55 protein-coding genes and 1 pseudogene (2 of these 56 only partly in view) are annotated in these 56600 nt (G+C 70.3%); 31 read left to right on the top strand and 25 right to left on the bottom strand.

Features of this window, described 5'->3' with window-relative positions; genetic code table 11:
* Positions 1-65, top strand: partial view of a hypothetical protein gene (locus ALI22I_RS51470; protein WP_179118472.1) — the 3' portion only. Its footprint begins 160 nt before the window's first position; the window shows 65 of its 225 coding nt (coding positions 161-225); its start codon lies off the left edge, out of view; it ends in the stop codon at positions 63-65.
* Between the two features lie 378 nt (positions 66-443).
* Here ALI22I_RS51470 and ALI22I_RS35915 read toward each other — a convergent pair whose 3' ends face one another.
* Together ALI22I_RS35915 and ALI22I_RS35910 are read right to left on the bottom strand one after the other, a co-directional pair.
* A complete protein-coding gene (locus tag ALI22I_RS35915; RefSeq protein ID WP_077009968.1) occupies positions 444-2114 on the bottom strand; it encodes a hypothetical protein in 1671 nt (556 codons plus the stop codon).
* Positions 2115-2131: 17 nt separating this feature from the next.
* Positions 2132-2653 carry a YbaB/EbfC family nucleoid-associated protein gene (locus ALI22I_RS35910; protein ID WP_083752242.1) on the bottom strand — a complete coding sequence of 174 codons (522 nt, stop codon included), beginning with the start codon at positions 2651-2653 and terminating at the stop codon, positions 2132-2134.
* A gap of 371 nt (positions 2654-3024) precedes the next feature.
* Between ALI22I_RS35910 and ALI22I_RS35905 the strand changes: the two genes are divergently transcribed.
* The 6 genes from ALI22I_RS35905 to ALI22I_RS35880 all read left to right on the top strand — a co-directional run bounded on the left by ALI22I_RS35905 (position 3025) and on the right by ALI22I_RS35880 (position 9830).
* Positions 3025-4155: a BMP family lipoprotein gene (locus ALI22I_RS35905; protein ID WP_077009967.1), complete on the top strand. Its 1131-nt coding sequence runs from the start codon at positions 3025-3027 to the stop codon at positions 4153-4155.
* A 97-nt stretch (positions 4156-4252) separates the two neighbouring features.
* Positions 4253-5839 (top strand): ABC transporter ATP-binding protein, encoded by a 1587-nt coding sequence (locus tag ALI22I_RS35900; protein WP_077009966.1) that lies wholly within the window; start codon positions 4253-4255, stop codon positions 5837-5839.
* Positions 5839-6909 carry an ABC transporter permease gene (locus ALI22I_RS35895; RefSeq protein ID WP_077009965.1) on the top strand — a complete coding sequence of 357 codons (1071 nt, stop codon included), beginning with the start codon at positions 5839-5841 and terminating at the stop codon, positions 6907-6909. Before ALI22I_RS35900 ends, ALI22I_RS35895 begins: the two co-directional genes overlap by 1 nt.
* Positions 6906-8171, top strand: coding sequence for an ABC transporter permease (locus tag ALI22I_RS35890; protein WP_077009964.1), 1266 nt, complete (start codon positions 6906-6908; stop codon positions 8169-8171). The genes ALI22I_RS35895 and ALI22I_RS35890 overlap by 4 nt, the downstream gene beginning before the upstream one ends.
* The gene (locus ALI22I_RS35885; protein ID WP_077009963.1) at positions 8164-8559 is read left to right on the top strand and encodes a cytidine deaminase; all 396 of its coding nucleotides are present in this window, start codon (positions 8164-8166) and stop codon (positions 8557-8559) included. Before ALI22I_RS35890 ends, ALI22I_RS35885 begins: the two co-directional genes overlap by 8 nt.
* Complete coding sequence (locus ALI22I_RS35880; protein WP_077009962.1) at positions 8556-9830, top strand: thymidine phosphorylase; 1275 nt, start codon at positions 8556-8558, stop codon at positions 9828-9830. Before ALI22I_RS35885 ends, ALI22I_RS35880 begins: the two co-directional genes overlap by 4 nt.
* Before the next feature lie 273 nt (positions 9831-10103).
* Here ALI22I_RS35880 and ALI22I_RS35875 read toward each other — a convergent pair whose 3' ends face one another.
* Positions 10104-11297 carry a hypothetical protein gene (locus ALI22I_RS35875; protein WP_077010178.1) on the bottom strand — a complete coding sequence of 398 codons (1194 nt, stop codon included), beginning with the start codon at positions 11295-11297 and terminating at the stop codon, positions 10104-10106.
* A gap of 412 nt (positions 11298-11709) precedes the next feature.
* On the opposite strand from ALI22I_RS35875, the gene ALI22I_RS35870 reads away from it, so the two are divergent.
* On the top strand, positions 11710-12774 hold the full coding sequence (locus ALI22I_RS35870) for an adenosine deaminase (protein ID WP_077009961.1): 1065 nt from the start codon (positions 11710-11712) through the stop codon (positions 12772-12774).
* 79 nt (positions 12775-12853) lie between these two features.
* Here ALI22I_RS35870 and ALI22I_RS35865 read toward each other — a convergent pair whose 3' ends face one another.
* The 5 genes from ALI22I_RS35865 to ALI22I_RS51465 all read right to left on the bottom strand — a co-directional run bounded on the left by ALI22I_RS35865 (position 12854) and on the right by ALI22I_RS51465 (position 16561).
* On the bottom strand, positions 12854-14065 hold the full coding sequence (locus ALI22I_RS35865) for a primosomal protein (RefSeq protein WP_077009960.1): 1212 nt from the start codon (positions 14063-14065) through the stop codon (positions 12854-12856).
* A 65-nt stretch (positions 14066-14130) separates the two neighbouring features.
* Entirely contained in the window at positions 14131-14697 is a 567-nt protein-coding gene (locus ALI22I_RS35860) for a YbaB/EbfC family nucleoid-associated protein (protein ID WP_077009959.1), read from the bottom strand.
* Positions 14694-15068, bottom strand: a complete 375-nt coding sequence (locus ALI22I_RS35855; RefSeq protein WP_077009958.1) for a YbaB/EbfC family nucleoid-associated protein — start codon at positions 15066-15068, stop codon at positions 14694-14696. The genes ALI22I_RS35860 and ALI22I_RS35855 overlap by 4 nt, the downstream gene beginning before the upstream one ends.
* Positions 15069-15072: 4 nt before the next feature.
* A complete protein-coding gene (locus ALI22I_RS35850) occupies positions 15073-16236 on the bottom strand; it encodes a C40 family peptidase (RefSeq protein ID WP_077009957.1) in 1164 nt (387 codons plus the stop codon).
* Position 16237: 1 nt separating this feature from the next.
* Positions 16238-16561, bottom strand: a complete 324-nt coding sequence (locus ALI22I_RS51465; protein WP_238598735.1) for a hypothetical protein — start codon at positions 16559-16561, stop codon at positions 16238-16240.
* 201 nt (positions 16562-16762) lie between these two features.
* On the opposite strand from ALI22I_RS51465, the gene ALI22I_RS51460 reads away from it, so the two are divergent.
* The 8 genes from ALI22I_RS51460 to ALI22I_RS35805 all read left to right on the top strand — a co-directional run bounded on the left by ALI22I_RS51460 (position 16763) and on the right by ALI22I_RS35805 (position 22733).
* Positions 16763-17272, top strand: coding sequence for an SMI1/KNR4 family protein (locus ALI22I_RS51460; protein ID WP_179118470.1), 510 nt, complete (start codon positions 16763-16765; stop codon positions 17270-17272).
* 78 nt (positions 17273-17350) lie between these two features.
* Complete coding sequence (locus ALI22I_RS35835; protein WP_077009954.1) at positions 17351-17941, top strand: type II toxin-antitoxin system antitoxin SocA domain-containing protein; 591 nt, start codon at positions 17351-17353, stop codon at positions 17939-17941.
* A complete protein-coding gene (locus ALI22I_RS35830; RefSeq protein WP_077009953.1) occupies positions 17938-18516 on the top strand; it encodes a Fic/DOC family protein in 579 nt (192 codons plus the stop codon). Before ALI22I_RS35835 ends, ALI22I_RS35830 begins: the two co-directional genes overlap by 4 nt.
* Positions 18517-18569: 53 nt before the next feature.
* Positions 18570-19100, top strand: coding sequence for an RNA polymerase sigma factor (locus tag ALI22I_RS35825; RefSeq protein ID WP_077009952.1), 531 nt, complete (start codon positions 18570-18572; stop codon positions 19098-19100).
* Positions 19097-19867: a zf-HC2 domain-containing protein gene (locus ALI22I_RS35820; RefSeq protein WP_077009951.1), complete on the top strand. Its 771-nt coding sequence runs from the start codon at positions 19097-19099 to the stop codon at positions 19865-19867. Before ALI22I_RS35825 ends, ALI22I_RS35820 begins: the two co-directional genes overlap by 4 nt.
* 46 nt (positions 19868-19913) lie before the next feature.
* Positions 19914-20702, top strand: coding sequence for an ABC transporter ATP-binding protein (locus tag ALI22I_RS35815; protein ID WP_077010177.1), 789 nt, complete (start codon positions 19914-19916; stop codon positions 20700-20702).
* Complete coding sequence (locus ALI22I_RS35810) at positions 20699-22042, top strand: ABC transporter permease (RefSeq protein ID WP_143532611.1); 1344 nt, start codon at positions 20699-20701, stop codon at positions 22040-22042. Before ALI22I_RS35815 ends, ALI22I_RS35810 begins: the two co-directional genes overlap by 4 nt.
* Positions 22043-22163: 121 nt before the next feature.
* The gene (locus tag ALI22I_RS35805; RefSeq protein ID WP_077009949.1) at positions 22164-22733 is read left to right on the top strand and encodes a hypothetical protein; all 570 of its coding nucleotides are present in this window, start codon (positions 22164-22166) and stop codon (positions 22731-22733) included.
* Here the strand turns inward: ALI22I_RS35805 and ALI22I_RS35800 are convergent.
* From ALI22I_RS35800 to ALI22I_RS35780, 5 genes are all read right to left on the bottom strand, one after another.
* A complete protein-coding gene (locus ALI22I_RS35800) occupies positions 22730-23593 on the bottom strand; it encodes an aldehyde dehydrogenase family protein (RefSeq protein WP_077009948.1) in 864 nt (287 codons plus the stop codon). The genes ALI22I_RS35805 and ALI22I_RS35800 overlap by 4 nt on opposite strands.
* Positions 23586-25013 carry an aldehyde dehydrogenase family protein gene (locus ALI22I_RS35795; protein WP_077009947.1) on the bottom strand — a complete coding sequence of 476 codons (1428 nt, stop codon included), beginning with the start codon at positions 25011-25013 and terminating at the stop codon, positions 23586-23588. The genes ALI22I_RS35800 and ALI22I_RS35795 overlap by 8 nt, the downstream gene beginning before the upstream one ends.
* A gap of 1 nt (position 25014) precedes the next feature.
* Positions 25015-25980: a deoxyribose-phosphate aldolase gene (gene deoC, locus ALI22I_RS35790; protein WP_077009946.1), complete on the bottom strand. Its 966-nt coding sequence runs from the start codon at positions 25978-25980 to the stop codon at positions 25015-25017.
* A gap of 306 nt (positions 25981-26286) precedes the next feature.
* Positions 26287-28479, bottom strand: coding sequence for a bifunctional polysaccharide deacetylase/glycosyltransferase family 2 protein (locus ALI22I_RS35785; RefSeq protein ID WP_077009945.1), 2193 nt, complete (start codon positions 28477-28479; stop codon positions 26287-26289).
* A complete protein-coding gene (locus tag ALI22I_RS35780) occupies positions 28479-28865 on the bottom strand; it encodes a hypothetical protein (protein ID WP_143532610.1) in 387 nt (128 codons plus the stop codon). Before ALI22I_RS35780 ends, ALI22I_RS35785 begins: the two co-directional genes overlap by 1 nt.
* Positions 28866-29149: 284 nt before the next feature.
* Between ALI22I_RS35780 and ALI22I_RS35775 the strand changes: the two are divergent.
* Positions 29150-29392, top strand: a pseudogene (locus ALI22I_RS35775) (helix-turn-helix domain-containing protein); the annotation flags it as partial.
* Positions 29393-29497: 105 nt separating this feature from the next.
* Here ALI22I_RS35775 and ALI22I_RS35770 read toward each other — a convergent pair.
* From ALI22I_RS35770 to ALI22I_RS35755, 5 genes are all read right to left on the bottom strand, one after another.
* Positions 29498-30145, bottom strand: a complete 648-nt coding sequence (locus ALI22I_RS35770) for a DUF1707 SHOCT-like domain-containing protein (RefSeq protein WP_077009943.1) — start codon at positions 30143-30145, stop codon at positions 29498-29500.
* Positions 30146-30286: 141 nt separating this feature from the next.
* Complete coding sequence (locus tag ALI22I_RS54880) at positions 30287-31267, bottom strand: Gfo/Idh/MocA family protein (protein WP_077009942.1); 981 nt, start codon at positions 31265-31267, stop codon at positions 30287-30289.
* 2 nt (positions 31268-31269) lie between these two features.
* Positions 31270-31560 (bottom strand): WD40 repeat domain-containing protein, encoded by a 291-nt coding sequence (locus ALI22I_RS49875; protein ID WP_443216994.1) that lies wholly within the window; start codon positions 31558-31560, stop codon positions 31270-31272.
* A complete protein-coding gene (locus ALI22I_RS35760; protein WP_077009941.1) occupies positions 31464-32810 on the bottom strand; it encodes a WD40 repeat domain-containing protein in 1347 nt (448 codons plus the stop codon). Before ALI22I_RS35760 ends, ALI22I_RS49875 begins: the two co-directional genes overlap by 97 nt.
* Positions 32747-33703, bottom strand: a complete 957-nt coding sequence (locus tag ALI22I_RS35755; protein ID WP_077009940.1) for a trypsin-like peptidase domain-containing protein — start codon at positions 33701-33703, stop codon at positions 32747-32749. Before ALI22I_RS35755 ends, ALI22I_RS35760 begins: the two co-directional genes overlap by 64 nt.
* 29 nt (positions 33704-33732) lie before the next feature.
* Between ALI22I_RS35755 and upp the strand changes: the two genes are divergently transcribed.
* Positions 33733-34359 (top strand): uracil phosphoribosyltransferase, encoded by a 627-nt coding sequence (gene upp / locus ALI22I_RS35750; RefSeq protein WP_077009939.1) that lies wholly within the window; start codon positions 33733-33735, stop codon positions 34357-34359.
* Between the two features lie 269 nt (positions 34360-34628).
* Here upp and ALI22I_RS35745 read toward each other — a convergent pair whose 3' ends face one another.
* Positions 34629-35468 carry an SDR family oxidoreductase gene (locus tag ALI22I_RS35745; protein ID WP_077009938.1) on the bottom strand — a complete coding sequence of 280 codons (840 nt, stop codon included), beginning with the start codon at positions 35466-35468 and terminating at the stop codon, positions 34629-34631.
* A gap of 209 nt (positions 35469-35677) precedes the next feature.
* Here ALI22I_RS35745 and ALI22I_RS35740 point away from each other — a divergent pair, with 209 nt between their 5' ends.
* Positions 35678-36952, top strand: coding sequence for a glycoside hydrolase family 18 protein (locus tag ALI22I_RS35740; RefSeq protein ID WP_077009937.1), 1275 nt, complete (start codon positions 35678-35680; stop codon positions 36950-36952).
* Between the two features lie 66 nt (positions 36953-37018).
* Here the strand turns inward: ALI22I_RS35740 and ALI22I_RS35735 are convergent, their stop codons facing one another.
* Positions 37019-37612 carry a TetR/AcrR family transcriptional regulator gene (locus ALI22I_RS35735; RefSeq protein WP_077009936.1) on the bottom strand — a complete coding sequence of 198 codons (594 nt, stop codon included), beginning with the start codon at positions 37610-37612 and terminating at the stop codon, positions 37019-37021.
* Positions 37613-37687: 75 nt separating this feature from the next.
* Here ALI22I_RS35735 and ALI22I_RS35730 point away from each other — a divergent pair, with 75 nt between their 5' ends.
* From ALI22I_RS35730 to ALI22I_RS35710, 5 genes are all read left to right on the top strand, one after another.
* Complete coding sequence (locus tag ALI22I_RS35730) at positions 37688-37894, top strand: type II toxin-antitoxin system VapB family antitoxin (RefSeq protein WP_077009935.1); 207 nt, start codon at positions 37688-37690, stop codon at positions 37892-37894.
* A 389-nt stretch (positions 37895-38283) separates the two neighbouring features.
* Positions 38284-38667 carry a type II toxin-antitoxin system death-on-curing family toxin gene (locus ALI22I_RS35725; RefSeq protein WP_077009934.1) on the top strand — a complete coding sequence of 128 codons (384 nt, stop codon included), beginning with the start codon at positions 38284-38286 and terminating at the stop codon, positions 38665-38667.
* A gap of 105 nt (positions 38668-38772) precedes the next feature.
* A complete protein-coding gene (locus ALI22I_RS35720; RefSeq protein ID WP_077009933.1) occupies positions 38773-39156 on the top strand; it encodes a MerR family transcriptional regulator in 384 nt (127 codons plus the stop codon).
* Between the two features lie 44 nt (positions 39157-39200).
* Positions 39201-40109: an aldo/keto reductase gene (locus ALI22I_RS35715; RefSeq protein WP_083752283.1), complete on the top strand. Its 909-nt coding sequence runs from the start codon at positions 39201-39203 to the stop codon at positions 40107-40109.
* Positions 40110-40129: 20 nt separating this feature from the next.
* Positions 40130-41119, top strand: a complete 990-nt coding sequence (locus ALI22I_RS35710) for an aldo/keto reductase (RefSeq protein WP_443216998.1) — start codon at positions 40130-40132, stop codon at positions 41117-41119.
* 23 nt (positions 41120-41142) lie between these two features.
* On the opposite strand, the gene ALI22I_RS35705 is transcribed toward ALI22I_RS35710, so the two are convergent.
* The gene (locus ALI22I_RS35705) at positions 41143-41592 is read right to left on the bottom strand and encodes a flavodoxin family protein (protein WP_143532608.1); all 450 of its coding nucleotides are present in this window, start codon (positions 41590-41592) and stop codon (positions 41143-41145) included.
* Positions 41593-41794: 202 nt separating this feature from the next.
* Between ALI22I_RS35705 and ALI22I_RS35700 the strand changes: the two genes are divergently transcribed.
* The gene (locus ALI22I_RS35700) at positions 41795-42127 is read left to right on the top strand and encodes a hypothetical protein (protein WP_077009930.1); all 333 of its coding nucleotides are present in this window, start codon (positions 41795-41797) and stop codon (positions 42125-42127) included.
* Here ALI22I_RS35700 and ALI22I_RS35695 read toward each other — a convergent pair.
* From ALI22I_RS35695 to ALI22I_RS35685, 3 genes are all read right to left on the bottom strand, one after another.
* Positions 42114-43739: a phospho-sugar mutase gene (locus tag ALI22I_RS35695; RefSeq protein WP_077009929.1), complete on the bottom strand. Its 1626-nt coding sequence runs from the start codon at positions 43737-43739 to the stop codon at positions 42114-42116. The genes ALI22I_RS35700 and ALI22I_RS35695 overlap by 14 nt on opposite strands.
* Before the next feature lie 36 nt (positions 43740-43775).
* Positions 43776-44588 (bottom strand): purine-nucleoside phosphorylase, encoded by an 813-nt coding sequence (locus ALI22I_RS35690; RefSeq protein WP_083752241.1) that lies wholly within the window; start codon positions 44586-44588, stop codon positions 43776-43778.
* 107 nt (positions 44589-44695) lie between these two features.
* Positions 44696-46393 carry a serine/threonine-protein kinase gene (locus tag ALI22I_RS35685; RefSeq protein ID WP_238598734.1) on the bottom strand — a complete coding sequence of 566 codons (1698 nt, stop codon included), beginning with the start codon at positions 46391-46393 and terminating at the stop codon, positions 44696-44698.
* A 101-nt stretch (positions 46394-46494) separates the two neighbouring features.
* Between ALI22I_RS35685 and ALI22I_RS35680 the strand changes: the two genes are divergently transcribed.
* The 6 genes from ALI22I_RS35680 to ALI22I_RS35655 all read left to right on the top strand — a co-directional run bounded on the left by ALI22I_RS35680 (position 46495) and on the right by ALI22I_RS35655 (position 54623).
* Positions 46495-48408: a methylmalonyl-CoA mutase family protein gene (locus tag ALI22I_RS35680; RefSeq protein ID WP_083752240.1), complete on the top strand. Its 1914-nt coding sequence runs from the start codon at positions 46495-46497 to the stop codon at positions 48406-48408.
* The gene (gene scpA, locus ALI22I_RS35675; protein WP_077009926.1) at positions 48405-50609 is read left to right on the top strand and encodes a methylmalonyl-CoA mutase; all 2205 of its coding nucleotides are present in this window, start codon (positions 48405-48407) and stop codon (positions 50607-50609) included. The genes ALI22I_RS35680 and scpA overlap by 4 nt, the downstream gene beginning before the upstream one ends.
* Positions 50602-51618, top strand: a complete 1017-nt coding sequence (meaB, locus tag ALI22I_RS35670; RefSeq protein WP_077009925.1) for a methylmalonyl Co-A mutase-associated GTPase MeaB — start codon at positions 50602-50604, stop codon at positions 51616-51618. The genes scpA and meaB overlap by 8 nt, the downstream gene beginning before the upstream one ends.
* Before the next feature lie 94 nt (positions 51619-51712).
* Entirely contained in the window at positions 51713-52021 is a 309-nt protein-coding gene (locus ALI22I_RS35665; RefSeq protein WP_143532607.1) for a hypothetical protein, read from the top strand.
* Between the two features lie 176 nt (positions 52022-52197).
* Positions 52198-53364, top strand: a complete 1167-nt coding sequence (locus ALI22I_RS35660) for a M20 family metallopeptidase (RefSeq protein WP_077009923.1) — start codon at positions 52198-52200, stop codon at positions 53362-53364.
* Positions 53361-54623: an amidohydrolase gene (locus tag ALI22I_RS35655; RefSeq protein ID WP_077009922.1), complete on the top strand. Its 1263-nt coding sequence runs from the start codon at positions 53361-53363 to the stop codon at positions 54621-54623. Before ALI22I_RS35660 ends, ALI22I_RS35655 begins: the two co-directional genes overlap by 4 nt.
* A 296-nt stretch (positions 54624-54919) precedes the next feature.
* Here the strand turns inward: ALI22I_RS35655 and ALI22I_RS35650 are convergent, their stop codons facing one another.
* Positions 54920-56600 carry the 3' portion of a glycerol-3-phosphate dehydrogenase/oxidase gene (locus ALI22I_RS35650; protein ID WP_077009921.1) on the bottom strand. 47 nt of this gene lie beyond the right edge of the window, so only the last 1681 of its 1728 coding nucleotides appear in the window; its start codon lies beyond the right edge, outside the window; it ends in the stop codon at positions 54920-54922.

Raw genomic sequence — 56600 nt, 5'->3', positions numbered from 1 at the left:
TGGAGTTCGGGTCGATCTTCTGGAACTGGTCACGGCTGAACTGGTCGTTCTGCACGTGCGTCTGAACCGTGGCCTTCAGCCCCGACTGCACGTTGCCCATCGCGGTGGAGGCGTTGTTCGCCTGTTTCACGGACTCGTCGTTGGAGTTGTTCAACGCCGGCACGGCGGCGATCCCGATGGGACCCAACGCGTTGGGCGCCAGCTTCAACCCCTGCAGCCCGGACGAGATCGCCGCCAGCCGGGACTGGAAGTCGCCCGCCTTGCTCTGCAACCCCTGCATGGACGACTCGTTCATGCCGAACCCGGAGTTGCCCGTCGGCCCACCCGGTGACGGTGGCGGCGGCGACGCGGAGGGCGGTGGTGGTGAAGACGGGTTGCCTGTGGGAGTCGGGTTTGCGTCTGAGCCACCACCGCGTGCCATGTCTGGTTTCTCCGGACCTCTACTAGACCTGGACGGAGCTGTTGGAGCTGCCGGACTGCGTGTTCGACGAGCTCTCCTTCGAGTACTGCGACTGGAACGAGTCGTAGCTCGACTTCGCCGCCTCACCCGCCGACTTCGCGTCGTCCGCCGCCTTCTCGACGGTCGAACCGGCCTGCTCCGCCTTGCGCGAAGCCTCCTCGGCCGCCTTGATGTCGGCATCGCTGCCGGACGCGAACGCCTTGGCGTTGGCCTCGGCCGCCGCCGCGTTGGCCGCCGTGAAGTCAACGTTCGCCTGCTCGTACTGGGCGTTCGCCTGCTTGGCCGCGTCGTTCTTCGACGACATGTCGTTCTCGGCGGAGGTGCGCGCCGGGTCGTCCGTGCCCGGGTTGTTGCGCTTGTACTCGTCGTACGCGGCCTTCGAGGCCTCGTCGGACGGCTTCGTCGCGTTCAACGCGTCGTTGCTGGACTTCGCCGCGTCGGCGACGTCCCGGCTCTCGTCGGCAACCTTCTCGGCCGCGCGCGCCGCCTCGGCACGCGCCGCGTCCGCGTCCACCTTGGCCGCCTCGAACTTGGCGTTCGCGGCGTCGAACCCGGCCTGGTCGCCACGCGCGGCGGCGGCTTCGGCCTCCTTGGCGAACGCGCTGGCCCGGTCGTTGGCGTCGCTCGCCTTCTGGGAGGCCGCGTTCAGCCCCTCGTTGGCCTTGGCGGCTTCCTCGGAGGCCTTGGTCTCGGCCTCCTTGGCCTGGGTGTACTTCTCGTTGGCTTCCTTGGCCTTGCTGTTGGCGTCGGTGACCTTGTCGTTCTGCGCGTCGGTGGCCAGCGCCTCGTCGATCTTGCGGTCGACGCCCTTCTGCGCCTTCCACGACTCGTAGCCGACCTCGGCCACGTCGGCGACGTTCTCGAACCGGTTCCAGCCTTTGCCGACCTTCTCGGTGATCTCGTCCAGGTTCTTGATCCGGCCCATCTGCCGGGCCAGGGCGGCGGTCAGCCGGGCGATCCGGGACGAGATGTTCACGCCCAGCGCCACGGCCTTGCCGGTCGCGAAGCCGATGTACGCCACGACCGAGGCGCCGAAGGTGATGAACGCACTCGCGGCGGCGATCAGGGCGCCCGCCAGCAGGGAGCCGAGCAGCTGGGCGATCAGGTCGCGCACGATGTCGCGCAGCACCGACACCAGCACACCGCAGATGGCGACGATCTTGGCCTTCTGCTCGACCGCGTTGGCCAGCGAGTCCAGCTCCTGGCCCAGCGAGTCCATGTTGACCTTGAACGCCTCGGACGACGCGCCGCTCCACCCGTCGAACGTGACCAGGCCACGCCGGTGGTCCTCGGCCAGCACCCGCAGCTCGGCGGCCTGCGCCTTGGTCGCCTCGACGTTGGCTTCGATCTCGTCCGGGTCGCCCATCAGCTGGTCGAGCGGTTCCTTGAGGAACGACACGTGCTCGATGAGCCAGCCGATGCCCGCGCCGAGGATCGTGCCGAACGGGTCGACCGCGAGCATCGCCATGGACGACGCCGTGCCGATGGCGGCGAACGTGATGTCCAGCGCCTTCTCGGTCTCGGTCTCCGCGTCCTTGCCGATCGTGGTGATCATCTCGTCCCAGGCCGAGATGAACATGGAGCCCTTGAACTTGTTCTTCTCGGTGATCTCCATGCCCGGAGGCGAGGAGATCGGGGTATCGGGGGCGGTCATCGCTCAGGCTCTCCTCGTCACCAGGGCTGGTTTTCGTCGTCCTCGTCGTCGCCCGGACGCTTACCGCGCACCGGCCGCGACGGCATCTGCATCTGCGTGCTCGGCTGCGGCACGGCGGGGCGGACGGGTTCCGGCACGGGTTCGGTGTAGTACTCCGCGTAGGCGCGGCCGCCGTCGTCGGGCTGCTCGTCGTCGGACTGCTCGTCGTCCGGGATGGCGTCGCTGACCATCCGCATGGCGTCGGTGCCCTCACCGAGCGGCTCGAACGCGGCCATCACCTTCTGCGCGGCCTGCTTCTGCGCGACCTTGGCCGTCTGCATGATCAGGGCGGTGAGGCGGGCGGAGCCGAGTTCGGTGGCGCGGTGGCCGAGCTGGATGTTCAGCAGTCCGCCGTTGGGGCCGACCGTGATGGTCACCGCTCCGTCCGGGCTGGATGCCGTGGCCTGGGAGTTCTCGAAGTTCTCCTGGAGGTCGGCCGACTTCTTCTGGAGATCGGCCAGCTTGGCCTCGAAGTTGTCGAGCCACTGCTGGGGGTCCAAAGGTCTCAACCTCCTGGGATGGATACCGGTGCAGGCTGGAGTGCAACGGACGCCGCCAACGCCGGCCCAACGCCTCACCAACGGGTAGAGCCTGCGGGCATCCGAATCCTTTGATGTCGCATTCCCGAAACGGCCACGTCACCCGGTTCACGTATTGACGGCGGGTAACCGACTACGACAGCGCGAGATCAGTGGATCACTACGAGTGGCGGAGTCGCCCGATGGCACCAACGATTAGGTCACGGCGGACCGGTACGTGCGCGGGTGTCATTACTACGGGGTACGGTTCGCCACTCGGAAGCCCTGACGCCTGTCGTCGGGATTTGTCTGCTCCTAGATGAGCAGGAGGGAGACGAGCCGTGCGTCGTCGAATGCGTGGCCTCGCGGTAGGCGCGATCGCGCTGACCAGCGTTCTGTCGATGGCCGCCTGTGCCAAGGACACCGGGCCCACCAGCCCCGGATCGACCAACACCGCCGGGGGCTGCAAGCTGGCTGACAAGCCGGCGGCCGCCGCCGCGACCTCCAGCACCACCGCGTCGGACGAGAAGGTCGACGGCAGTGCCCTCAAGGTCGGCCTGGCCTACGACATCGGCGGTCGTGGCGACGCGTCGTTCAACGACTCCGCCGCGGCGGGCCTCGACAAGGCCAAGAGCGACCTGGGCATCAAGCCGGAGAACCTGAAGGAGCTGACCGCCGCCCCGAACGAGCCGGAGGACGCGAAGCTCACCCGGCTGCGCCAGCTCGCGGGCGAGGGCTTCAACCCGATCATCGGTGTCGGCTTCGCCTACGCCGAGTCGCTGGCGGTCGTCGCGCCCGAGTTCCCGAACGTCAAGTTCGCCATCGTCGACGGTGCGGTCGAGGGCGCGGCGAACGTGACGCCGCTGGTCTTCGCCGAGGAGCAGGGCTCCTTCCTGGCCGGCGTCATCGCCGCCTACCAGTCCAAGGCCTGCCACGTCGGCTTCGTCGGCGGCGTGGAGATCCCGCTGATCCAGAAGTTCGACGCGGGCTTCGCCCAGGGCGCCAAGACGGCCGCCCCGGACATCAAGATCGAGAAGAAGTACCTGACCCCGGCGGGCGACTTCACCGGTTTCCAGGACCCGACCAAGGGCCAGGAGGCCGCGACCGGCCAGATCGAGTCCGGCGCGGACGTGCTCTACCACGCCGCGGGCGCCTCGGGTAAGGGCGTGTTCTCCGCCGCGAAGACGGCCGGCGTGAAGGCCATCGGCGTCGACTCCGACCAGTACCTGCAGAAGACGGTCGAGGAGTCGAAGGACGTCATCGTCTCGTCCATGCTCAAGCGCGTGGACGTGGCGGTGTACGACTTCGTGAAGGCCGTCGCCAAGAACGACCTGGCCAGCCTGCCGAAGGTGTTCGACCTGTCCGTGGACGGTGTCGGCTACGCCACCTCGGGCGGCAAGATCGACGACAGCCTGAAGAGCGTCCTCGAGGGCTACAAGGCCCAGATCATCGAGGGCAAGATCAAGGTCACCGACAAGCCGTAGTCCTATCCGGCCTCCGGCGCACTGGGCCCTGCGAGCACCCTCGCGGGGCCCAGTGCGTGGTTAGCCCCGGCGCAGCCGGAGATCAGACGGAGCTTCCATGAGCACTACCACCCCTGCCGTCGTCCTGTCGGGCATCACCAAGCGCTTCCCGGGTGTCGTCGCCAACAGCGACGTGCACCTCAGCGTCCAGGTCGGCGAAGTGCACGCGCTGTGCGGTGAGAACGGCGCGGGCAAGTCCACCCTGATGAAGATCCTGTACGGGATGCAGCAGCCCGACGAGGGCACCATCGAGGTGGCGGGCAAGCAGGTCCGGTTCCGCACCCCGGCCGACGCGATCAAGGCCGGCATCGGCATGGTGCACCAGCACTTCATGCTCGCCGACAACCTGACCGTGCAGGAGAACGTCGTGCTCGGCGCGGAGTCGCTGCACGGCATCGGCGGCAAGGCGCGCAAGCGCATCCTGGAGCTGGCGCAGGCCACCGGCCTGACCGTCGACCCCGGTGTGCTGGTCGAACGCCTCGGCGTGGCCGACCGGCAGCGCGTCGAGATCCTCAAGGTCCTCTACCGCGGCGCCAAGGTGATCATCCTGGACGAGCCGACCGCGGTGCTCGTGCCCCAAGAGGTGGACGAGCTGTTCACCACCCTGCGCGGGATGCAGGAGCAGGGCTTCACCTTCCTGTTCATCTCGCACAAGCTCGACGAGGTGCGCGCGATCGCGGACGCCGTCACGATCATCCGCCGCGGCACCACGGTCGGCACCGCGGACCCCAAGGCGGTCAGCTCGCGCCAGTTGGCCGAGATGATGGTCGGCAGCGAGCTGCCCAGCCCGGAGACCCGCGAGTCCACCGTCACCGACCGCGTGGTGCTGAAGGTGGAGAACCTGGGCCTGGTCGCGGCCGAAGGCACCCGACCGGTGCTCGACGACATCGACCTGGTGGTGCGGGCGGGCGAGATCGTCGGCATCGCGGGCGTCGAGGGCAACGGCCAGACCGAGCTGGTCGAGGCCATCATGGGCATCCGCAAGGCGCACCACGGTCGCGTGCTGCTCGCCGACCGGGACCTCACCAAGCTGGGCACGTTGGCGCGGCGCGAGGCGGGCATCGGCTACATCCCCGAGGACCGGCACCGCCAGGGCCTGCTGCTCGAACAGCCGCTGTGGGCCAACCGCATCCTCGGCTACCAGACCCGCCGCCCGGTGTCGAAGGGCCAGTGGCTGGACCTCGCGGGCGCGAAGAAGGACACGACGCGCATCGTCGAGGAGTTCGACGTGCGCACGCCGGGCATCGACGTGGCCGCCGTCGCGCTGTCCGGCGGCAACCAGCAGAAACTCGTGGTGGGCCGGGAGCTGTCCGGTGACCCGGTGCTGCTCATCGCGTCGCACCCGACCCGCGGCGTGGACGTCGGCGCGCAGGCGTTGATCTGGGACGAGATCAAGAACGCCCGCGCCCGCGGCCTGGCCGTGCTGCTGATCTCGGCGGACCTGGACGAGCTGATCGGCCTGTCCGACACCATCCGGGTGATGCTGCGCGGTCGGCTGGTCGCGGACGCCGACCCGGCCACGGTCACCCCGGAAGACCTCGGCAGTGCCATGACCGGCGCGGGCGCCACGAGCGCCGCCGTCGCCGAGCACGCCCCGGGCGCCTCGAAGGCCTCGGACCAGGCGTCGGAATCGGAAGGCGAGTAATGGGAATCTTGCGCGGCAAACTGCTGCCGCCCGTGCTGGCGATCCTGTTCTCCGCCCTGCTGTGCGGTATCGCCCTGGTGGTGTCCGGCGCGAACCCGCTGCGGGCGTTCGGGGTGATGTTGGGGCAGGTCGGTCAGGGCACCACCGCGGTCGACATCATCAACAGCACCGGCACGTACTACATCGCGGCGCTCGCGGTGGCGATCGGGTTCCAGATGAACCTGTTCAACATCGGCGTCGAGGGCCAGTACCGGGTCGCGGCGGTCGTCGCGGCCGTGGTCGGCGGCTCCATCGTGCTGCCGCCCGGCCTGCACGCCCTGGTGATCATCCTGACGGCCGCGGTCGCGGGCGCCCTGTGGGCGGCGATCCCGGCGATCCTGAAGGTGACCCGCGGCGTCAACGAGGTCATCTCGACGATCATGATGAACGGCCTGGCGCTCGGGCTCGCGGCCTACCTGATCGGCGCGGACGTGTTCGGCGAGCTGCGCGGCAACAACATCCGCACCCCGGAGATCCCGCACAGCGGCTGGGTGCCCGGCATTTCGTTCGGCTCGTCCGGCACGGTGTTCGGCCTGGTGTTCCTGGCGGCGCTGCTGGGTATCGGCTACTGGGTGATGATGAACCGCACCCGGTTCGGCTTCGAACTGCGCGCGTCCGGCGAATCGGCCACGGCCGCCGCCGCGGGTGGCGTGAACGCCAAGAAGATGGTGCTGATCGCGATGCTGCTCTCCGGTGGCATCGCCGGTCTGGTGTCGATGCCCGAGATCCTGGGCCGTGACCACACCTACAACCTGAACTTCCCGGCCGGTATCGGGTTCTCCGGGATCGCGATCGCGTTGTTGGGTCGCAACCACCCGGGCGGTATCGCGTTCGGCGCGTTGTTGTGGGCGTTCCTGGACAAGTCGGGCCTCGCGTTGGACAACGTGGGCGTGCCGCGGGAAATCGTGACGATCATGCAGGGGGCGATCGTGCTGTCGGTCGTCGTCGCGTACGAGGTGGTCCGCCGGTTCGAACTGGCCGCGCAACAGCGGCAGGTCGGCCGGCAGCTCGGGACGGTGGATGCGGCATGAGTACTTCGTTGATGAATCCCGCCGAGGCTCCGCTGGCGGTTCCGCCTCCGCGCAAGACGCGTCGGATTCCGGGGTGGGCCGTCGGCGCGCTCGGTGTGGCCGGCGCGGTGGTGCTGTTGTCCACCACGTCGTACCTGACCGGTGTGCCGCAGCTGACGTCCACCGGCACCATCCAGACCGCGGTGCGGCTGGCGTTGCCGATCCTGCTGGCCGCGTTGGGCGGCCTGTGGGCGGAACGCGCGGGCGTGGTGAACATCGGCCTCGAAGGCATGATGATCATGGGCACGTGGGGCGCGGCGTGGGCCGGGTACCAGTGGGGCCCGTGGGCGGCGCTCGTCTCGGCCGCCGTGTTCGGCGCGCTGGGCGGGTTGCTGCACGCGATCGCGACCGTGACGTTCGGCGTGAACCACATCGTGTCCGGTGTGGCGATCAACCTGCTCGGGGCCGGGGTCACCAAGTACCTGTCCACGTTGATCTTCTTCCCGCTGTCGAACAACCCGCGCGAGTCGCCCGCGGTGCCGAAGTTCGACACGTACTCCGCCGGCGGGCTGTCGGAGTGGCTCGGCGAGTTGGAGGCGCAGCAGCGGGTCGGCCTGTCCGACGTCGCCGGCATCCTGCGCGGCCTGGTCACCGGGGTGTCGCCGTTGACGATGCTGGCCATCCTGCTGGTGATCGGCAGCTACCTGGTGCTGTGGCGGACCCGGTTCGGGTTGCGGCTGCGGTCGTGCGGCGAGAACCCGGTGGCCGCGGAGTCGCTGGGCGTCAACGTCTACCTGTACAAGTACGTCGCGGTGATCTCCTCCGGCGCGCTGGCCGGTATCGGCGGCGCCGCGCTGGTGCTCAACCCCGGTCAGCCCGGTTACCTGGAGGGGCAGACCAACGGGCGCGGGTTCATCGGTCTGGCCGCGATGATCTTCGGCAACTGGCGGCCCGGTGGGCTGCTGGGCGGCGCGGCCCTGTTCGGGTACGCCGACGGGTTGCAGCTGCGGTCCGGTGGCAAGACGTTCCTGGCCCTGATCTACGGCGCGGTGCTGCTGCTGGCCGTGATCGTGATCTGGCAGCTGGTTCGCCGTCGCTGGTTCGCCGCCGCGTTCGGGATCGTGGCCGCCGGTCTTCTGTACGCGGTGTACTACTCGGTGGACGAGGTGCCGAGCGAGCTGACCACGTACGCGCCGCACCTGGTGACGTTGATCGTGCTCGCGGTCGCGTCCCAACGATTGCGCATGCCCGCGGCGGATGGCGTGGTGTACCGCCGTGGTTGATGTCGTGGTCGACTGGGAGCTGCTGCGTGCCAAGGCGGTCGAAGCGGCTCAGGCCGCCTACTGCCCGTACTCCGGGTTGCGGGTGGGTGCGGCGGCGGTGTGCGACGACGGGCGGATCGTGGTCGGGTGCAACGTCGAGAACGCCGCCTACGGCGTCGGGCTGTGCGCCGAGTGCACGTTGGCCGGTCAGTTCTTCCTGACCGGTGGCGGGAAGCTGGTCGCGCTGGCGTGCCGGAGCGGTACGGGTGAGCTGCTGATGCCGTGCGGGCGCTGCCGTCAGGTGATCTACGAGTTGGGCGGTGGGGCGTGCCTGATCGACACGCCCGCCGGGGTGCGACCGATGACCTCGGTGCTGCCCGACGCTTTCGGGCCGGAGGACCTGCCGTGAGCCATACCGCTGTGGACGTGATCCGGGCCAAGCGCGACGGTTTCCGGCTGTCGGATTCCCAGATCGACTGGGTGGTCGACGCCTACACCCACGGGGTGGTGGCCGACGAGCAGATGTCGGCGTTGGCCATGGCGATCTTTCTGAACGGCATGGACTCCGCCGAGACGGCTCGGTGGACGCGGGCCATGGTGCTCTCCGGTGAACAGCTGACGCTGGACGTCGGCCGGCCCACCGTGGACAAGCACTCGACGGGCGGGGTGGGCGACAAGATCACCCTCCCGTTGGCCCCGCTGGTGGCGGCTTGCGGTGCGGCGGTGCCCCAGTTGTCCGGGCGCGGGCTCGGGCACACCGGGGGGACGCTGGACAAGCTGGAGTCCATCCCGGGGTGGCGGGCGCAGCTGTCGGTGGACGAGGTGACGTCGCAGTTGCGGTCCGTCGGGGCGGTGATCTGCGCGGCCACCTCCGGTCTGGCGCCGGCGGACAAGAAGCTGTACGCGTTGCGCGACGTGACGGCGACCGTCGAGGCCATCCCGTTGATCGCGTCGTCGATCATGTCGAAGAAGATCGCCGAGGGCGCCGAGACGCTGGTGATGGACGTGAAGGTCGGCTCCGGGGCGTTCATGAAGTCGCTGGAGCAGGCCAGGGATCTGGCGGAGGCTCTGGTGTCGATCGGCGTGGACCACGGCCTGAAGATCAGTGCGCTGTTGACGGACATGTCCGTGCCGTTGGGGCGGGCGGTCGGCAACGCGGTCGAGGTCGCCGAGTCGGTCGAGGTCCTGCGCGGTGGCGGACCGGCGGACGTGGTGGAGCTGACGGTGGCGCTGGCGGAGGAAATGCTGTCCCGTGCCGGCATCTCCGCTTCCCCTGCGGCGGTCTTGGCGTCCGGTGAGGCGTACGAGACGTGGGCGCGGATGATCCGTGCCCAGGGCGGTGACCCGGACGCTCCTCTCCCGGTGGGCCGGCACAAACACGTCGTCACCGCTCCCGAGGACGGCTACCTGACCGAGCTGGACGCCTACGCGGTAGGTGTAGCGGCATGGCGCCTGGGCGCCGGCCGTGCCCGCAAGGAAGACCCGGTACAGGCCGGCGCCGGAATCCTGTGCCTGGCCAAGCCCGGCGACCAGGTGACCAAGGGCCAGCCGTTGCTGGAGCTCTACACCGACACCCCGGACGCCATCCCCTCCGCCCTCGACACCCTGGCCGGCGGCTACGCGGTAGGCGAAGCCCCGCCGACCCGCGGCCCCCTGGTCATCGAGACCATCCGAGGCTGAGCTCTCCCACCGGAATTGTCAGACCCTGCCGGCAGAATAAAAACAGGGGTCCCCTGGCGGGGACGGCTGCGAAGCATGCGTGGGCACATCGCGAACGTGCCGGTGGGGCAGCGCGAACCTGCCGGTCGAATACCTTGGGATCGGGCGGTCATCGAGTTCGGCGAGGTGTGGCCGGCGGATTCGACGACCGCCCGGGGATGACTCGTGAAGCGCGAAAAGGCCCGGTCCGCGGGAAGCGGGCCGGGCCTTTCGGTGTACGTGTGGCGTACGTGATCAGGCGCCTTCGGCGGCCAGGTCTTCGTCGTCCACGTTGCGGTTGTCGCTCGGCTTCGGGCCGTTCTTCCGGGTCCGGCGCTGCGGCCGGGGGAGTGCGGTGGGGGGCGGGGGCGGGGTGGGGGAGCCGCCGCCGAGGATGAGTTCGGCGAAGGTGGCCATGGCCTCGTCCAGCTGGCCGCCGATGCGCTGCTCGGACTCCTGGTTGCTCTTGCGCACCAGGCCGGTGAGCGACTCGGTGTCGGGCCTCGTGGCCAGGGTGCCCTCGACCTTGGCGATGCCCTGCTCCACCACGCCGGACAGCTCGCCGAGGCGGGCCGCGAAGTCGTCCTCCACCGAGTCCAGGCGCGTGGTCATGGTGTCGAGGCGGGAGGTGACCTGCTCCAGGCGCTGCGCCAGCGCCTCCAAGCGGTCGGTCGCGTCGACCTGGTCGCGGGTCTCGTCCAGCGCCGCGTGCAGCGCCTCGCGGGCCTCGTCCAGCTTTCCGTTCATCGTGCTGCGGGTGTCCGCCAACGACGCGGCGAGCGAGTCGCGGGTCTCGGTGAGCGACGAGTGCAGCCCGTCCCGCGTGCTGTTGAGGTTGTCGCGGGTCTCGTCCAGCCTGCCGTGCAGGTTGTTGGTCGAGTCCGTCACCGAACGCTGCAACGCCTCACGCGTGCCGTCCAGGTGCTCGTGGACGCCCTCGTCCACCTCGTCCAGGCGACCGCGCAGCGCGGCCTCCAACGCCTCGATGCGCTCGCGCAGCGGCCCCGTCACCGCGCCCGGCACCTGCTCGACCTTGCCGTCCTGCTTGTCCAGGTGACCGTCGAGGTCGTCGAGCCGCTTGTGGATGTGGGAGAGCTTGTCCTCCAGCCCGTCCATCCGCCCGGCGACGCCCTCGAACCGGCCCGCCACCCCGTCGAGCCGACCGTCGAGCTGCGCGAACGGCTTGGCCAGCTTGTCGACCAGGCCTTCGACGGCCCGCCCGATGCCCTGGACCGCGTTGTCCTGCGCCTCCAGCCTGGACAGCGCCTCGTCCAGCCGCTCGGCCAGCACGCTGACCTCGGTCCGGTCGGGCAGCTCGGACAGGCGCTTGCGAACCGAACCCAGCGACTCGAGCGGGGACATCCGCGCGTGGATCTCGTCCAGTGCGTCGAAGATCTGCTGCTGCTCGCTCTCACGGATCTCCGCGGCGCGCGTGAGCATGTTGCGCATCCGATCGAAGGACATCGTGGAGTTGTTGTTCTCGTTCACGGCTCGGGTGCCTTCGTCCAGGGGAGGGGAGACCTCCGGGAGCCTAACCAGGTTGGAGCGGCGGGCAGTAGCACCCCCCGGAGGGGACCGCCTGTATCGGCCTTGCGTGTACTCCGTTGGAGTGACACCGGCCGACCCTACCCCAACGTAACCCCCAGCGCGCCTATGACTGCGCCTGGTAAGCATCCGCCGTGTGAGTGACTAAAGCCCGGTTGCCGGTAGCGGAAAGTTCTGCATCACGACTGCACAACGGCGAAAGCCGCACCCAAGAGAGTGGTTCCGGACACGCCAGGTAACTCGGAGGTGATCATACCCGAACAAGATCATTCGCGCACGGACCGACACGGCGTGTCACCGGTATACGGTGACGCCCATGCCGACCCCGCTTAACCAGGAGGCCCTCCGCAGCGCGCCCAAGGTGTTGCTGCACGACCACCTCGACGGTGGCCTCCGCCCTCAGACGGTGATCGAACTCGCCGAAGCCTGCGGCCACCAGGGCCTGCCCACGACGGACCCCGTCGCGCTCGGCGCGTGGTTCCGCGACAACGCCAACTCCGGCTCGCTGGTCCGCTACCTCGAAGGCTTCGCGCACACCTGCGGCGTCATGCAGGACGAGGCCGCGCTGGTGCGCGTCGCCTCCGAAGCCGTGCAGGACCTCGCCGCCGACGGCGTGGTCTACGCCGAGATCCGCTACGCCCCCGAGCTGTTCACCGACAAGGGCCTGACCATGGAGCAGGCCATCGAGGCGGTGCAGGAGGGCTTCCGCCAGGGTGAGGCCGCGTCCGACGGCCGCATCAAGGTCGGCACGCTGCTGTGCGCGATGCGCCAGAACGACGGCTGGCAGCGCATCGCGGACCTGGTGGTCCGCTACCGGGAGGCGGGCGTGGTCGGCTTCGACATCGCGGGCCCCGAGGCCGGGTTCCCGCCCAGCAAGGAGCTGTCCGCGTTCGAGTACCTGCGGCAGCAGAACGCGCACTTCACCATCCACGCCGCCGAAGCGGCGGGCGCCGAGTCGGCCTGGGAGGCCGTGCAGCTCGCGGGCGCCGAGCGGCTGGGCCACGGCGTGCGGCTGGCCGAGGACATCAAGGGCAACGAGGTCGGGCAGCTCGCCGCGTACGTGCGGGACCGGCGCATCGCGCTGGAGATGTGCCCGACGTCGAACGTGCACACCGGCGCGGTGGCGTCGCTGGCCGAGCACCCGATCAAGCGGATGGCCGACCTGGGCTTCCGGGTCACCGTCAACACCGACAACCGGCTGATGAGCCAGGTGTCGATGACCGGCGAGTTCGCCACCGTGGTCGAGCACTTCGGCTTCGGCTGGGACGACCTGCGCAAGTTCACCGTCAACGCCGCCAAGGCCGCGTTCATCTCGCACGACGAGCGCCGCGCCCTGATCCAGGACGTGATCGAGCCCGCGTACGCCGCACTCCAGAAGTAGGCCTCACAACGCGAAGGTCGCGGGCTCCGACCGGGGCCCGCGACCTTCGACGTTTCACCGACTCGATTTCACCGGACGGCTAGTGGACCTTGAGCCGGTCCTCGAACGCCGCCACCAGGTTCCGCCACGCCACCTGCTCGTCGTCGAACGGCGGGCTGGGCGCCAGGCGGGTGGGGTCGGGCTTGAGCACGTACGACACCAGCCACCCCAGCCGCTCGGACTGGTTGAGCGCCACCTTCACGGTGTCGTCGTGGGCCCACTCGCCCGCGTCCTCCAGCAGCTCCACCACCAGGTCCAGCTGCGTCGGGTCCACCCCGTCCGGGCCGTCGGCGATGTCCTCGTCCAGGCCGGTGAGCACGTAGACGTTGTCCGGGTCGACCTGGACCTCCAGGTCACCGCCGGTCGCCTTGGTGACCAGCTCGCCCCAGGTCGACACCTCGGCCAGGTCGTTGTCGTCGGCCTCGACGATGAACCGGGCCAACGCGCGCGGCGAGCCGAACACGTCGATCTTGCCCTTGCGGCCGAGGAACACCGGCTGGTCGTCCAGGTAGCAGCGCAGCGTGTAGTACTCGCCCGCGCCACTGATGATCTTGATCGGGTCGATGCCGACCTCGCCCCAGAACCCGACCGGCTCCTCGTCGTCGTCCTCGTCGGACTCGGCCCTGGCGTCCGCCGCGAGTGCGTTGGCCTCCTCGAACGCGGCCAACTCGTCCTGCGCCGCCTTCAGCGCGGTCTCGTCGACCTCCGGCGTGGTCACGACCTCGTCGATCGCGTCCAGCACCTCGTCCCACTTCTCGGCGACGACCTCGGAGATCTCGGTCCACAGCGCCTGGCCCTCGCGGCCGGTGAACGGCAGCGTGCCCTGCGGCAGCAGCGCGAAGCCCTCCGCCGAGTCCAGGATCTCGTGCACCTTCTCCAGGTCGCACACGTCCGCCAGCGACCGCACGATCGACACCACGTCGGCCAGCTCGCCGATGACCCAGGTGTCGGGCTCCTCGGCGACCAGCTCCGGCACACCGACCAGGTCGAACTGGTGGTTGTCGTCGGGCGACAGCTCACCGACCGACAGCGCCGGCACCACGTGCCACGCCGGGTGGTCGGTCAGGTCGTGCTCTTCGGCCTTGCGCACGAACGCCGCCAGGTGCGCGGCATCCGGGAAGGCGTACAGGTCCTCCTCGTGGCCGAGGAATGCCTCCCACTCCTCGCCCTCTTCCCGCCAGCGCGGAGCCCACAGGGTGACCACATCACCCTGAGTGAGCCCCAGCTCGATCGGGACGATGTCCTGTGCCATCCGACCTCCCGGTCACGCCATGCCCCTTTGCGATGCGGGGGCAAGACTACGGGGTCGATCAGGCACTACTGCCGTTGACCACGGAAAGGGTCGGCGAAGTAGTCGTCGTCGTCCGTTTCCTGTGGTTCCGGGCGTGGTGCGGGTCGGTTCGGTCGCTGCCCGGCCCACGGTGGCGGCGGCGGTCCGGCGGGCGGCGTGGCGGTCCGCGGCTGCCCTCCGGACCGCTCCCCATCGGCCCAAGCCTGCTCGCCGGACTGCCGGTGCGCGACCGGAGCCGCCGTGGGCCGCGCTGGGCCCGCGAAGGGCTCGACCGCCGGTGCGGTCTTGAGGGGCGGCGGGCCGGCGAACGCCTCCACCGCCATGGCCATGCTGTCGCCCAACGACTTCGCCAGCTCGTTGTAGCTCTTCTGCACGGCCGCGTCCGTCGCCAGCCGCGCCGTCTCCACGACCAGCCTGCCGACCACGTCCGGGCCCTGCGCCAACGCGTTGGGGTGCAGGTCGAGCGCCTTCAGCTCACCCGTGGCGGTCGCGGTGGCGCGGGCCAGACCGGTGGGGTGCTCGGCCGCGCCGGTCGTGCGGGCCAGCACCTCGGTCAGGCCCTCGGCCGCCGCGAGTCGTTGTTCCTGCGTCACCGCGAACCCCTCAGGTACGAGCCGTCGAAGTCGTCGTCGTCCGGACCGCGTTCGAAGCCGATCTCGCTCAACGCCCGCACCGCCGCCGGATCGGCCACGCGCTCCAGCGTCCGGTGCATCCGCGAGGATGCGTCACGGGCGGCGCGTGCCGACACGCGCAGGATCTCGTCCGCCAACGCCCTCGGCCCCATGTTCAACGCCGCCGGCGCGATCCGCACCTCCTGCGGCGGGCCGCCGGGCACGGCGACGACCGTGACCGCGCCGTCCGGGGACGACGCCCGGCCGAGCACCGGTCCGGTGCGCGCCACGTGCTCGGAAACCTGCCGCTCGGTGTCCGCGACCCGTTGGGCCGCCCGCTGCGTCTCGTCCACGCCCTCAGCCCGTCGGTCGGTAGAAGCCCATGAAACCCATGCCGCTGTTGCTCGTGCGGATCGCGCCCACCTGCACCGGGTCGCCCGCCTCCACCATCTGCCCGTTGCCGATCACCATCGCCACGTGCCCGTCCCACACCACCAGGTCACCGGGCAGCAGCTGATCGGCCGGCACCGACGCGCCCATCGCCTGCGACGACGCGGGCCGGGGGATGTCGAACCCGGCGCCGCCGTACGCCCATTGGGTCAGGCCGCTGCAGTCCGTGCCCTGCGGCGGGTTCGCGCCGCCCCACACGTACGGGGTACCCAAGGCGGACAACGCGTTGCGCACCGCCCGTGCGGCGGTCTCGTTGGGCGCCTCGGCGGAGCTGCCGTCCGGCAGGTTCACGCCCACGCCGGTGCCGGGCTGCGGCGGGATGGCCACCGGCAGACGCGGGCCGACGGCACCGCCGCCTCCACCACCGCCCCCGCCGCCACTACCGCCGCCGCCTCCTCCGCCACCACCACTGCTACTGCCTCCGCTGCTGCCACCGGACGAAGAGGACTGGCTCCCGTCGTCGCCACTCGCGGACGAGGTCGAGGTGGTGCCACCGCTCTCCACACCCAACGGGGCGCCGAGCCCGGCGAAGTCCGGCTGCTGCAAACCCTGCAATTGGGTCACCACGGCGGTCAGCTCGGTGCGGACCCGCTCCAGCTCCTGGCCGGTCCTGCCCTCGTACTCACGGGCCTTGGCGGTCACCTCCGCCGCCACCGCGAGCACCGCGCCGATCCCGCCGAACACCCCGGCCGCCACGGCCGCCGCCAACCGGGGCCACGCCCAGCCGGTGAACTCGTCGATCAGACCCTGGATCGCGGTCTTGCCGGAGTCCACCGCGTTCACGGCCGTGGTGGCCGCCTGCTGAGTGGTCGTCGCGTTGCGCGCCAACGTGCCCACGCCACCGGAGAACGTCGAGACGCGGGCCTGGAACGCGTTCGCCTTCTCGCCGTACCAGTTGCCCAGCGCGGAGTTCGCCGCGCCGGTGTGCCTGCCGTCGATCTCGGTCAACGCCGAGGACGCCCGCCCGAACTTCTCCGCCGCGCCCGTCGCGCCACCGGTGTCGCCGTCGAGCTTGGCCAAGTGGTCCTTCATCGGCTGGACCAGAGCCGCCAGGAAGCCGCCGACGTCCACGTCAGACCTGGGCTGCCCGGTCGAGGTCGGCGCTGGTGCGCGCCTCCTGCTCGACGTACGCCTCGCCGGTCTTGCGGACCTCCGCGGCGAACGCCGACAACCCGGCCGACGCGGCGGCCACACCGTCCACTTGGGCCTGTGCCGCGCGCTGGAACGCCGCGCCCAACCCGACCTCGTCCCCGATCTTGCCGAAACTGCCCGCGGCCAACGACGTCGTGCCCGCCAACGTGGACGTGCCGACCGCGCCGACCTCGCTCGCCAGACCCGAAGCCGTGCTGCCGTACGCCGACAGCGCCGCGGTGTCGACGCCGAAACCCCGTTCCACCCTTGTCCCCCTCTTCGGGTCTCCCCTTTTTGGGGCCGTGCGACGGCGATCCTGCCCCATGCGCAACCGCACTGTGCGCCGTTCGGCCAGATCCTGCCCCAATGGGCGGTACCACGCGCGGTGTCGTCACCTGATCATGTGTCTGTGGGTGTTTTGCGCCATTGGGAACGGATTGTGGCGTGGCTCGACCACCACGCCCCCTTGACCGGATCGGCGTTCGTGCCCCCCGAGGACGGCGCCGCGGTCGAGGCGTTGGCGGCTGCGAGCGGGCTCGTGCCGCCCGACGACCTGCGTGCGTGGTGGGCCGTGTGCGGTGGGACCGCCGATTTGGCGTTCGCCGAGGTGCTGCCGCCGTTCTACACGCCGCTCGGACCGTCGAACGCGCTGCGGTCGTGGCGGCTCAAGGAGCGGTTCTGGCCGGCGGACCTCGACACGGAGGCGGGCACGCCGACGGTGGGCTTCCACCCGATGTGGCTGCCGATCGCGTTCGACGGGTGCGGTGACGCGTTGGCCGTCGACCTGCGGCCCGGCGTGCTGTCCGGCTGCATCGTCGAGTGGGACCGCGAGGCGGGCGAGATGCTCAAACCGGAGTGGACCAGCCTGGACGAGATGCTGGACCAGGTGGCCACGGCCCTGGAGCACCGCAGCCGACTCGGCCACTGCGAGCCGCTGGTCACCACCGACGGCCGCCTCGGCTGGTGCACCAACTGATCGGGTGACTGCCTTCGAACGGCCGTTCCGGTATCATCGTGGTAACGGGTTCTCGCAGGTCAGCACAGTGGAGTCGGGATGGCGAACGTGCACGACGTGGCGGCGGCGGTGCTCGCGGCCACAGGGCCCGAATCGCCGATGAAGTTGCAGAAGCTGCTCTACTACGCCCAGGCGTGGCACTTGGCCGAGCAGGGCGAGCCGCTGTTCGAGGCCCCGATCGAGGCGTGGCGCCGGGGGCCGGTCGTGCCGGAGGTCTACCACCGCCACCAGGGGCAGACCGAGGTGTGTGCCTGGGAAGAGGGCGATCCGGGCCGGTTGAGCGAGCGGGAGAGCGCGGTCGTGCGCTCCGTGGTCGAGCGGTACGGGCACTTCAGCCGCCACGAGCTCAGCGATATGGCGCACGCGGAGGAACCGTGGCGCGCGGCGCGGGGCGGTCTGCCCGAGTCCGAGCCGAGCAGTGTGCCGCTGTCCCACGGTGTGATGGCCCGGTACTTCCGCCGGCTGACCAGCGGTCCGGAGGAAGCGATCGCGGAGGCCGTGGGCAGTGCCCGGCTGGAGGGCCTGGACGTCCCGGACGACGTGGTGGCGACCATGCGGGCGGTCGCGGCGGGCGAGTTGACCGCGGACGAGGCCATTGCCAGGGAGCTTGAGGCGCTGCGCCGCTCGTGACCTTTGCGGACCCCTACCTGGACCCGGCGTCCGGGGTGCTGCGCAACACCCTCGGCCTGACCGATCGCCAGGAGTGCGATCTCGCCGAGATGCGGCTGAGCACCATGCGCGTCGAACAGCTCGCGACCACGCCCCTGCCCGGCCTCTACGACCTGGCCCACCTGCAGGCCTTCCACCGCCGCATCTTCGGCGACATCTACCCCTGGGCGGGCGAGATCCGGCGGGTGAACATCGCGAAGTCCGCCATGTTCGCCGTGTGGCAGCAGATCGAGGCGTTCGGGCAGGAGCTGTTCGAGGAGCTGGAGAAGGAGCGGTACCTCCGCGACCTGGGGCGCGACCGCTTCCTGGACCGGTTCACGCACTACTTCGCCGAGGTCAACGCCTTGCACCCGTTCCGGGAGGGCAACGGGCGCACGCAGCGGGCGTTCTTCCGGCAGCTGGCGCGTGAGGCCGGGTGGCGCGTCGCCCTGCACACCCTGGACCGGACGGCGTTCATCGACGCCAACCGGCAGAGCATGACCGTCTCCAACGACGCGCTGCGAGAGTTGTTCGACGCGGTGTCGAGCCCGGCCTAATGGTGTGATGCAAGTCACTCGGATCTGAGAACCGTTTCCCGGGGGCGGTCGTCTTGCCGGATGTGAACGAGGAGCAGCTGGTCCGCGCGATCGCCCGTGGCGACCGCGCGGCCTTCGAGGAGCTCTACCGGCGCACGTCGCCGTGGCTGGCGGTGCGCCTGCGCCGCCGCTGCGCCGACGACCAGGTCGTCGCCGAGGTCATGCAGGAGACGTACCTGGCGGTGTGGCGGGCGGCGGGGTCGTTCGCGGGGGCGGCGGTCGACGGCACGGCGGTCGGGTGGTTGTGGACGATCGCCGCCCGCCGCCTGGTGGACGCGTTCCGCCGCCGTGCGCACCAGGCCCGGCCGTTGCCGGTGGCCCAGACCGCGCCGGCCGCCGAGGACGAGGTGCTGGCGGGCGCGTTGAGCGACGACGTCGGTGGCGCGTTGCGCGACCTGGCCCCGGAGCTGCGGCAGGTGCTCCAGGCGATGGTGCTGGACGGGCTGACCGTGCGGGAGACCGCCGTGCTGCTCGGGGTGCCCGAGGGCACCGTCAAGACCCGCGCTCGGCGGGCTCGGATCGCGATGCGGGAGGCACTGTCATGAGCGAGCACGCGTCCGCCGAGCTGATCGCCCGCTACGCGGCGGGCGACGACCTGCCCGGTGACCGGTTGTGGGCCGTCGAGTCGCACCTGGAGACCTGCGAGCTGTGCCGGCTGCGGTTGGCCGACGTGGCTCCGCCGCAGGTCACGGCGTTGACGGCGGCCGTGTGGGCGGAGTTGGAGCCGACCGGTGCGCCCGTGAGGAGACGTCGCCGGTTCGCTCAGTGGGCGACGCCGTCGTTCCTGCCGTGGCTGGCCATGACGGCGTTCGTGGTGCTGGCGGCGTTGTTCGTGGACGGCGTGCTGCCGGTGGACGCGCTGTCGTCCGCGGTGTTGCTGATCGCGCCGATCGTGCCCGTGCTGGGTGTGGCGGCGGCCTGGTCGCGGGCCATGGACCCGGCCTACGAGCTGGTGGTGTCCACGCCGCGGGCCGGTCTGCAACTCGTGTTGCGCCGGACGTTCGCGGTGCTGGTGGTGGTGCTGCCCGTGTTGCTGCTGGGCGGCTGGGTGGTCGGCGCGTCACCCGCGTACTGGCTGCTGCCGTGCCTGGGCGTCACCTCGGTGACCCTCGCGCTCGGCGGCGTGATCGGGGTGCGCCGGGCCGCCGTCGCCACCGCCGCCTCGTGGGCGGTGCTGGTGATCGGTCCGGCGGTGGTGCTCGGCGGTGTGCCCGGCGTGCTCACGCCGGGTGCGGCGCCCGTGTGGGCGGCGGTGCTCGTCGGGGGCGCCGCCGCGGTGTTCTTCAGGTCCGCGGCCTACGCGCGACTGTGACGGAGGGGCTGTGGTGGAGGGAAGGACTGTGTTGGAGGGAGGCGAAGTGGCACGTGCGGTGAGCGCGGCGGAAGTCGCGCCGACGGGGTACGCCTGGCAGGTCAAGGCGGAGGGCCTGCGCGTGCGCGCGGGCCGGAAGATGGCGGTGGACGGGCTCGACCTGCGGCTGGGGCGCGGTGTGCACGGTCTGCTCGGGCCGAACGGCGCGGGCAAGACCACGCTCATCCGGTCGCTGGCGACCGTGCTGCGGCCGGCGTCCGGGACGTTGGAAGTGCTGGGCTCGCCGGTGTCCGGGCGACTGGATCTGCGCCGGCTGCGCCGCGCGCTCGGCTACCTGCCGCAGGATTTCGGCTACTACAAGCGGTTCACCGTGCGCGAGTTCGTCGAGTACATGGCGTGGCTCAAGGAGATGCCGAAGCGGGACGTGCCGGGTGCGGTGCAGCGGGCCGTCGAACGGGTCGGGCTGGCTGACCGCGCGGACTCCCGGATGAAGACGCTGTCCGGTGGCATGGTGCGGCGGGCCGGTATCGCGCAGGCCATCGTCAACGATCCCGAGTTGCTGCTGCTGGACGAGCCGACCGCCGGGCTCGATCCGGGGCAGCGGGTCCGGTTCCGGGAGTTGTTGCAGCAGTTGGGCTCCGACTCGTGCGTGGTGGTGTCGACGCACCTGGTCGAGGACGTCGCGGCGGCTTGCACGGACGTGGTGCTGGTCTCCGGCGGCAAGCTGGTGTTCCAGGGCACGCCCGACGAGCTGGCCGCGGCCGGTGGGCCGGACGACGTCGGCGACAGCCCGATCGAGCGCGGCTACTCGGCACTGCTGGGCGGTGCGTGGTGAGGATTCTCGGGATCGAGCTGAGGCGGACCACGGCGTTGCTGCTCGGCGCGCTGGTCACGTTGGTCATGGTGGGGTTGCTGTACTGGGGGCCGTCGACCAAGAACAGCACGGCGTGGACGCGGCAGTGGACGACGTTGGCCGAGTGGGTCCGATTCATGCTGGTGTTCTCGTGGCCGTTGACGTTGGCCGCGGGGGCGTTGCAGGGCTTGCGGGACCGGCGGTCCGGGGTGGAGGAGCTGTTCGCCTCCACGCCACGGCCGCGTGCGCAGCGGGTCGGGTGGACGCTCGGCGCGTTGGCGGTCGCGTTGATCGCGGCGTACGTGGTGGTGCTCGCGGTCGGGGCGGTGCAGGTGCCTTTCGCGACGGACTACTTCCACTGGGGCTGGGTGCCGATCGCACTGGTGGGCGTGCTCGCGCTCGTCGGTGCGGCGTGGTTGGGCATGGGGCTGGGCCGGCTCGTGCCGTCGCCGTTGGTGCCGCCGGTGTTGGCGGTCGGCGGGATGTCGTTGATGTCGTTGGGGTTGGGGCAGATCACGGGGGACGGTTTCCGCTGGACCGTGCTGCTGCCCACGGTGCCGTTCCCGAGGACGGTGTTCGCGTCGGTGGCGGGTTCGGTGAGCGCGGTGCAGGCGGTGTGGTTCGCGGGGGTGGCGCTGTCGGGGTTCCTGCTGGTGGCGTTGCGGCGGCGGTGGCTGGGCGTGCTGCCGGTGTTGGTGGCGGGTGCCGTCGCGGTGCCGTTGTTGCCTGCCACGCCGGGGGAGGCCATGAGGCCTGATCCGGTGGCCGCGGAGCTGGTGTGCGAGGAGCAGTTGTGCCTGACGCGGGCGCACGAGCACGAACGGGCGGCGTTGGCGGGGCCCGCGCGGGAGGCGTTGCGGCTGCTGACGAAGCTGCCGTCGCCACCGACGTCGGTGCGGGAGGTGGCGGTGGTGGCGCCGGTGTGGGAGGACGCACGGGGGCCGGAGCCGATGGATGCCGTGTGGGTGGACTTGGACGACTTCACGTACTTCCGCCGTGTGCCGCCGACGCCTGAGCGGGTGACGACGTACTTGCTCGCCGGTGCCGGGACGCGGACGTGCTACGGCGACTACAGCTCGGACATGATGGCCCGCGAGGCCGCCGCGCGCACGGTCACGATGGCATGGCTGACCGGCCGCCTGGAATCGCTGCCGGGGAACCTGTGGCTGGCCGAGGAGATCGCCGCGCTGGCCGGCAGGGCCTGGGACGACCTGCGCGCCCTGCCCGAGGCCTCACAAGCGGCCCGAGTCCAGGCAGCACGTGAAGTGCTGGCCGCGTGCGACGGCGACCCCCTCGCGGCACTCACCGGCGGCACCGCATGACCCGCGAGCTTCGCAGAAGTCCCCGCCGGGGAACCCCTGGTTTCACTTTACCGGCGGGGTCCGACAATTTCGGGGGTCCGCGTCGGAGTCGATCGGCTTCAGCAGGTCACGGGGGTGTGGCGTGACGCGGTGGTTGTTCCTCTACGCACGCGCCCGGCAGATCCCGGTGTCGGCGGCCGTCGTCGTGGCGGGTGTGGCCGCGCTCGCCGCCCTCGCCCCGCCCGACGGCAGCCCGCAGCTCGCCGCGTTCGCCGCCGCGATCGGTGTCGCCGCCCTCGCCACCGGCCTGGGCGGGCACGACCTGGCGCTCGACCGGACGGCCGCGTTCGGCTGGCCACCCCGACGGGCCGCACACCTGCTGGTCGGCGGCACGGTCACAGCCGCGCTGCTGCTCGCCGTCGACACCTTCGCCGACCCGATCGCGCCGGACGCCTTGGTGCTGCGCGACGTCGCCGGACTCGGCGGCCTCGCCGCACTGGGCGCGCTGCTCTTCGGCTCACGCGCCGCGTGGACGTTGCCGATCGGGTGGGCCGGCGTCACGCTCGTCATCCCGCCGGGCCACGACCACTGGCTCAGCCGCCTGCTGAGCTGGCCGGTGCAACCCGCCGACACCACCTCGGCCACCATCACCGCGGTCGTGCTCGGCTGCACCGGCCTGCTCGCCTACAGCCTGTTCGGCTGCCGCCGTTAGACACCCATCGGGTGCCAGACCGTCTTCGTCTCCAGGAACGCCCGCAGCCGGGCCAAGTCCGGCTCGCGGGTGAAGTCCTCCGAAGGACGCGCCCGCAGCACGCGCTTCACCGTCCCCGCCGCCGAACGCTCCAAGTCCGCCCGCGTCGACTCCGGCGCACCGGTCAGGTCCAGCGCGTTCACGTCCGCGTGCGACGCCAGCCAAGGCGCGATCTCCGCCGTCCGCCCGGTCAGCACGTTCACCACACCGCCCGGCAGGTCGGACGTCGCCAGCACCTCCGACAACGTCACCGCCGGCAACGGCCGGTCCTGCGAAGACACCACCACCGCCGTGTTGCCGGTAGCGATCACCGGCGCCACCACGCTGATCAGCCCCAGCAACGACGACTGCTGCGGCGCCAGCACCGCGACCACACCCGTCGGCTCCGGCAACGAGAACGAGAAGTACGGCCCCGCCACCGGGTTCGACCCGCCCAGCACGGTGGCGACCTTGTCGGTCCACCCCGCGTACCAGACCCACCGGTCGATCGCCGTGTCCACCAACGACTGCGCCTTCTTCACCGCGACGCCCTCGGCAGCGGCCACCTCGGCGATGAACTGCTCCCGCCGACCCTCCAGCACCTCGGCGACCCGGTACAGCACCTGCCCCCGGTTGTACGCCGTCGCACCGGACCAGCCGGGGAACGCCTTGCGCGCCACCGTCACCGCGTCCCGGGCGTCCTTGCGCGACCCCTGCGCCGCATTGGCCAGGAACGTGCCCTTCGCGTCGACCACCGGGTACGACCGCCCCGACTCCGACCGCGGGAACGCGCCGCCGATGTAGAGCTTGTACGTCTTCGCGACCGAGATCCGATCAGACATCGAGGTACGCCTCCAGCCCGGTGCGGCCGCCCTCGCGGCCGAAGCCCGACTCCTGGTAGCCGCCGAACGGGGCGGTCGGGTCGAAGCGGTTGAACGTGTTGGCCCACACCACGCCGGCGCGCATCTTCTGCGCCGCCCACAGGATGCGCGACCCCTTCTCGGTCCAGATACCGGCCGACAGCCCGTACGGCGTGTTGTTCGCCTTGGCCACCGCCTCGTCCGGGGTGCGGAACGTGAGCACCGACAGCACCGGTCCGAAGATCTCCTCACGGGCGATCCGCATCGCCTGCGACACGTTGGAGAACACGGTCGGCGCGAAGTAGAAACCCTTGTCCGGCAACGGGCACGCGGACGTCCACCGCTCCGCGCCCTCGGCGTCACCCGTCTCGACCAGCTGCTGGATCTTGGTCAGCTGCTCGCGGGAGTTGATCGCGCCGACGTCGGTGTTCTTGTCCAACGGGTCGCCGACGCGCAGCGTGGACACGCGGGCGTGCAGCTTCTCCAGCAGCTCGTCGGCCACGGATTCCTGCACCAGCAGCCGGGAACCCGCGCAGCACACGTGACCCTGGTTGAAGAAGATGCCGTTGACGATGCCCTCGACGGCCTGGTCCAGCGGCGCGTCGTCGAACACGATGTTCGCCGCCTTGCCGCCCAGCTCCAGGGTCAGCTTGCGGCCGGTGCCGGCCAGCTGCCGCTGGATGATCTTGCCGACCTCGGTCGAACCGGTGAACGCGACCTTGTCCACATCCGGGTGCGAGGTAACCGCCGCACCGACGTCACCCGCTCCGGCGAGGATGTTCACCACACCGGGTGGCAGATCGGCCTGCTGGATGATCTCCGCCAGCACCAACGCGGTCAGCGGCGTCGTCTCGGCGGGCTTGAGCACCACCGTGTTGCCGCAGGCCAGCGCGGGCGCGATCTTCCACGCCGCCATCATCAGCGGGAAGTTCCACGGGATCACCTGACCGGCGACGCCCAGTGGCCGCGGGTCGGGGCCGTAGCCCGCGTAGCCGAGCTTGTCGGCCCAGCCCGCGTGGTAGAAGAAGTGCGCGGCGGCCGTGGGCACGTCCACGTCACGCGATTCCTTGATGGGCTTGCCGTTGTCCAACGACTCCAGCACGGCCAGTTCCCGCCCGCGCTCCTGGATCAGGCGCGCGATGCGGAAGATGTACTTGGCGCGCTCGGAGCCGGGCATCCTGCCCCAGACCCGGTCGTAGGCGCGACGCGCGGCCTTCACGGCCTTGTCCACGTCCGCCGGCGCGGCCGTGCTGACCTCGGCCAGCACTTCCTCCGTGCCGGGGTTGACGGTCTTGAGCGGCTCACCGGCGCCCTCGACGAACTGGCCGTCGATGAACATCCGGTAGTTGGGCTTGAGGTTCGCGATGTCCCGTGATTCGGGCGCGGGCGCGTATTCCCACATGTCAGTCCACCGTCACGTAATCGGGGCCGCTGTAGTGGCCTTCCAACTGGGTGCGCCGCTGCATCAGCAGGTCGTTGAGCAGCGTGGAGGCGCCGAACCGGAACAGGTCCGCGGTCAGCCACTCCGGTCCCGCGACCTCGTGCACCGCGACCAGGTACTTGATCGCGTCCTTGGTGGTGCGGATGCCACCGGCGGGCTTCACGCCCCTTCTCTGGCCGGTCTGCGCGTGCCAGTCGCGCACGGCTTGCAGCATCACGTGCGTGACCGGCAGCGTCGCCGCGGGCGACACCTTGCCGGTGGAGGTCTTGATGAAGTCGCCGCCCGCGAGCAGGCCGAGCCACGACGCGCGGCGCACGTTGTCGTAGGTCGCCAGCTCGCCGGTCTCCAGGATGACCTTGAGGTGCGCGTCCCCGCAGGCGTGCTTGACCTGCACGATCTCGTCGAACACCTGCCCGAACCGGCCGGAGAGGAACGCCCCTCGGTCGATCACCATGTCGATCTCGGTGGCGCCCGCGTCGACCGCGTAGGCGGTGTCCTCCAGCTTCACCTTCAGGCTCGACCGGCCGGACGGGAAGGCGGTGGCGACGCTGGCGATGTTGATGCCGGTGCCTTCGAGCTCCTTGACCGCCGTCTCGACCATGTCCGGGTACACGCAGACCGCGGCGACCTTCGGCACGTCCGCGCGCTCCGGGTCGGGCCGCCGGGCCTTCGCGGCCAACGACCGGACCTTGCCGTGCGTGTCCGCGCCTTCCAACGTGGTCAGGTCGACCATGCTGATGGCGGTGTCGATGGCCCACATCTTGCTGGCCTTCTTGATGCTCCGGGTGCCCAAACCGGCCGCGCGCTGTTCGACGCCGACCTGATCCACACCCGGCAGCCCGTGCAGGAACCGCCGCAGCGACGCGTCGTCGCGGACGGCGTCCGCGAGCGCCGGAGGTAGCGACGGCGATGTCGTTGGAGCAGCCATGTCGCCGAGTCTAGGCGGAATGGGACGGCCGTCCTAAGTCAGCGACTTCGGGCAGGTCAGACGGGTTGCGGCGTGTGTTCGGCAGCCCGTTGGCCGGCTGCCCGCACCCTCGCGAGGCGCGCTCCCCGCTTATCCACAGGCCGGCCCTGAGCGCCTGGAATTGTCGGTCCCTGCCGGCAGGATCAAAACAAGGGCTCCCCTTGGCGGGGGGACCCTTGCGAAGCAATGGCCTCAAGCAGGGCCGGTGTCTCGCTTCGCTTAAACCGAAGGCATCTTCCGTCTAAGCGAAACGTCAATGGTGCCTGGTCAGCCCACGTGCAGGGGTTTGGTGACCTCCTCGACCACACGTCCCCCCGTGCGCAGTGGCTTGGTGACCTCGACCTCGACCTCCGGCGACGGCGCGAGTTCCGGTGCGTGTTGGGCTGCTGTGCCGGTGCGCTTGAGCTTCTGCCACGGCAGCCGTGCGCCCGCGATCGCCGTGATCAACGACTGGATCACCACGAGGTACATCAACTGCCGGTACACGACCGGTTGCAGGGCCACGGCCCACAGCGGTCGGAGGGTTTCCCGGTCCAGTCGGAACGCGATCACCGCGGGCACGAGTTGCAGCACCAGGAACCCCAGCCACGCGGCAGCGCCGCGCACCGGGTCGGTGAACAGGCTGAGCAGCGCGAACACGTCGATCACCGGCGCCAGCACCGGCAGCACGACCTGGTACAGCGCCAGGTACGGCAGGCCGCGCCGCCCCAACCGCCCGCCCAGGCCGCGTTCACGCATCGCGCCCCGGTGCTTCCACATCGCCTGGAGCGTCCCGTAGCACCAGCGGTAGCGCTGGCGCCACAGTTGGCCCAGCGTCGACGGCGCCTCGGTCCACGCGCGGGCCGATTCGCGGTACGTGACGGCCCAGCCCGCGCGTTCCAGCGCCATCGTGAGGTCGGTGTCCTCGGCCAGCGTGTCCTCGGGCACGCCCCCGACCTGCCGCAACGCGCTCAACCGGAACCCGCCGACGGCACCCGGCACGGTCGGCATGCACTCCATCACGTCGTACATCCGCCGGTCGAGGTTGAAGCCGATCACGTACTCGATGTGCTGCCAACGCCCCAGCAGCCCGTCCCGGTTGCCGACCTTCGCGTTGCCCGACACCGCACCCACATCGGGATCGGCGAACGGCTCCACCAGCTCGGCCACGGTGTCCGGCTCCAGCACCGTGTCACCGTCCACCATCACCACCAGCTCGGTCCGGCAGTGCCGCAGACCGGTGTTCAACGCGGCCGCCTTGCCGGCGTTGACCTGCCGGATCAGCTCCACACCGGGCAGGTTCAGCGACCGGACCACCTCGCTGGTGCGGTCCGTCGAACCGTCGTCCACCACGATCACCCGCACGTCGGCCGTGCTCGCCAGGATTGTGCGGAGAGTCGCCTCGATACCCGCTTCCTCGTTGTACGCGGGCACCAACACGGTGACAGGTTGACGGCGCAGCCGCCGCACATGCCGGCCGACGTTGCGGGTGCGGCGCGCGTGGATACCGGTGGTGCTCAGCAGCAGGACCGCGCGGAGCAGCGCCAACACGCTCGACACGACGACCAGCCACGTCACCAGCTCGGTGGTCGCGGCAGCAGCACGCACCGCCAGCGACACCGCCGTGCCCTCGGCCTGTTCGACGAAGCTCGCCGACCGGGCGATCGGCACGCCCAACGCGTCGCTCGCCGTGCGGAACTGACGGCCCTGCTCGCGCAGCTTCGGGATCAACTGCTCCAGCGCCGCCACGGTCTGCGACCGGTCACCACCGCCGTCGTGCGCCAACACCACCGCGCCGCGCGGGTCGGCAGGGGTGCCCGCGGCGACGATCGCGTCCACGCCGGGGTTGCGCCAGTCCTCCGTGTCATGGGTGGACAGCAGCACCAGGTGCCCGGAAGCGATCATGCGCTCGACGGAGGCCAGGTCTTCGTTGTCCAACCCGGCCGGGCTCGACGAGTACGGCGGCCGCACGATCCGACTCGCGCGACCGGTCGAAGCGGCCACCACGAGCTGCGTCTGACCCAGCTCCACCGCCGTGCGGCCCTCGTCCACCTTGCCGAGGTCGACGTGCGTGAACGTGTGCAGCCCCACCTCGTGACCGTCGTCGGCCATCCGCTCGACCAGCCCCGGATAACGGGCCGCCGCGACCCCGGTGACGAAGAACGTGGCCTTGACGCCGTTGCGCCGCAACACGTCCAGCACCTGCGGCGTCCAGTGCGGGTCGGGACCGTCGTCGAACGTGAGCACCACCGCGCCGTCCGGCACGGCACGGGACGTCAGACCGTTGCCGTCCGAGCCGAGCAGCGGACCACCCGTGCGCACCGGCTCGGGCACCCGGTCCGCCGGTCCCGCCGACGGCGCCTCACCCTGGCCGACCCGCTGCACCACCAGGACGTCCAGCAGCAGGAAACCCAGCAGCACGACCAAGGACAACGCCAACAACAGCCAGTGCGCGCGCGGTGACGGCAGGTGGGCGCGCATCAGCCCCTGCCGACCGAAGTCGGCCGGTTCGACGCGCCCGGCGGCGTTTCGGAGCGACGGCCCTGCGACGGCTTGGCAGTGGCGGTCGTCGTCGTCGTGTCAGTGACCGTGGTCGGCGCGTTTTCGCTGGTAGTCGTGGTTCTGATCGAGGTGCTGTCTCCGGGGGCGAGTTCGGGGGTGGTCGTGGCGACCGCCGTGGTCGTGATGACGACGGGCGTCTCGTCGTCCGGGATCGGCAGCAGCGCGGACGGGTTCACCGGCCCGCCCGCCAAGGCGATGGCGAGCAGCGTCAAGTAGGCGAGCACGCACGTCACGGCCGTGCCGATCAGGATGCGCAGAACCCACCGGCGGCGGCCGGACGGGTCGACGAACACAGGACTGGTCATTCGGGCTTTCGGCTTCGCGAGGGGGCGGGACGCCGAAGGGTAGCCCCAGGTGAAGCCGGCGAACAGACCTAACGACGCGCGATGAGCGGGGGTCAGCTGCTCGATGTCGTGGCGCGCCCGCAGTGCCGTGATCGCGGCCTGATCAATCGTCCACTGTGGATAAACGATGAGCCGGTCCGTCGATCACCGCGACGTCACGCTAACCGGAACGGCGTCGGCGGTCCTGGTACGAATGCTGCTACCCGGGCGGTGGACGACAGCGGACGAGATGGGGCACGGACAACATGGACCGGACCGAGCTGTCCGCCTTCCTGCGAGCGCAACGGGCCCGACTGAGACCCGCCGACGTCGGCCTGCCGGAGCACGGCCGTCGACGCACGCAGGGCCTGCGCCGCGAAGAGGTCGCGGAGCTGTCCGGCGTCTCGACCACCTGGTACACCTGGCTGGAACAGGGCCGTCCGATCACGGCGTCCGCCCAGGTCGTCGACGCCCTCGCGCGGGCGTTGCGGCTCGATCCCGCCGAGCACGCTGGACGTGTTCCAACTGCGGCCCGTCGAGTACCCGGACCTGCTGCTGGTGATGCAGGTGCCCGCGAGCCCGGACGACCGGCGGCGGATCGCGCCGCTGCTCGCCTAACCCTCCAACTCGTCGCGCTGCCGGTTCTTCAGCTTCTTCTTTTTCGGCCGCTTCACCTCGACCGCGCCCATCATCGCGAAACCCGTGATGCGCACGACCGGCCCGCCCGGGATGGTCGGCGCACCCTTGTGCGTGGCGTCCTCGAACGCGCCCATGAAGCCGAAGCCGTCGACCTGGACGGTGATGTCCTCGGGCACGATGATCTCCACCGCGCCCATGAACGCGTAGGCGTTGATCGTCGTCTGACCCTGCGCGAACCGGGCCTTCGTCAGGTCCAGCTCGACACCACCCATGACCGCCACCGCCGTGTGCGCCGGCGGCACGACCCACTCGCCCCGACGTTCCACGCCCGACCAGAAGGCGAACGAGGCCGTGGAGCCGGGCGTTCCGCCGATGCGCGAGGCGGGCGCGTTGTGCTGGACCGGCATCGGCAGCACGGCGGGCGCCGGCACCCCGAGGTCGGCGGTCAGCGGCACGAGGTCGCCGTACGTCTTCGCCGCGTAGACCGCGCCCAGGCGTTCGTCCAGCTCATGCAGGTCCAACCGGCCCTCGCCGTGCGCCCGCTGGAGCACTTGGGCGACCTTCTCTCGGTCGGCGTCCGAGGCGCGCATCTGACGGGGGTCCGGCACCAGCTCGTCGCTCACACCGGTGAGTCTAGGAGCGTGAGGCCGGTTTCACGACGTAACCGCGTCAACGGCTGAAGACCGACCAGCCGACAGGGCGCCGTTGCCTCCTCGGATGACCGTCCGGGAGTACTCCGGGGTTTGGGTGAGCCCGGGTACGGATCAGCTGGGCTGACGCACGGGCAGGCCGGCGGCCCGGTAGATGTCGTCCACGACCCGCATCGTGGCCACCGCGTCGTCCGCCGTCGTCGGGAACGGTTTGCCGTGCAGGACGGCGTTCGCGAAAGCATCCAACTGGTACTCGTACGACGGCCGCCGCTCGAACCGCTCGACCCGCCGATGCCCCTTCAGCTTCACCGTGAGCCGGTGGCCCATCTGCGGTGCGAAGGGGTTGAACACGCGCATCTCGCCGTTGTCCCCCAACACTTTCGCCGACATCCGCAGCAACGAGCGCGACCACATCGACGCCACCACGGTCCCGGTGTACCCACCCTCGAACCGCAACTCCGCCCGCATCGCCCGATCGACCCCCGGCCCCTTCACCAACGCCCGCGCCGACCGCACCTCCGGCTCACCACCCAGCAACCGCACCAGGTTCACCGCGTAACACCCAGCGTCCATCAACGCCCCACCGGCCAACTCCATCGAGTACCGGATGTCCCCGAACCGAGGCAACGGAAAGCTCAACCGCGCCTCCACATGCCGCAACTGCCCCAACTCAGCGACCACCTCAGGCAACCGCAACACCAACGGGTGATACCGGTAGTGGAACGCCTCCATCACCACCAGTCCACTCGCCGCCGCCGCTTCAGCCACCACAGCGGCCTCCTCGGCATTGGCCGCAAACGGCTTCTCGCACAACACGTGCTTCCCAGCCGCCAAAGCAGCCAACGTCCACTTCCCGTGCAACCCGTTGGGCAGCGGAATGTAGACAGCATCCACATTCGGATCGCCCAACAGATCCTCGTACGTCGAATGAACCCGAGGAATCCCGAACCGATCCGCGAACTTCTGCGCCCGCCCGACATCCCGAGCCGCCACCGCCGCCACCTCGACCGCCGACGACCCCCGAGCCGGCCGGACCAACGCCGCCGGCACGATCCGCGCCGCCCCCAGAACCCCGATCCGAACGTGCTCGGCCATGCTCAAGACGCTACCGGCGCGATGCCCGGAATCGGCATGTCGTCCGGTATCTTCCTGATCTCCGGCACGTACGGGTCCAACTCGCCGACCTCGAACCTGCTCAGCTTGACCGCCCACCACAGGTTGTCGCTCAGGTCGCCCGAGACCCGGTACGACCCGTCGGGCAGCAGCACGGCCCACCCCTCCTCCGTAGTGATCAACTTGGCCAACTCCTCACCGTCCCTGGTCCAGATCCGGGTGGTCCCGTCGTCCGACGCGGTGGCGATGCGCTCGCCATCGGGGGAGAAAGCCACGCCTCCCACCCTATGACGTGTCCACGGAGCACGGACAGTTGGTGGCCGTGGAAGTTCCAGACGCGGGCGGTCCCGTCGTCCGAGCCGGTGACGACGCGCTTGCCGCCGGGCGAGAACGCGGCGGCGCGCACCCGGTCGTCGTGCCCGCGCAGGACCATGACGATGTGCCCGCGAGGCGTTGAGATGTGGGCGGTCATGTCCTTGGACGCGGTGACGATGTATTTGCCGTCGGGGGAGAAGTCCACGGCTGTGAGTGCCTCTTCGTGGGCGAAGTAGGTGGTCACGAGGCGGCCGGAGGTGCTCCAGAAGCGCGCGGTTCCATCCTCGGAGGCGGTGACGATGTGCTTGCCGTCCGGGGAGAACGCGACAGAGTTGACCCAACTCGCGTGGCCCTTCAGGACGGTGACCGCCCGGCCACCGTCGACCGGCCAGATGTGTGTCGTCCCGTCGTACGCGCAACTGGCGAGGCGCTTGCCGTCCGGGGAGAACGCGACCGAGCTGACCAAGGCCTCGTGGCCTTGGTAGTAGCTGTGCATGCCCTTACCGAGGGCCCAGACGCGCGCGCCCTTGTGCGAGTACGACGCGGTGGCGACGAGTGTGCCGTCCGGCGAGAAGGCGACCGAGTCAACCGCGTCCGGCGGGGTGATCATGAGCGATTCCGCACCCTTCCACACGTGCGCGCCGTTGGCCGAGGCAGTGGCGATGGCGGTGCCGTCCGGCGAGAACGCGACCGCGTTCACCGGAAGCACGTAACCGCGGTACGTGCCGATCAGGACGCCTTCCAGGGTCGAGAACATCGCGTTGTAGGAGGAAGCGGTCGCCATCTCGGAGCCATCAGGTGAGAAGGCCACCGACTGGAGGCCCATGCCGTGATGGATGGTGCCCGTGCTGGCGCCGTCGGTGGTCCACAGGAACATGGTGCCGTCCCGGGAGGCGGTGACGATGTGCTTGCCGTCGGGCGAGTATGCCACCGCGTTGATGAGGTCGGAGTGCTTGTGGAGCGTCACGACCGGGGCACCGTCGACGGTCCAGATCCGTGCGGTGTTGTCCTGGGAACCGGTGACGATGTGCCTGCCGTCCGGTGAGAACGCCACGGCGAACACCCGTCCGTTGTGCCCGGTGAGCGTCGCGACCAGCTTGCCGTCGAGTGTCCAGACGCACGCGGTTCCGTCACCCGACGCGGTGGCTACGCGCAGGCTGTCCGGCGAGAACGCGACAGCGTCCACCGCGCCCTGATGACCTCGGAGCACGACACGACCACCACTCGATCCCTCGGCAGCTCGACCGCCTCGGCCAGACCGTCCAGGAACGCGACGGCCTGCTCGAACTCGGTGCGCAGGCCGCGTTCGGTGAGGTCGCCCGCGACCACCAGCAGGTCCGGGCGCAGGCCTTCGTTCCTGGTCAGGTGGTCGAGGTCCTGGTGCAGCGCCTCGATCAGGTGGTCCCGGTCGCCGCCGCCGAACCGGGCGCCGGCCAGGTGCACGACGTTGAGCCGGTCCAGGCCCTTGTCATCGCCGCGCCGTCGGTGGTCCAGCGCCCGGGGCCAGCTGAGTCGCAGCAGGTCGGCGGTGATGGCGTAGCTGTCCGGGGTGGTGCGGCCGGCGGTGGCGACGAGGCCGACGACCCGGCCCGTCACCGGGTCCCACACGGGGCTGCCGCTGTAGCCGGGTTGCACCTGGAGCGCGGACTTCGCGTCGAGCTGGAGGTAGCCGTTGCCGACCTGCCGGCGGACGACCGCGCGCACCCAGGCGCCGTCCGGGCGGGCGGGTTTGCCGGGGTAGCCGAACACGTCCACCTCGTGACCGGGGCCGGGCAGCGTGGTGATCAGCTTCGCCGGTGTGACGTCGGCCGGGGCGTCTTCGGTGAGTTCGAGTCCCGCGACGTCCTGACCGGGTGTGCCTTCGCGTGGTGGCGGTGGCAGCCACTGCCGGACTTGTGCGCTGACCGCCGTCCGGCCGGGGAAGTCGACCACGACCGGCTCGCGCGGCTGCTCACCGCTGAGCTTGTCCCGGCCCGACGCCAGGTTCACCACGTGCGCACAGGTGAGGACTTCTCGCTTGCCCACCAGAACGCCGACCCCGACGACGTGACCCGCCGTGTCGGTGAAGCGGACGACGGAGGTGGGTAACGAGCCGTCGGGCATCGACTAGAGGTACCACATACTGTTCGACCATGGACGTCCTCGTTGTCGATCACCCACTTGCCCGGGCGCGGCTGACCACCATGCGCGACGCCCGCACCGACAACGCGGCGTTCCGCGCCGCGCTGCACGAGCTCACCGTGATGCTGGTCTACGAGGCCACGCGCGACCTGCCGGTGGCCGAGGAGCGGGTGCACACGCCCGTCGCCCGGACCACCGGCTACCGCCTCGCCAACCCGCCACTGCTGGTACCCGTGCTGCGCGCCGGCCTCGGCATGGCCGACCAGGCACACCGCCTGATCCCCGACGCGCAAATGGGTTTCGTCGGTCTCGCGCGCGACGAGGAAACCTTGCAGCCCACCCCGTACATGGAGTCGCTACCCGAATCCCTCGCCGGACGCCCGGTCTTCGTCCTCGACCCGATGCTCGCCACCGGCGGCTCCATGGCCTACACGATCCGCCTGCTCACCGATCGCGGCGCCACCGACGTGACCGCAGTCTGCGCCCTGGCCGCACCCGAGGGCATCAAGCACCTGGAAGACTCCGCCCTCCCCGTCCGACTGGTCACCGCCAGCATCGACGAACGCCTCAACGACTCCGGCTACATCGTCCCCGGCCTGGGCGACGCCGGCGACCGCCAATACGGCGCCGTCCACTAACCCCCCACCCACCCCCGCGTGTCCAACCTTCAGAACAGGCGTGTCCAACGTTCAGAACGCGCGTGTCCAACGTTCAGAACAGGCGTGTCCAACGTTCAGAACAGGCGTGTCCAACGTTCAGAACAGGCGAGTTGAACGTTCAGAACACGCACCGACGTGCCTGAGTGTTCAACTCGGGGTACGTGAACGTTGGACATGCGCGTTCTGAAGGTTGGACACGCGCGTTCGGAACGTTGGACACGCGTGTTCTGGGGGTTGGACACGCGGGGTCAGGTCAGGTCGGGGGTGTGGTCGGTGGCCCAGGTGGAGAGGGTGCGGCCGGGTTTGCCGGTTACTTGGGTGAAGTCGGGGGTTAGGACTGCGGGTTCCTCGGCGTGCTGTGCCATGTAGCCCATCAGGTACTCGGCCACGTCCGACGGGAGGCCTTCGTCGCGGATTAGGGAGGCTCGCGCTTGGCCGTAGGTCAGGTGTTCGAAGCGGAGGGGGCGGCCCAGGCCTCGGGCGATTGCCTCGACCTGCTCACGGTGGGTTAACGCCTCGGGACCGCTCAATGTGTACGCCTTGCCGGTGTGACCGTCGTCGAGTAGTGCGCGCACGGCTACCTCGGCGACGTCCGCCTCGTGCACCGGCGCGCCGACCGACTCCGGGTACGGCGCCCGCACCACGCCGTCCGCCTTGATCGTCCGCGCCCACACCAGCTTGTTGGCCATGAACTCACCCGGCCGGACGTGCGTCCACGCCACCCCGGACGCCTCGATCACCCGCTCCACGTCGTGGTGCAGTTCGTAGCTCCCCGGCCGCCGCACGGTGACCGCGTTGCTGGACAGGTACACCACCCGCCGCAGGTCCGGCGCGTGGTCCAGGAACGCCTGAGCGTGCGTCGCCGCCCCGTCGGACTCGATCGCGGCTAGCAGGAAGACCGCCGTCACGCCCACCAACGGCAGCTCACCCGGTCGGGTCAGGTCACCTCCCACCACCTCCACTCCGGCCGGCAGCACCGCCTTCGCCGGGTGGCGGGTCAACGCCTTCACCGGCACACCCGCCGCCGCCAGTTGCCGCACCACGGCGCCGCCGATGGTCCCGGTGGCTCCGGTTACCAGGATCGTCACGTGCTTCCCCCTCATGCCGAAAGACTTCAAATTTGAATAGCGAAGCTAGCGCGACCCCCGCCCACCGCGCACATGCAAAAGTTTGCAGAGCCCCGGGGGACTCCTCCGTAGTACGAGGATTAGGCCGTTCGGCCGTAGATGTGGTCTAGACCTTCTTACTACCGTGGTCTGGACCAACCAAGGCTGCCGCCGCAACGCCGAGGAGAAGCATGTCGAGCAGGAGATGGGTGTTCCCCGCCCTCCTGGCCACCGCGCTGACCGTGTCGCTCGCGCCGCAAGCCGTCGCGCACGACACGACCACCCGCACGGTCGGCTACTACACCCAGTGGAGCGGCTACGGCCGCAACTTCCTGGTGCGCGACCTCGTCGCGAACGGCACCGCGCCGCGGCTCACCCACCTGAACTACGCGTTCGGCTTCCTCGACGAGACGGGCAAGTGCGTCAGCGCCGACCCGTGGGCCGACTACCAGCGGCCGTTCAGCGCCGAGCAGAGCGTCAACGGCACCGCGGACGTCGCGGGCCAGCCCCTGTCCGGCAACCTCAACCAGCTCAAGCAGCTCAAGGCCAAGTTCCCCAAGCTGCGGATCAACATCTCGCTCGGCGGCTGGACCGGCTCCAAGTACTTCTCCAACGCGGCCCTCACGCCCGAGTCGCGCGCGGCCCACGTGGCGTCGTGCATCGACATGTGGCTCAAGGGCAACCTGCCCGACAGCGCACCCGGTGCGGCGGCCGGCGTGTTCGACGGCGTGGACCTCGACTGGGAGTGGCCTTCCTCCGAAGCCGCGCCGGGCAACGTCGTGCGGCCGGAGGACAAGCAGAACTTCACCGCGCTGCTCGCCGAGTACCGCCAGCAGTTCGGCAAGCTGACCTGGCAGACCGGCAAGCGCTACGACCTCACCGCGTTCCTGCCCGCCGACCCGCGCCAGGTCGACCGGGGCTTCGAGGTGTCCAAGGTCTTCGGCCTGCTGACGTTCGGCACCATCCAGGGCTACGACTACCACGGCGCCTGGGACCCGCTGACCAACCAGCAGTCCTCGATCCGCACGCCCGCGGCGGACCCGACCACGCCGCCGTTCAGCTCGCAGGTGGCGATCGACCACTACCTGAAGTCCGGTGCGCCGAGGAGCAAGGTCGTGATGGGCGTGCCGTTCTACAGCCGCGGCTGGACCGGTGTGCGCAACGAGAACAACGGCCTGTTCCAGCCCGCCACCGGGCCCGCGCCGGCCACCTATGAGGCCGGGTACGAGGACTACAAGCTCCTCAAGGCGCAGCTCTCGAAGTTCACCGTGCACCGGGACGTCAAGGCCGGTCACGCGTGGCTGTTCGACGGCACCACGTTCTGGACCTGGGACGACGCGGTCGAGATGAAGCGCAAGGGGCGTTACGTGGCGGAACGGCGCCTTGGCGGCGCGATGATCTGGTCGCTCGACGGTGACACCGCCGACGGCGAGCTGATCAAGGCGCTCACCAGCGGACTGTCCTGATCGGGGCAGTTCACGGGGTCCGGGGAGGGTACGCGGCGGCCACCTCCCCGGGCCCACCCCGGACGTTCAGCGGGCCCGCCAACCGTCCGCGTGTGCGCGTAGCGCGCGCTCGTAGACGGGAGCGATCTCCAGGCCCGGTGGCAGGTTGCCGTTGAGTTCGAGGCTCACCAGACCGTGCACCATGCCCCACATGGCCAACGCGATCTGCTCGCGCGGCGCCTGCACGAACATCCCCTTCTCCACGGCGCGGTCGACGTCCCGGACGAGCGGGAGGAACGTCTCCGCGGCGGCCTCGCTCGTCTCGTCGGACGGCTCGAAGTTCGGCACGACCTTGCTGAACATCACCAGGTAGAACTGGGGGTCGGCGAGTGCGCTCTGCCGGTACGCCAGGCCCGTCTGGACGATGTCCTCCACCGGGTCGTCGGTCTTCGGCACGGCGGCGAGGCGTTCACCGAATCGGCGGAAAGCCTCCTCGTAGACGCTGTTCAGCAGCGCCGGCTTGCCGCCGAACAGCGAGTACACGGCGGTGGTCGAGGTGTTGACATCCGCCGCCAGCCTGCGCAAGCTCAGGGCGTCGGGTCCCTCGGTGGACAGCAGCTCGCCTGCGCGTTCGAGCAGGCGGCCGCGGAGCGCGTCGTCGTGGGTTTTCGGTCGTGGCACCGGGACATCGTATCGCAACAGTGTTATAAAACTCACCCTGGCCATCGTGGTATCAAGTTGGTACCGTCCTATTCCATGGCGATGACTCTGCGTCTGAGTGACGAGGAGAACCGGCGGCTCGACGAACTCGCCGCAGCTGAGGGGCGTTCGAAGCAGGAGGTCGTGCGCTTGGCGCTGGCCGACCGCTGGGCCCGGTTGCAGAAGGAGGAGCAGTTGTCCGAGGTGCTGGGACGCGTGCTCCCCAAGTACCGGGGCCTGCTCGACCGCCTGGGTTCCGCCTGACGCCGGTTCCGCCAAGGGTGCGGGGACCCGCACTCGTCGACGACGTGCGCCCCACGTTCGGGTGATCGACCCGGCACACCCTCGCCGTTCGAACGTATGTTCGATATCATCAATCCATGCAGCTCAACCGCTGTCACCGCGACCGTTCACCACTACACCTGTGTGAACGCCCACGGCGACCGGAAGCACCCCGGTATGGTGCGCCGTTGAAGATCGGGCTGCGTTCAGGTTGCGCTTCGGTGCACAACGCGGCCGACAACATCCTCGCCGCCGGCTGTGCGGGGAGGCGATACGGACCTGAGGGGGTGGGTGGTGGCGCGAGCGGCGTCCCGGAGGCGGCGTGGCCGCGCCGGAATCCCCGCCCCTCAGGACAGGGAGCGCGTCAAGCAGTGGTCAACTACCTCGACGCCGGCGATTTGCTCGTGCTGGCGACCGCCGTCACCGGCGGGGACCTGGTCGTGCGCGACTTAGGTCTCCTCGATTCCGCCGCCCACCGCCCCAGGGCAACAGTGCTGGGGGTCGAGGCTTACGACACGCTCTGGCTCAAAGCATCCGCGCTGCTCGATTCCATCGTGCGCACGCGCCCGTTGGCCGAGGGCAACTGGCGGCTGGGCTGGGTGGCCGCCGTGACGTTGTGCGATATCAACGGCTGGTGGATCGACGCGGAGGAAGACGAGGCCCTGGACCTGGTCCGGGCGCTGGGCAGGGAACAGATCGACGTCGCCGGCATGGCCGCCCACTTGGAGGCCTGGAGCATGCCCAAGGACGACTGACCGGGCACCGATCGATCCAGAACCCACCCGAAACGCCGGGCAACTACACCTAGTACCCCGAATCGGGTTGACCTGGAGTGCACTCCAGCTCCTACCGTCAACACCGTGACTTACTCGATCGCTCAAGCGGCCGAGCACAGCGGGTTGTCGATCGACACGCTGCGCTACTACGAACGGATCGGCCTCGTCGACCCGCCCGCCCGGGACTCGGGCGGGCGGCGCAGCTACAGCGACGACGACCTGGGCTGGCTGGTGTTCCTGACCCGCCTGCGGACCACGGGTATGCCCATCCGCATGATGCGCGAATACGCGCAGCTCAGGCATCGCGGCGCGGCCACCGCGGGCCGGCGCAAGCAGATGCTGTTCGAACACCGCGCCTCGGTCCGCGCGCGCATCGCCGAACTCCAGTCGTGCCTGGAAGTACTCGATTACAAGATCTCCCACTACGGGGAGATCGAGCACACCTTCATCGAGGGGATCACCGCGTGACGTTGTTGGGCGAACTCCAGGTCGGCAAGCAGGGCCTGGGCTGCATGGGCATGAGCCAGTCGTACGGCGCCGGCGTCGAAGGCGAGTCCATCGCCACCATCCACCGCGCCCTGGACCTGGGCGTCACCCTCCTCGACACCGCCGACGTCTACGGCGCGGGCGCGAACGAGGAGCTGGTGGGCCGGGCGATCAAGTCCCGCCGTGACCAGGTCGTGCTCGCGACGAAGTTCGCCCTCGCCGACCCGGACCGCCGGCCACGCGGTGACGCGGGCTACGTCAAGCAGGCCGTCGAGGAGTCGTTGCGCCGGCTCGGGACCGACCACATCGACCTGTACTACCAGCACCGGGTCGATCCGGACGTGCCGATCGAGGAGACCGTCGGCGCGATGGCGGAACTCGTCGCCGAGGGCAAGGTCCGTTACCTGGGCTTGTCCGAGGCGAGCGCCGAGACGATCCGGCGCGCGCACGCCGTCCACCCGATCTCCGCACTCCAGAGCGAGTGGTCGCTGTGGACGCGCGACATCGAGGCCGAGATCGCGCCGACGTGCCGTGAGCTGGGCATCGGCATCGTGCCGTTCTCGCCGCTCGGCCGGGGTTTCCTCACCGGACGCGTCACGTCCGTCGCCGACCTGGCCGAGGACGACATGCGCCGCAACCTGCCCCGGTTCGCCGAGGAGAACTTCGCCCGCAACACGGCCATCGTCGACGCCCTGCGCGAGCTCGCCGCCGAGCGCGACGTCACCGCGGGCCAGTTGGCCCTGGCCTGGGTGCACCACCAGGGCGAACACGTCGTCCCCATCCCCGGCACCAAGCGGATCAAGTACCTGGAGGAGAACGTCGCCGCCGCCGATCTGGAGTTGAGCGCCGAAGACCTCAGGGCGATCGAGGACGCCGCACCCACCGTCGCGGGCGACCGGTACTCGCCGGAGTTCCTGAAGCTGTCGAACAGGTAAGTCCACCAAGGGAGATCACGATCGTGGAAAACCGCCGGTTGGGCGCGCTCGAAGTGAGCGCGCAAGGCCTGGGCTGCATGGGCATGAGCGAGTTCTACGGCCCCGGCGACGAGACCGAGTCCACCGCCACCATCCACCGCGCCCTGGACCTGGGCGTCACGTTCCTCGACACGGCCGACATGTACGGGCCGTTCACCAACGAGGAGCTGGTGGGTCGGGCGATCAAGTCCCGGCGTGCCGAGGTCGTGCTGGCGACCAAGTTCGCCGTGGTCCGCGACCCCGCCCTGCCGCGCTCCGAATGGGGCCTGCGCGGCGATCCGGAGTACGTCAAGCAGGCCGCCGACGCGTCGCTGCGGCGTCTCGGGACCGACCACATCGACCTGTACTACCAGCACCGCGTCGACCCGACCGTGCCGATCGAGGACACCGTCGGCGCGATGGCCGAACTCGTCGCCGAGGGCAAGGTCCGGCACATCGGCCTGTCCGAGGCGGGCGCGGCGACGATCCGGCGTGCGCACGCCGTGCACCCGATCGCGGCCGTGCAGACCGAGTGGTCGCTGTGGTCGCGCGATATCGAGGACGAGGTCGCGCCGACGTGCCGTGAGCTGGGCATCGGGATCGTCGCGTACTCGCCGCTGGGCCGGGGTTTCCTCACCGGCCGGTACACGTCGAAGGACGATTTCGCGGCCGGTGACGTGCGGCTGACCCACCAGCCCCGGTTCGCGGAGGAGAACTTCGCGCGCAACCTCGCGCTGGTGGAGTCGCTGCGCTCGGTCGCACGGGAGCACGACGTGACGCCGGCGCAGATCGCGCTGGCGTGGGTGCACCACCAGGGCGCGGTGCCGATCCCGGGCACCAAGCGGGTGAAGTACCTGGAGGAGAACGCCGCCGCCGCGGACCTCAAGCTGACCGACGCGCAGCTGTCCCGCATCGCCCAAGCCGTGCCCGCCGACGCGGTGGCCGGCACCCGTTACCCGGCCGAGGTGATGCGGTCCTCGATCGGCCGGTAGGTCACCGATGCCGACCAACCGGGTCACATCAACGTGGCCGCAACCGTGGCCCCCAACTCCCAGCACTGCTGCCGCGCAGCGCTGTCCGGTGCCCCGGTGAGCGACAGGGGCTCCACAACCGGTCGCCACTGGAGTCCCGTCGTGATGTCCCGCAACGCCTTCAACGCCCCTTCGGTCCCCAGGTTGCCGTGCACATACGCCCCGAACGGCCGACCGCGCGTGGCGTCCAGGCAGGGGTAGTAGATGGTGTCGAAGAAGTGCTTCAACGCTCCGCTGATGTAGCCGATGTTGGCGGGCGTGCCGAGCAGGTAGCCGTCGGCTTCCAGCACGTCCGACACGGTCGCGGACAACGCCGGTCGACGCACCACCTCGACGCCCTCGATCTCCGGATCGGTCGCACCGCTCAAGACCGCCTCGAACAACTCCTGCATGGCGGGCGACGGGGTGTGGTGGACGATCAACAGGCGGGACACGCCGCACACGCTGCCGCCCGCCGTGCGAAGGTGCAACCGGTCGGTAGCATGGTGGGACCGAGGCGGGTGGGAACTCGCAGGTCAACGGCTTAGGTGTGGCCGGGTCGCGGGCCCGGTGGCCGCCGGAGGAAGATCGACTGACGGGCTGCGGGAACCGGTGAGGTCGCCGCACGTCCTCAGTAGTAGTGACCGGGAGGGAGTCATGGACACTCGCAGCATCGCCACGATCAAGCGGAACCGGCGGATCACCTGGGGAGCCGGAGTCGGTATCGGGGTCGGGCTCATCGGTCTGCCGCTGGTCCTCGTCGCGTTGTGGCCAGGGGTCGATCACAGCCCGTGGGACGTCAACACGATGATCCTGGCGGCCGGCGTCGCGCTGTGCACGATCAGCTACATCTCCGGCCGGATCTCGGTCGCGGCCGTCACCCAGAACCGGCACAACCCGGTGAGCCCGCCGACCAGGCGTCCTTACCTGGTGGCGGGCGGTGCGCTCGTCGTCGCCGTGCTGTGCCTGCTGCTGGCTATGGCGTCGTGAGCAGGTCCGACACCTGAGCCCGCAGCTCGGCCAACCGGGCTTGGGCGCGCACGCGGGCGGCGGGCAGGTCGTCGGACACCGGTTCCACGACCTCCAGGTACGCCTTGAGCTTCGGCTCCGTGCCGGACGGCCGCACGACGACCCGCACGCCTTCCTTCGTGAGCCTGACGACGTCAGCTTCGGGAAGTAGATCTTCGAAGGCGAAGCTCACGGGCGGCTGGGCGCGCAACCGGGCCATCAACGCCCCGATCCGGCTCAGGTCGGTGAACCGCAGCGAGATCTGGTCGGTCAGGTGCAGGCCGTGGTCGACGGCGAGTTGGTCCAGCGCGTCCAGCAGGGACCGGCCGGACGCCTTCAACCCGGCCGCCAGGTCGCACGCCACCACGGCCGCCGAGATGCCGTCCTTGTCGTTGACGTACGACGGGTCGACGCAGTTGCCCAACGCCTCCTCGTACGCGAACACCAACCCCTCGCCCGCGCGCACGAGCCACTTGAACCCGGTCAACGTCTCCGCGTAACGCGCCCCGTGCGCCGCCGCGATCGACTTCAGCAACGAAGACGACACGATCGTGGTAGCCACCAACGGATCGGGACTGTCTACAGTAGACAGAATCAAGGAGCCGAGCAGCACACCGGTCTCGTCACCGCGCAGCATCCGCCACGACCCGTCACGCTCCCGAACGCCCAGCGCACACCGGTCCGCGTCCGGATCCAGGGCGATCGCGAGGTCGGCCGATTCGGCCGCCGCCAGCTCCAACAACCGGTCCGCCGCCCCCGGCTCCTCCGGGTTCGGGAACGCCACGGTCGGGAAATCCGGGTCCGGCACGGCCTGCTCCCGCACCACCCGCACGTCGGTGAACCCGGCCCGCCGCAACGCCTCGACCGCCGTCGCACCGCCGACACCGTGCATCGGCGTCAACACCACCCGCAGGTCCCGCGACAGACCGCGCGGCAACGACGCCACCCGCTCCAGGTACTCGTCCACCTCCGCGTCCGACACCGGCAGGTAGTCGTCCGACAACGGCACCGACACGGCGGCCGGCACACCCCGGATCGCCGCCTCGATCTCCCGGTCCTCCGGCGGCACGATCTGCCCGCCACCGGCCAGGTACAGCTTGTAGCCGTTGTCCGCGGGCGGGTTGTGCGACGCGGTGATCTGGATGCCCGCCACCGCGTTGTGCCGCTTGACCAGGAACGCCAGCACCGGCGTCGGCAACGGCTCCGGCAGCGCCCGCACGGTGAACCCCGCGCCCGCCAGCACACCGGCCGCCGCCGCGGCGAAGTCCTCCGACCCGTGCCGCGCGTCCCGGCCGACGAACACCGTGCCGACGTGCCCGTGCGCCTTGAGCCACGCGGCGAGCCCGGCCGTGGTGCGGATGACCACGGCCCGGTTCATCCCGTTCGGCCCGGCCCGCACGGGACCGCGCAGCCCCGCCGTGCCGAACGTCAACGGCCCCGCCATCCGGTCCGCCAACTCGTCGGCCGCGGCGGCGTCCCCGCCCATCGCCCGCGCCAGCACGGTCTGCAACTCCAGCCGCGTCTCGGCGTCGGGGTCGTCGGCGATCCAGCGGAACGCCGCGTCGCGCAGGGCCGGGGTCAGACTGGTCTTCATGGAACCTCCGCTGACGCTGGGAGAAGCACGTCGGTTCTAAGCCTGGTCCACCAGTTCGCGCAGCAACGCGCCCATCCGACTCGCGGCGGCCTGGCCGGCCTCCAGCACCTCTTCGTGGTTGAGCGGTTCACCGGTGATGCCCGCGGCCAGGTTCGTCACCAGCGACAGGCCGAACACCTCCACACCCTCCGCGCGCGCCGCGATGGCCTCCAGCACGGTGGACATGCCGACCAGGTCCGCGCCCATCGTGCGCAGCATCCGGATCTCGGCGGGCGTCTCGAAGTGCGGCCCCGGCAGACCCGCGTAGACGCCATCCTCCAGCGAGGAGTCGATCTCCCGTGCGAGGTTGCGCAGCCGTGGCGAGTACAGGTCGGTGAGGTCCACGAACCGTGCGCCGACCAGCGGCGACGACGCCGTCAAGTTCAGGTGGTCGCTGATCAGCACCGGCTGGCCGACCGCCATGCCCTCCCGCAACCCACCGGCCGCGTTGGTCAACACCACCGTGCCGACGCCCGCAGCGGCTGCGGTGCGCACCCCGTGCACGACCTTGGCCACACCCTTGCCCTCGTAGCCGTGCGTGCGGCCGAGCATGACCAGCACGTTCTTGTCGCCGACCGGCACCGACCGGACAGTGCCACCGTGCCCGACGGCAGTCGGCGCCTCGAATCCGGGCAGCTCACCCATCGGCACCTCGGCGGTCGGCTCCCCGATCAGATCGGCAGCCGGCCGCCAACCCGAACCGAGGACCACGGCGATGTCGTGCTTCTCCACCCCGGTCCGCTCGGCCAACGCCTTCGCCGCGTCGGTCGCCAGGGCCTCGGGAGTGGTGTTCTCACTGATAGCGGTCACGGCGGCGAGCCTAATAGCCGCCACTCGGCGTTGTCCGCACCGCTGCGGCTCCCGTTGATACCGCGATGGGACAAGCGTGAGCAGTCGAGGCGGGCAGGCCGTCGTTCTCAATCCTTCACGCTGAACGTGTTGGCGATGGTGTTGAACAGCCGGTCGCGGCCCATTTCCTCCTGTTCCGTCGGTACCACGACCTCCACCACCCACAGGTCGGTGCCACGGGGCAGGACGCGTGAATAGCGGCTGCGTCGCAGGTCAGGGCCTGCAGGGGCGGCGCCGCGGGCCAAGGTGGTGGCTCGCTCGACCGTCCGGTAGCTGTACTGCACGCCCGACTCCCGGCCGCCGGGTGGGAGGACGTCGGTGGCGTCCAGCGCCTCGGCGAAGTACTGGCCCTCCGCCCACCGCGACCGGACCAGCTCGATGTAGTCCTTGATCGTGTTCTTCCCGTAGTAGTCCGGGAACCGCTGCACCGTCACCTCGTACACGCCGTTCGGCTCGACCAGGTGCACGACCGTGCTCGGTCCCAGCCCGTTGTTGGTCCGCTGCTCCAGGAAACTGGTCCAGTTCGGCCCGACCTCGATGGTGAACTCGGCCCCCTGCTCGCCCTTCGCGGTCGCCGCTGACGCCGTGGTGGGAAGCAAGGACGGTGTCTCGGTGATGCCCGGCAGGGAGCGGGTGGTCTGGGCGGGCGGCGGGAGGAGTGGGGCGCCGGCTACCGTCCTGGTCAGCGCGAACCCGGACGCGCTGCCGATGACGAACAGCACCACCGCCGACAGGGCCACCAGGACGCTCACCGCCGGACGACGGCGCAGCTCACGGGTCGGCGCGTCCGTCAAGAAGAACGGCAGGGGCCCGGGGTCGGCGGCCAGCGGGGTATCGGGCGGGATCGTCGGCTTGAGGTTGACCAGGGGCGGGCGCACGATCTGCACCGGTGGCCGGGAGGACGCCGCAGCGGGGAACACATCGGTCCCCAACTCGGGCAGCAGCGGCCGGACCAATCGGCGCACCTCGGCCAACGTCATCCGCTCGGCGGGTGCCTTCGTCATCAGCCCCGCGACCACCGGCTCCAACGCACCGCAGGCCGCCGCCGACGGCACCTCGCCGTGCACCACCTGGTTGATCGTCTGGAGCACGTTCGCGCCCTCGTACGGCTGCTGCCCCGTCATCGCCGCGAACAGCGTCGCGCCCAACGACCACTGGTCGGCCGCGAACGACACCGCCGCACCGGCCGCCACCTCGGGCGCGATGAACGCGGGCGTCCCCAACGTGATCCCGCGGCTGGTCAGCGTGGCTTCGGCGACGTTGCGGGCGATGCCGAAGTCGGTCAACTTCACCCGGCCGTCGTCGGCGACCAGCACGTTCCCCGGCTTCACGTCCCGGTGCGTGATCCCGGCCCGGTGCGCGGCCTCCAACGCCGCCGCCACCGCGTCCGCCACGACCGCGCCCTGCACGTCGGTCAACGGCCCGCGCTGCCGCACCACCTCCGCCAGCGACGACGACGGCACCAGCTCCATCACCACGTACGGGTCACCGTCGACCTGCACCACGTCGTACAGCGTCACCAGGTTCGGGTGGGCGAGCGCCGCCGCCGAACGGGCCTCGCGCAGCGTCCGCTCCCGGAGCACCTCGGCCTCGTCGCCCGGCGTTCCCCCAGGTCGCAGGATCTCCTTCACCGCGACGTCGCGCCGAAGCACCTCGTCGTGCGCGGCCCACACGGTGCCCATCGAGCCGCGCCCCAGGACGTGCCGCAGCCGGTAACGGCCGGCAATGAGGCGGTCGTTACCGGTAACCGGTCGCTCTTCCTCCACTTCGCCATCATTCACCAGCGTGGAAGACTGGTTCTGCATCGTTCACGGCGGTGAACCTCACATAGCCGTCGTACTACTAGTGGGTAACACTGCGGAGCATGATGGAGCCGTCAGGCGAGTTGGCGCTGGCCGCCGAATTCCCCACCCCCGACCGCGAACAGTGGCTCGACCTGGTCCGGGGCGTGCTGCGGAAGTCGGGCGCGGATTTCGGTTCGCTGATCACCACCACCTACGACGGCATCGACGTGCAACCCCTCTACACGAAAGCCGACCGGGCGCCGGACGCCGGTTTCCCGGGCCTGGTCCCGTTCACCAGGGGCGGTCGCCCGCAGGGCGCGGTCGAGGGCTGGGACGTGCGCCAGCAGCACCGGGTCGCGGACCGCAACGCGGTGATGGCCGATCTGGAGAACGGCGTCACGTCGCTGTGGCTGAAGGGCCTCGACCCGACCACCTACGACGACGTGCTGGCCGACGTCTACCTGGACCTGGCGCCGGTCGTGATCGACGCGGGCGCGGACTTCCTCCAGGCCGGCCGCGCCATGCTGCGGGTCTGGGACCAGCGGCCGGTGCCGGCCAGTGAGGTGCGGGGCAACGTCGGCGCGGACCCTCTCGGTGTCCAGGCGCGCACGGGACAGGCCGCCGACTTCAAGGCGTTGACCGACCTGCTGGGCAAGGCCCGTGAGTTCCCCGAGCTGCGCGTGGTCGTGGTGGACGGCCTGCCGTTCCACGAGGCGGGCGGTTCGGACGCGCAGGAGCTGGGCGCGTCCCTCGCGGCCGGGGTCGCGTACCTGCGGCACCTGACCGAGACGGGCCTGAGCGTCGCGGAAGCCGTGCGGCTGCTGGAGTTCCGGTACGCGGCGTCCGCCGACCAGTTCCTCACCATCGCCAAGTTCCGCGCCGCCCGACGGCTGTGGGCGCGGGTCACCGAGGTCGCCGGAGCGCCGAGCCCGCAACTCCAGCACGCGGTCACGTCGCCCGCGATGATGACCCGCCGCGACCCGTGGGTGAACATGCTGCGCACCACCCTGGCGTGCTTCGGTGCCGGCCTGGGCGGTGCGGACGCGGTGACCGTGCTGCCGTTCGACGCGGCGATCGGCCTGTCGGACGACTTCTCCCGGCGCATCGCCCGCAACACCCAGTCGCTGCTGCTGGAGGAGTCGAAGCTGGCCGGCGTGATCGACCCGGCCGGCGGCTCCTGGTACGTGGAACGGCTCACCGACGACCTCGCGCACGCCGCGTGGGCGTGGTTCCGCGAGATCGAGGCCGCGGGCGGGCTGACCAAGGCGTTCGACCTGGTCGCGGACCGGATCGCGGTCACCTGGGAGCGGCGCCGGGCGAACCTGGCCGACCGGTCCGACGCGATCACCGGCGTCAGCGAGTTCCCCAACCTGGCCGAGCAGCCCGTGATCCGGCCGTCCGCACCCGAGGAGCCGGTGGTCCGCCCGTCCGCGCCGGACGAGCCGGTGGCCGGGCTGCCCGCGTCCGAGGAGCCGGGCGACGGACAGGCTCCGCAGACGTCCCCCACAGGGGGTCCCCTGAATTCATTCTCCCAGAGGGGTCCGACAATTTCGGCGTCTCGGCCGCTGCCGCGCATCCGGTACGCGCAGGATTACGAGGCGTTGCGCGACGCGGCTGACGCGTGCCCGGAGCGTCCCAGGGTGTTCCTGGCCACGCTCGGCCCGGTCGCCGCGCACACCGCGCGGGCCTCGTTCGCGGCGAACCTGTTCCAGGCGGGCGGGATCGAGACGCCGGACGCCGGTCCGACCAAGACGGTGCAGGACGTGGTCGAGCGGTTCCGCGCGAGCGGTGCTCGGGTCGCGTGCCTGTGCGGCAGCGAGAAGAGCTACGCCGAACTGGCCGCGCCCGTCGCGCGGGCACTGCGGGAGGCAGGCGCGGAGCGAATCCTCTTGGCGGGCAAGACTTCTGAAGCGGACATCGACGAGTACGTGTTCACCGGTTGCCCGGCGCTCGACGTGCTGGAGCACACCTTCGAGGCACTCGGAGTCCAGCGATGATCCCGAACTTCGCCGAGGTCGATCTCGGGGAGCCCACGACCGTCACCGCCGCGCAGTGGCAGGCCGCGCTGCAGGAGGCGACCGGCAAGGGCGCGGACGCGTTGACGTGGGAGACGCCGGAGGGCATCGGTGTCAAACCCGTCTACACGGCCGCGGACACCGAAGGCCTCGACTTCCTCGACACCTATCCGGGGATCGCGCCGTTCCTGCGCGGCCCGTACCCGACGATGTACGTCAACCAGCCGTGGACCATCCGGCAGTACGCCGGGTTCTCCACCGCCGAGGAGTCCAACGCCTTCTACCGCCGCAACCTCGCGGCCGGGCAGAAGGGCCTGTCGGTCGCGTTCGACCTGGCCACCCACCGCGGCTACGACTCCGACCACCCGCGGGTGGCCGGTGACGTGGGCATGGCGGGCGTGGCGATCGACTCGATCCTCGACATGCGGCAGCTGTTCGACGGCATCCCGCTGGACAGGATGAGCGTGTCGATGACGATGAACGGCGCGGTGCTGCCGATCCTGGCGCTGTACGTGGTGGCGGCCGAGGAGCAGGGGGTGGCGCCCGAACAGCTCGCGGGGACCATCCAGAACGACATCCTCAAGGAGTTCATGGTCCGCAACACCTACATCTACCCGCCGAAGCCGTCGATGCGGATCATCTCCGACATCTTCGCGTTCACCTCGCGGCGGATGCCGAAGTTCAACTCCATCTCCATCTCCGGCTACCACATGCAGGAAGCCGGCGCGACGGCCGACCTGGAGCTGGCCTACACGCTGGCGGACGGCGTGGAGTACCTGCGCGCGGGCCGTGACGCGGGGATGGACGTCGACGCGTTCGCGCCCCGGCTGTCGTTCTTCTGGGCGGTCGGGATGAACTTCTTCATGGAGGTCGCCAAGCTGCGCGCGGCCCGCCTGCTGTGGGCGAAGCTGGTGAAGGGCTTCGACCCGAAGAACCCGAAATCCCTGTCGTTGCGCACGCACTGCCAGACCTCCGGCTGGTCGCTCACCGCGCAGGACGTGTTCAACAACGTCGCCCGCACGTGCGTCGAGGCGATGGCCGCGACCCAGGGGCACACGCAGTCGTTGCACACCAACGCGTTGGACGAGGCGCTGGCGCTGCCGACGGACTTCTCCGCGCGCATCGCCCGCAACACCCAGCTGCTGCTGCAGCAGGAGTCGGGCACCACGCGGGTGATCGACCCGTGGGGCGGCAGCGCGTTCGTGGAACGGCTCACCCACGACCTGGCGCACCGGGCGTGGGCGCACATCACCGAGGTCGAGGCCGCGGGCGGGATGGCGCAGGCCATCGACGCGGGCATCCCGAAGCTGCGCATCGAGGAGGCCGCCGCGCGCACCCAGGCGCGCATCGACTCGGGCCGGCAGCCGGTGATCGGCGTGAACAAGTACCAGGTGGAGTTCGACGAGCACATCGACGTGCTCAAGGTGGACAACGCCGGTGTGCGCGCGCAGCAGCTGGCGAAACTGGCCCGGTTGCGCGAGGAACGCGATCAGTCCACTGTAGACAGTGCGCTGGACGCGTTGACGCGGGCGGCCGGCGGCGAGGGGAACCTGCTGGAGCTGGCCATCTCCGCGGCCCGCGCCAAGGCCACCGTCGGCGAGATCTCCGAGGCGCTGGGCAAGGTCTGGGGCCGGCACTCCGCGCAGATCCGCACCATCACCGGCGTCTACCGGGAGGAGGCCGGTTCCGTGTCCAACGTGGAGGCCACGCGCGAGGTGGTGGCGGCGTTCGCCGAGGCCGAGGGCCGTCGCCCGCGCATCCTGGTCGCCAAGATGGGCCAGGACGGGCACGACCGCGGCCAGAAGGTGATCGCCACCGCGTTCGCCGACCTCGGCTTCGACGTCGACGTCGGCCCGCTGTTCCAGACCCCGGACGAGGTCGCACGCCAGGCCGTCGAAGCCGACGTGCACATCGTCGGGGTGTCGTCCCTGGCCGCCGGCCACCTCACACTGGTGCCCGCGCTGCGCTCCGCGCTGGCCGAGATGGGCCGCGAGGACATCATGATCGTGGTCGGCGGCGTGATCCCGAAACAGGACTTCGACGCACTGCGCGAGGCCGGCGCGGCGGCGATCTTCCCACCCGGCACCGTCATCGCCGACGCGGCCGGCGACCTGCTGCGCCGACTCGCCGAGCAGCTCGGCCACGCCGAACTGGCCGCTGACCAGCCCGGACACGATGGCTAGGCCGATCGACGTCGGCGAATACGCCAAGGGTGTGCTCGCCGGCAACCGCGGCACGCTGGCACGCGCCATCACGCTGGTCGAGTCGACGCGCGCGGACCACCGGGCGTTGGCGCAGGAGCTGCTGGTCGAGCTGCTGCCGCACTCGGGGAACGCGCACCGGGTCGGCATCACGGGCGTGCCCGGTGTCGGCAAGTCGACGTTCATCGACGCGTTCGGCTCGATGCTGACCGAGCAGGGTCACCGGGTCGCGGTGCTGGCCGTGGACCCGTCGTCCACCCGCACCGGCGGGTCGATCCTGGGCGACAAGACCCGGATGGCCCGGCTCGCGGTCGACCCGGCGGCGTTCATCCGGCCGTCCCCGACCTCCGGCACGCTCGGCGGTGTGGCGAAGGCCACTCGTGAGTCGATCATCCTGGTCGAGGCCGCCGGTTTCGACGTGGTGCTGGTCGAGACGGTCGGCGTCGGCCAGTCCGAGGTCGCGGTGGCGAACATGACCGACTGCTCGCTGTTCCTGACCCTCGCCCGCACCGGTGACCAGCTCCAGGGCATCAAGAAGGGCGTGCTGGAGCTGGCCGACGTGATCGCGGTCAACAAGGCCGACGGTCCGCACGAGATGGACGCCCGCAAGGCGGCGCGCGAGTTGGCCGGCGCGCTGCGGCTGCTGCGCCCCCCGAACGCCGTCTGGCACCCGCCCGTGCTGACGTGCAGCGGCTTGGACGGCTCCGGGCTGGACACCGTGTGGGAGCAGATCGGCAAGCACCGGGCGGCCCTGGAGGAGGCTGGTGAGCTGGCCGAACGGCGGCGTCGCCAGCAGGTCGACTGGACCTGGGCCATGGTCAACGACCAGCTGCTGACCAGCCTGCGCTCGGCGCCCGCGGTGCGCGCGGTCGTGCCCGAGGTGGAAAAGCAGGTGCGCGACGGCGAGCTGACCGCCACGCTGGCCGCGGAGCGGATCTTGGCGGCGTTCCGTGAGCGTTCTCCCGAAACTGAGAAAACTCACGAAACGTGAACGCGCTCCGTCGTTCACGCCACGTCAACGCTCACCGGTTTGGCTGACCACTGGCAGTGGTATCCACGAAAGGGGGTAGCTAGGCTTGGCGACCATGTGGCGATCTGTGCTCGCGGTGTGCCTGTTGGTACTGGCCGGTGTTCTCACCGTGTCCGGCACAGGGTCTGCCGTGACGACATCGCCGCACTTCGCGGCCCAGCCGACGGAGACGCCGGCACCCGGCGGCACCACCGAGCCGGGACCCCAGATCGACGCGCCGCAGGAGCAGCCCGCACCCGCCACTAGTGCCGAAACCCGCAGGAAGTTGTGGATCGGTGGTATCGCGGTGCTGCTGTTCGCCCTCGTTTACTGGCGCAACAAGAAGCGGTGGTCGAAGTGGCGGGCGGGTCGCAAGGCCGGGTGAATCCCAGCTAGTGGGAGCTTGTCGGCGGTATATGGTCGCCTTTTAGCGTGGCCTGCGCAGACTTGATCGGTCTGACCGAAATTCGAGCACCGCTTGGCGCATCCTCGTGACCGGTGGCCGGTTGATCAACGCGGGGTGCGCCGGGGCCGCCAGACCGTGATGCAGGATGGAAGCAAATGGGTACCGACTTCAAGATGAGCACGCGCTCGGCCGTCGAGCGGTACTCGAATGCGCTGGTAGGGCTATCCCACAGCATCCACGCCGAACCGGAGCCCGCGTTCGCCGAGCACCGCAGCGCGGCCAAGGTCGCCGACCTGCTGGCCGCCGAGGGCTTCGAGGTCGAACGCGGCGTCGCGGACCTGGAGACGGCGTTCACCGCGACGTTCGGCTCCGGTGAGCTGGTGCTCGGCCTGTGCGCGGAGTACGACGCGCTGCCCGAGGTCGGCCACGCGTGCGGGCACAACGTCATCGCCGCCGCGTCCACCGGAGCGGCCCTCGCGCTGCGTGACCTGGCCGATGAGCTGGACCTCACTGTTCGGGTGATCGGCACCCCGGCGGAGGAGGTCGGCGGCGGCAAGGTGCTGATGCTCGAACGCGGGGTATTCGACGACGTGGCGTTCTCGATGATGGTGCACCCGGCCCCGTACGAGGCGGTCGCCGCCCGTTCGCTGGCCATCACCGACGTCGAGGTCCACTACACCGGCAAGCCATCGCACGCCGCCGCCGCGCCCCACCTGGGCGTGAACGCGGCGGACGCGATCACCATCGCCCAGGTCGCGATCGGCTTGGCCCGCCAACACCTGGAACCGGGCCAGATGGTCAGCGGCATCGTCACCCGCGGCGGCACCGTGCCCAACGTGGTGCCCGCCAACACGTCGGCGATGTTCGACCTGCGTGCCGACGACCTGGACTCCCTGCGCCGACTGGAGGAGCGGATCAACCGCTGCTTCGAGGCCGGCGCGCTGGCAACCGGCTGCACCCACGAGGTCGTGAAAGTCTCGCCGGTGTACGCCGAGCTGACCCCAGATCCCTGGCTGGCGGACGCCTACCGGCGTGCCGCGGTCGAGCTGGGCAGGCATCCGTTGAGCCCTGAGGAGGAGCTCAAGGAGAAGATCGGCAGCACGGACATGGGCAACATCACCCGTGCGCTGCCGGCCATCCACCCGACCATCGCCATCGACTGCGGAGACGCGGTGAACCACCAAATCGAGTTCGCGACCGCCTGTGCGTCGGCCTCCGCCGACCGAGCAGTGCTCGACGGAGCACTCGCCCTCGCCTGGACCACAATTTCCGCTGCCACGGACGGTGCGCAGCGCTCTCGACTGTTGGCGGGTGCGGCATGACGGTCCTGGACTCGCGTCTACCGGAGGAAGGTGCCGAGGTGCTGTTGACCGATCGTGGGGTCAGCATTGCCCCTGTGGATGATCCCGGTGAGGGGCGCGGCCCCTCGTGGCTGGACGACTGGCTGGCGGCGAACGCCTCCGAGGTCGTCGCCTGGCGGCGGCACGTCCACGCGCACCCCGAGCTGTCACGGCACGAGTACGCCACCACCGAGCTGATCGCGGGTGTGCTGCGCTCGGCCGGCCTCAAGCCGCGCATCCTGCCCGGCGGGACCGGCCTGGTCTGCGACGTCGGCTCCGGCCCCCGGTGCGTCGCGCTGCGCGCGGACATCGACGCCCTGCCGTTGCCGGAGAACACCGGCGCGCCCTACTCGTCCACAGTGGACGGCGTGACGCACGCGTGCGGACACGACGCGCACACCTCGGTGTTGCTGGGGGCGGCCCTGGCGCTGGCCTCGGCCACCGAACTGCCCGGCCGGGTGCGGCTGGTGTTCCAGCCGGCCGAGGAGGTCATGCCCGGTGGCGCGCTCGACGTGCTGGCGGCGGGCGGTCTCGACGGGGTGGAGCGCATCTTCGGGCTGCACTGCGACCCGCGGCTGGAAGTCGGCCGGATCGGCACCCGGATCGGCGCCATCACCTCGGCCAGCGACATGCTGGAACTGCGCCTGACGTCCCCCGGCGGCCACACCTCCCGGCCGCACCTGACCGCGGACCTGGTGCACGCGCTGGGCACGGTCATCACGGGCCTGCCGGGCCTGCTGTCGCGCCGCGTGGACCCCAGATCGGGCACGGTGCTGGTGTGGGGGGCGGTGCACGCGGGCGAAGCGCCCAACGCCGTGCCGCAGGACGGCGTGCTGCGCGGCACCCTGCGCACCGGCGACCGCGACATCTGGGCAGAGCTGGAGCCGTTGATCAAGGAACTCGTGGGCGCGCTGTTGGCGCCGACCGGTGTCGGCTTCGACCTGCACCACCGGCGCGGCGTCCCCCCGGTCGTCAACGACCGCGAGAGCACCATGCTGCTGCGGGCGGGCATCGAGGCGGCGTTGGGCGAGGACGCGCTGGCGGGCACCGAGCAGTCGTCCGGCGGTGAGGACTTCGGCTGGTACCTGGAGCACGTGCCGGGCTCATTCGCCCGCCTGGGCGTCTGGGACGGCGTCGGCAAGCAACGCGACCTGCACCAGCCCGGGTTCGACCTGGACGAACGCGCCCTCCTGGTCGGCGTCCGCGTCATGGTCCACGCCGCCCTGGCCTCCCTCGCCTGACCGGTCCGGGCGGGCCGCGACCCGCTCGGTTACCGGTACGCCGGACGCTCAACCGCCGTCATGCTCCGCAGGGGTCCCCGCCAAGGGGACCCCTGCTTTTACCCTGCCACAAAGGTCCGACAATCACGGGCCGTCCAGAACGACCTGTGGACAAGTGAGCCGGCTGTGGACAAACGGCCTGCTGTGGACCAGCGCGGCGGAGCACCCGGTCACCGTGCGGCGAGCGTCAGGTCGCAGTGCGGCGAGTACCCGGTCGCAGTGCGGCGAGCGCCCGGTCACGTGGTGAGCGCTGGCCGTCAGCTCACCGGCTCGACGATCTCCGGCCTGGCCTCCGGCGCGGAAGACCGCACGGCATCCGCCGCCTGGTCGTCCGGCTCGGTCTGCGAAGCGCGCTCCGCATCGACCCGAGCCGTGTAGACCGAGACCTCGTGCGCCACCATGGCGTCATCCCACCCGTGCACGCCGGCGATCAGCCGAGCCACCGGCAGAGCGCACTCCACGCCCCGGTGCGGGTACTCGATCGAGATCCGCGTCCGCCGCGTCAGCACGTCCTCCAAGTGCAACGCACCCTCGTGTGAAGCGGCGTAAACGACCTCGACCTGCAAGTAGTCCGGCGCACCGGGCACCGGCTTGAGCAACTCCGGATCAGCCGACTCCAGCACCTCGTGCACCAAAGACCCGTACCGGTCCAACAAGTGCCGCACCCGATACGGGTGCAGCCCGTACCGCGTGGCCAGCTGATCGGCCTGGTTGACCAGCGCGTGGTAACCGTCCGCCCCGATCAACGGCACCTTGTCCGTGATCGACGCCTGGATCCGCCCCGGCAGGTCGACCGCCGCCGCGTCCACCGCGTCCGCGCCCATCACCCGGTATGTCGTGTACTTCCCGCCGGCGATCGCCACCAACCCGGGTGCCACCCGCGCCACCGCGTGCTCACGCGACAGCTTCGACGTCGACTCGCTCTCACCCGCCAACAACGGCCGCAGCCCCGCGTACACGCCCTCGATGTCGTCGTGCGTCAACGGCGTCGCCAACACCGAGTTCACCTGCGTCAGGATGTAGTCGATATCCGACCGGGTCGCCGCCGGGTGCGCCAGATCCAGGTTCCAATCGGTGTCGGTTGTTCCCACGATCCAGTGATTTCGCCACGGGATCACGAACAGCACCGACTTCTCCGTGCGCAGGATCAACCCCGACTCGGACACGATCCGATCGCGCGGCACCACGATGTGCACGCCCTTGGACGCCCGCACCCGGAACCGCCCGCGACTACCCGACAGCCGTTGCAACTCGTCGGTCCACACCCCGGTCGCGTTGATCACCGCGTGCGCCCGCACGGACGTCTCCCGCCCGTCCTCCACATCCCGCACCCGCACGCCGGAAACCCGGTCCGCCTCCTGCAAGAAGCCCACGACCTGCGTGGACGTCCGCACGACCGCCCCGTAGTGGGCCGCGGTCCGGCCGACCATCATGGTGTGCCGGGCGTCGTCGGCCTGCGCGTCGTAGTACCGGATCCCGCCGATCAACGCGGACGGCTTCAACGCCGGCACCAACCGCAGCGCGCCGGCCCTGGTCAGGTGCTTCTGCCCCGGCACGGACCGCGCGCCGCCCATCGTGTCGTACATGAACAACCCGGCGGCGGTGTAGGGCCGCTCCCACCCGCGGTGCGTCAACGGGTACAGGAACGACACCGGCTTCACCAGGTGCGGCGCGAGGCGGGTCAGCATGAGTTCGCGTTCCCGCAGTGCCTCGCGGACCAGCCCGAACTCCAGCTGCTCCAGGTACCGCAGCCCGCCGTGGAACAGCTTGGACGACCGGCTGGACGTTCCGGAGGCCAGGTCGCGCGCCTCGACCAGCGCCACCCGCAGACCACGGGTCGCGGCGTCCAACGCGGTGCCGACACCGACCACGCCGCCGCCGATGATCACCAGGTCGAAGGTCTCCGCACCGAGGCGTTCCCACGCCTCCGAGCGTTCG

Origin of the sequence: Saccharothrix sp. ALI-22-I, from assembly GCF_001984175.1 — a bacterium.
Taxonomy (GTDB): domain Bacteria; phylum Actinomycetota; class Actinomycetes; order Mycobacteriales; family Pseudonocardiaceae; genus Actinosynnema.
Note: the sequence above shows the minus strand (reverse complement) of the source record. Positions and strands in the feature narration are given on the sequence as shown.

What these genes read in the sequence shown, in the direction of transcription:
- ALI22I_RS35835 (WP_077009954.1), top strand. Translation starts at nt 17,351, where the DNA reads ATGGCGAACGTGCACGACGTGGCGGCGGCGGTGCTCGCGGCCACAGGG.
- ALI22I_RS35700 (WP_077009930.1), top strand. Translation starts at nt 41,795, where the DNA reads ATGGACACTCGCAGCATCGCCACGATCAAGCGGAACCGGCGGATCACC.
- ALI22I_RS54880 (WP_077009942.1), bottom strand. Translation starts at nt 31,267, where the DNA reads ATGGCCGAGCACGTTCGGATCGGGGTTCTGGGGGCGGCGCGGATCGTG.
- ALI22I_RS35895 (WP_077009965.1), top strand. Translation starts at nt 5,839, where the DNA reads ATGGGAATCTTGCGCGGCAAACTGCTGCCGCCCGTGCTGGCGATCCTG.
- deoC (WP_077009946.1), bottom strand. Translation starts at nt 25,980, where the DNA reads ATGGCTGCTCCAACGACATCGCCGTCGCTACCTCCGGCGCTCGCGGAC.
- ALI22I_RS35730 (WP_077009935.1), top strand. Translation starts at nt 37,688, where the DNA reads ATGGCGATGACTCTGCGTCTGAGTGACGAGGAGAACCGGCGGCTCGAC.
- ALI22I_RS35660 (WP_077009923.1), top strand. Translation starts at nt 52,198, where the DNA reads ATGGGTACCGACTTCAAGATGAGCACGCGCTCGGCCGTCGAGCGGTAC.
- ALI22I_RS35740 (WP_077009937.1), top strand. Translation starts at nt 35,678, where the DNA reads ATGTCGAGCAGGAGATGGGTGTTCCCCGCCCTCCTGGCCACCGCGCTG.
- ALI22I_RS35785 (WP_077009945.1), bottom strand. Translation starts at nt 28,479, where the DNA reads ATGCGCGCCCACCTGCCGTCACCGCGCGCGCACTGGCTGTTGTTGGCG.
- meaB (WP_077009925.1), top strand. Translation starts at nt 50,602, where the DNA reads ATGGCTAGGCCGATCGACGTCGGCGAATACGCCAAGGGTGTGCTCGCC.
- ALI22I_RS35780 (WP_143532610.1), bottom strand. Translation starts at nt 28,865, where the DNA reads ATGACCAGTCCTGTGTTCGTCGACCCGTCCGGCCGCCGCCGGTGGGTT.
- ALI22I_RS35820 (WP_077009951.1), top strand. Translation starts at nt 19,097, where the DNA reads ATGAGCGAGCACGCGTCCGCCGAGCTGATCGCCCGCTACGCGGCGGGC.
- ALI22I_RS35890 (WP_077009964.1), top strand. Translation starts at nt 6,906, where the DNA reads ATGAGTACTTCGTTGATGAATCCCGCCGAGGCTCCGCTGGCGGTTCCG.
- ALI22I_RS35870 (WP_077009961.1), top strand. Translation starts at nt 11,710, where the DNA reads ATGCCGACCCCGCTTAACCAGGAGGCCCTCCGCAGCGCGCCCAAGGTG.
- ALI22I_RS35800 (WP_077009948.1), bottom strand. Translation starts at nt 23,593, where the DNA reads ATGTCTGATCGGATCTCGGTCGCGAAGACGTACAAGCTCTACATCGGC.
- ALI22I_RS35665 (WP_143532607.1), top strand. Translation starts at nt 51,713, where the DNA reads ATGTGGCGATCTGTGCTCGCGGTGTGCCTGTTGGTACTGGCCGGTGTT.
- ALI22I_RS35680 (WP_083752240.1), top strand. Translation starts at nt 46,495, where the DNA reads ATGGAGCCGTCAGGCGAGTTGGCGCTGGCCGCCGAATTCCCCACCCCC.
- ALI22I_RS35915 (WP_077009968.1), bottom strand. Translation starts at nt 2,114, where the DNA reads ATGACCGCCCCCGATACCCCGATCTCCTCGCCTCCGGGCATGGAGATC.
- ALI22I_RS35755 (WP_077009940.1), bottom strand. Translation starts at nt 33,703, where the DNA reads ATGCCCGACGGCTCGTTACCCACCTCCGTCGTCCGCTTCACCGACACG.
- ALI22I_RS35905 (WP_077009967.1), top strand. Translation starts at nt 3,025, where the DNA reads ATGCGTGGCCTCGCGGTAGGCGCGATCGCGCTGACCAGCGTTCTGTCG.
- ALI22I_RS35795 (WP_077009947.1), bottom strand. Translation starts at nt 25,013, where the DNA reads ATGTGGGAATACGCGCCCGCGCCCGAATCACGGGACATCGCGAACCTC.
- upp (WP_077009939.1), top strand. Translation starts at nt 33,733, where the DNA reads ATGGACGTCCTCGTTGTCGATCACCCACTTGCCCGGGCGCGGCTGACC.
- ALI22I_RS35900 (WP_077009966.1), top strand. Translation starts at nt 4,253, where the DNA reads ATGAGCACTACCACCCCTGCCGTCGTCCTGTCGGGCATCACCAAGCGC.
- ALI22I_RS35655 (WP_077009922.1), top strand. Translation starts at nt 53,361, where the DNA reads ATGACGGTCCTGGACTCGCGTCTACCGGAGGAAGGTGCCGAGGTGCTG.
- ALI22I_RS35695 (WP_077009929.1), bottom strand. Translation starts at nt 43,739, where the DNA reads ATGAAGACCAGTCTGACCCCGGCCCTGCGCGACGCGGCGTTCCGCTGG.
- scpA (WP_077009926.1), top strand. Translation starts at nt 48,405, where the DNA reads ATGATCCCGAACTTCGCCGAGGTCGATCTCGGGGAGCCCACGACCGTC.
- ALI22I_RS35875 (WP_077010178.1), bottom strand. Translation starts at nt 11,297, where the DNA reads ATGCGCAACATGCTCACGCGCGCCGCGGAGATCCGTGAGAGCGAGCAG.
- ALI22I_RS35715 (WP_083752283.1), top strand. Translation starts at nt 39,201, where the DNA reads ATGGGCATGAGCCAGTCGTACGGCGCCGGCGTCGAAGGCGAGTCCATC.
- ALI22I_RS35865 (WP_077009960.1), bottom strand. Translation starts at nt 14,065, where the DNA reads ATGGCACAGGACATCGTCCCGATCGAGCTGGGGCTCACTCAGGGTGAT.